The organism is Saccharopolyspora sp. NPDC000359 (assembly GCF_040300525.1).
Lineage (GTDB): Bacteria > Actinomycetota > Actinomycetes > Mycobacteriales > Pseudonocardiaceae > Saccharopolyspora.
The window spans coordinates 169,222-226,892 of the sequence record NZ_JBEPDU010000002.1; the positions used below are offsets into that span (position 1 = coordinate 169,222).

General features: G+C 66.6%; 44 protein-coding genes and 1 tRNA gene (2 of these 45 only partly in view). 22 read left to right on the forward strand and 23 right to left on the reverse strand.

Features of this window, described 5'->3' with window-relative positions; genetic code table 11:
* Window positions 1-1,604, reverse strand: the 5' portion of a protein-coding gene (locus ABT324_RS02635) for a hypothetical protein (protein ID WP_351170439.1). Its footprint begins 748 nt before the window's first position; 1,604 of the gene's 2,352 nt are visible here — the first part of the coding sequence; it begins with the start codon at window positions 1,602-1,604; the stop codon falls past the left edge of the window.
* A gap of 355 nt (window positions 1,605-1,959) precedes the next feature.
* Here ABT324_RS02635 and ABT324_RS02640 point away from each other — a divergent pair, with 355 nt between their 5' ends.
* Complete coding sequence (locus ABT324_RS02640; protein ID WP_351170442.1) at window positions 1,960-2,211, forward strand: PLD nuclease N-terminal domain-containing protein; 252 nt, start codon at window positions 1,960-1,962, stop codon at window positions 2,209-2,211.
* 137 nt (window positions 2,212-2,348) lie between these two features.
* Here the strand turns inward: ABT324_RS02640 and ABT324_RS02645 are convergent, their stop codons facing one another.
* A complete protein-coding gene (locus tag ABT324_RS02645) occupies window positions 2,349-4,940 on the reverse strand; it encodes a LuxR C-terminal-related transcriptional regulator (RefSeq protein WP_351170445.1) in 2,592 nt (863 codons plus the stop codon).
* Window positions 4,941-5,164: 224 nt separating this feature from the next.
* Here ABT324_RS02645 and ABT324_RS02650 point away from each other — a divergent pair, with 224 nt between their 5' ends.
* A complete protein-coding gene (locus tag ABT324_RS02650; protein WP_351170448.1) occupies window positions 5,165-7,927 on the forward strand; it encodes an AAA family ATPase in 2,763 nt (920 codons plus the stop codon).
* Window positions 7,928-8,087: 160 nt separating this feature from the next.
* Here ABT324_RS02650 and ABT324_RS02655 read toward each other — a convergent pair whose 3' ends face one another.
* The gene (locus ABT324_RS02655) at window positions 8,088-10,451 is read right to left on the reverse strand and encodes a hypothetical protein (RefSeq protein ID WP_351170451.1); all 2,364 of its coding nucleotides are present in this window, start codon (window positions 10,449-10,451) and stop codon (window positions 8,088-8,090) included.
* A gap of 259 nt (window positions 10,452-10,710) precedes the next feature.
* Here ABT324_RS02655 and ABT324_RS02660 point away from each other — a divergent pair, with 259 nt between their 5' ends.
* The 3 genes from ABT324_RS02660 to ABT324_RS02670 all read left to right on the forward strand — a co-directional run bounded on the left by ABT324_RS02660 (window position 10,711) and on the right by ABT324_RS02670 (window position 14,160).
* Window positions 10,711-13,014 (forward strand): ATP-binding protein, encoded by a 2,304-nt coding sequence (locus ABT324_RS02660; RefSeq protein ID WP_351170454.1) that lies wholly within the window; start codon window positions 10,711-10,713, stop codon window positions 13,012-13,014.
* Window positions 13,014-13,370 carry a response regulator gene (locus ABT324_RS02665; protein ID WP_351170457.1) on the forward strand — a complete coding sequence of 119 codons (357 nt, stop codon included), beginning with the start codon at window positions 13,014-13,016 and terminating at the stop codon, window positions 13,368-13,370. The genes ABT324_RS02660 and ABT324_RS02665 overlap by 1 nt, the downstream gene beginning before the upstream one ends.
* Window positions 13,371-13,458: 88 nt before the next feature.
* Window positions 13,459-14,160 carry a response regulator transcription factor gene (locus tag ABT324_RS02670; RefSeq protein ID WP_351170460.1) on the forward strand — a complete coding sequence of 234 codons (702 nt, stop codon included), beginning with the start codon at window positions 13,459-13,461 and terminating at the stop codon, window positions 14,158-14,160.
* Between the two features lie 119 nt (window positions 14,161-14,279).
* Here ABT324_RS02670 and ABT324_RS02675 read toward each other — a convergent pair whose 3' ends face one another.
* From ABT324_RS02675 to ABT324_RS02710, 8 genes are all read right to left on the reverse strand, one after another.
* Window positions 14,280-14,984, reverse strand: coding sequence for a hypothetical protein (locus ABT324_RS02675; protein ID WP_351170463.1), 705 nt, complete (start codon window positions 14,982-14,984; stop codon window positions 14,280-14,282).
* Window positions 14,985-15,030: 46 nt separating this feature from the next.
* A complete protein-coding gene (gene cofD / locus ABT324_RS02680) occupies window positions 15,031-16,011 on the reverse strand; it encodes a 2-phospho-L-lactate transferase (protein WP_351170465.1) in 981 nt (326 codons plus the stop codon).
* Complete coding sequence (locus ABT324_RS02685; RefSeq protein WP_351170469.1) at window positions 15,999-16,337, reverse strand: hypothetical protein; 339 nt, start codon at window positions 16,335-16,337, stop codon at window positions 15,999-16,001. Before ABT324_RS02685 ends, cofD begins: the two co-directional genes overlap by 13 nt.
* 71 nt (window positions 16,338-16,408) lie before the next feature.
* Window positions 16,409-17,200: a nitroreductase family protein gene (locus ABT324_RS02690; protein ID WP_351170472.1), complete on the reverse strand. Its 792-nt coding sequence runs from the start codon at window positions 17,198-17,200 to the stop codon at window positions 16,409-16,411.
* 66 nt (window positions 17,201-17,266) lie between these two features.
* Window positions 17,267-17,566 (reverse strand): hypothetical protein, encoded by a 300-nt coding sequence (locus ABT324_RS02695; RefSeq protein WP_351170475.1) that lies wholly within the window; start codon window positions 17,564-17,566, stop codon window positions 17,267-17,269.
* On the reverse strand, window positions 17,563-18,054 hold the full coding sequence (locus ABT324_RS02700) for an AMP-binding protein (RefSeq protein WP_351170478.1): 492 nt from the start codon (window positions 18,052-18,054) through the stop codon (window positions 17,563-17,565). Before ABT324_RS02700 ends, ABT324_RS02695 begins: the two co-directional genes overlap by 4 nt.
* A gap of 450 nt (window positions 18,055-18,504) precedes the next feature.
* The gene (locus ABT324_RS02705; protein WP_351170481.1) at window positions 18,505-19,101 is read right to left on the reverse strand and encodes a VanZ family protein; all 597 of its coding nucleotides are present in this window, start codon (window positions 19,099-19,101) and stop codon (window positions 18,505-18,507) included.
* A 1,089-nt stretch (window positions 19,102-20,190) separates the two neighbouring features.
* The gene (locus ABT324_RS02710) at window positions 20,191-20,766 is read right to left on the reverse strand and encodes a hypothetical protein (protein WP_351170484.1); all 576 of its coding nucleotides are present in this window, start codon (window positions 20,764-20,766) and stop codon (window positions 20,191-20,193) included.
* Window positions 20,767-21,022: 256 nt separating this feature from the next.
* On the opposite strand from ABT324_RS02710, the gene ABT324_RS02715 reads away from it, so the two are divergent.
* The 6 genes from ABT324_RS02715 (at window position 21,023) to ABT324_RS02740 (ending at window position 31,309) form a co-directional block, all read left to right on the forward strand.
* On the forward strand, window positions 21,023-22,108 hold the full coding sequence (locus ABT324_RS02715) for an NB-ARC domain-containing protein (RefSeq protein WP_351170487.1): 1,086 nt from the start codon (window positions 21,023-21,025) through the stop codon (window positions 22,106-22,108).
* The gene (locus ABT324_RS02720) at window positions 22,102-23,805 is read left to right on the forward strand and encodes a tetratricopeptide repeat protein (protein ID WP_351170490.1); all 1,704 of its coding nucleotides are present in this window, start codon (window positions 22,102-22,104) and stop codon (window positions 23,803-23,805) included. Before ABT324_RS02715 ends, ABT324_RS02720 begins: the two co-directional genes overlap by 7 nt.
* Window positions 23,806-24,284: 479 nt before the next feature.
* Window positions 24,285-25,589, forward strand: coding sequence for a recombinase family protein (locus tag ABT324_RS02725; RefSeq protein WP_502949677.1), 1,305 nt, complete (start codon window positions 24,285-24,287; stop codon window positions 25,587-25,589).
* Entirely contained in the window at window positions 25,544-26,938 is a 1,395-nt protein-coding gene (locus ABT324_RS02730) for a Shedu anti-phage system protein SduA domain-containing protein (protein ID WP_351170493.1), read from the forward strand. Before ABT324_RS02725 ends, ABT324_RS02730 begins: the two co-directional genes overlap by 46 nt.
* Before the next feature lie 1,503 nt (window positions 26,939-28,441).
* Window positions 28,442-29,260: a hypothetical protein gene (locus ABT324_RS02735; protein WP_351170496.1), complete on the forward strand. Its 819-nt coding sequence runs from the start codon at window positions 28,442-28,444 to the stop codon at window positions 29,258-29,260.
* Between the two features lie 492 nt (window positions 29,261-29,752).
* Entirely contained in the window at window positions 29,753-31,309 is a 1,557-nt protein-coding gene (locus tag ABT324_RS02740) for an ATP-dependent nuclease (protein WP_351170499.1), read from the forward strand.
* 1,131 nt (window positions 31,310-32,440) lie between these two features.
* On the opposite strand, the gene ABT324_RS02745 is transcribed toward ABT324_RS02740, so the two are convergent.
* Window positions 32,441-32,647: a hypothetical protein gene (locus ABT324_RS02745; protein WP_351170502.1), complete on the reverse strand. Its 207-nt coding sequence runs from the start codon at window positions 32,645-32,647 to the stop codon at window positions 32,441-32,443.
* Window positions 32,644-33,114, reverse strand: coding sequence for a hypothetical protein (locus ABT324_RS02750; protein ID WP_351170505.1), 471 nt, complete (start codon window positions 33,112-33,114; stop codon window positions 32,644-32,646). Before ABT324_RS02750 ends, ABT324_RS02745 begins: the two co-directional genes overlap by 4 nt.
* 252 nt (window positions 33,115-33,366) lie before the next feature.
* Here ABT324_RS02750 and ABT324_RS02755 point away from each other — a divergent pair, with 252 nt between their 5' ends.
* Window positions 33,367-35,034 carry a transcriptional regulator gene (locus tag ABT324_RS02755; protein ID WP_351170508.1) on the forward strand — a complete coding sequence of 556 codons (1,668 nt, stop codon included), beginning with the start codon at window positions 33,367-33,369 and terminating at the stop codon, window positions 35,032-35,034.
* Here the strand turns inward: ABT324_RS02755 and ABT324_RS02760 are convergent.
* From ABT324_RS02760 to ABT324_RS02775, 4 genes are all read right to left on the reverse strand, one after another.
* Window positions 35,031-35,399 (reverse strand): signal peptidase I, encoded by a 369-nt coding sequence (locus ABT324_RS02760; protein WP_502949674.1) that lies wholly within the window; start codon window positions 35,397-35,399, stop codon window positions 35,031-35,033. The genes ABT324_RS02755 and ABT324_RS02760 overlap by 4 nt on opposite strands.
* Window positions 35,384-35,659 (reverse strand): hypothetical protein, encoded by a 276-nt coding sequence (locus ABT324_RS02765; protein WP_351170513.1) that lies wholly within the window; start codon window positions 35,657-35,659, stop codon window positions 35,384-35,386. Before ABT324_RS02765 ends, ABT324_RS02760 begins: the two co-directional genes overlap by 16 nt.
* The gene (locus tag ABT324_RS02770; protein ID WP_351170516.1) at window positions 35,607-36,971 is read right to left on the reverse strand and encodes a transcriptional regulator; all 1,365 of its coding nucleotides are present in this window, start codon (window positions 36,969-36,971) and stop codon (window positions 35,607-35,609) included. Before ABT324_RS02770 ends, ABT324_RS02765 begins: the two co-directional genes overlap by 53 nt.
* A 150-nt stretch (window positions 36,972-37,121) precedes the next feature.
* A complete protein-coding gene (locus ABT324_RS02775; RefSeq protein ID WP_351170519.1) occupies window positions 37,122-37,505 on the reverse strand; it encodes an XRE family transcriptional regulator in 384 nt (127 codons plus the stop codon).
* A gap of 181 nt (window positions 37,506-37,686) precedes the next feature.
* Between ABT324_RS02775 and ABT324_RS02780 the strand changes: the two genes are divergently transcribed.
* The 6 genes from ABT324_RS02780 to ABT324_RS02805 all read left to right on the forward strand — a co-directional run bounded on the left by ABT324_RS02780 (window position 37,687) and on the right by ABT324_RS02805 (window position 43,342).
* A complete protein-coding gene (locus ABT324_RS02780) occupies window positions 37,687-37,896 on the forward strand; it encodes a helix-turn-helix domain-containing protein (protein WP_351170522.1) in 210 nt (69 codons plus the stop codon).
* Window positions 37,896-38,246, forward strand: coding sequence for a WhiB family transcriptional regulator (locus ABT324_RS02785; protein ID WP_351170525.1), 351 nt, complete (start codon window positions 37,896-37,898; stop codon window positions 38,244-38,246). Before ABT324_RS02780 ends, ABT324_RS02785 begins: the two co-directional genes overlap by 1 nt.
* The gene (locus ABT324_RS02790) at window positions 38,243-38,575 is read left to right on the forward strand and encodes a hypothetical protein (RefSeq protein WP_351170528.1); all 333 of its coding nucleotides are present in this window, start codon (window positions 38,243-38,245) and stop codon (window positions 38,573-38,575) included. Before ABT324_RS02785 ends, ABT324_RS02790 begins: the two co-directional genes overlap by 4 nt.
* 11 nt (window positions 38,576-38,586) lie before the next feature.
* A complete protein-coding gene (locus ABT324_RS02795) occupies window positions 38,587-39,291 on the forward strand; it encodes a hypothetical protein (RefSeq protein WP_351170709.1) in 705 nt (234 codons plus the stop codon).
* Window positions 39,281-41,431 carry a cell division protein FtsK gene (locus tag ABT324_RS02800; RefSeq protein ID WP_351170531.1) on the forward strand — a complete coding sequence of 717 codons (2,151 nt, stop codon included), beginning with the start codon at window positions 39,281-39,283 and terminating at the stop codon, window positions 41,429-41,431. Before ABT324_RS02795 ends, ABT324_RS02800 begins: the two co-directional genes overlap by 11 nt.
* A 150-nt stretch (window positions 41,432-41,581) precedes the next feature.
* Window positions 41,582-43,342 (forward strand): recombinase family protein, encoded by a 1,761-nt coding sequence (locus ABT324_RS02805; protein ID WP_351170534.1) that lies wholly within the window; start codon window positions 41,582-41,584, stop codon window positions 43,340-43,342.
* Here ABT324_RS02805 and ABT324_RS02810 read toward each other — a convergent pair.
* Window positions 43,324-43,409: transfer RNA gene (locus ABT324_RS02810), tRNA-Leu, on the reverse strand. The genes ABT324_RS02805 and ABT324_RS02810 overlap by 19 nt on opposite strands.
* Before the next feature lie 120 nt (window positions 43,410-43,529).
* Here ABT324_RS02810 and ABT324_RS02815 point away from each other — a divergent pair.
* The 4 genes from ABT324_RS02815 (at window position 43,530) to ABT324_RS02830 (ending at window position 49,590) form a co-directional block, all read left to right on the forward strand.
* Window positions 43,530-44,882, forward strand: coding sequence for a M20/M25/M40 family metallo-hydrolase (locus tag ABT324_RS02815; RefSeq protein ID WP_351170537.1), 1,353 nt, complete (start codon window positions 43,530-43,532; stop codon window positions 44,880-44,882).
* Between the two features lie 56 nt (window positions 44,883-44,938).
* Window positions 44,939-45,904, forward strand: coding sequence for a tyrosine-type recombinase/integrase (locus ABT324_RS02820; RefSeq protein WP_351170540.1), 966 nt, complete (start codon window positions 44,939-44,941; stop codon window positions 45,902-45,904).
* A gap of 156 nt (window positions 45,905-46,060) precedes the next feature.
* Window positions 46,061-48,043, forward strand: coding sequence for a hypothetical protein (locus ABT324_RS02825; RefSeq protein ID WP_351170543.1), 1,983 nt, complete (start codon window positions 46,061-46,063; stop codon window positions 48,041-48,043).
* A gap of 23 nt (window positions 48,044-48,066) precedes the next feature.
* Window positions 48,067-49,590 carry a type 1 periplasmic-binding domain-containing protein gene (locus tag ABT324_RS02830; RefSeq protein ID WP_351170546.1) on the forward strand — a complete coding sequence of 508 codons (1,524 nt, stop codon included), beginning with the start codon at window positions 48,067-48,069 and terminating at the stop codon, window positions 49,588-49,590.
* 7 nt (window positions 49,591-49,597) lie between these two features.
* Here ABT324_RS02830 and ABT324_RS02835 read toward each other — a convergent pair whose 3' ends face one another.
* The 5 genes from ABT324_RS02835 to ABT324_RS02855 all read right to left on the reverse strand — a co-directional run.
* Entirely contained in the window at window positions 49,598-50,818 is a 1,221-nt protein-coding gene (locus ABT324_RS02835; RefSeq protein ID WP_351170549.1) for an acyltransferase family protein, read from the reverse strand.
* A gap of 612 nt (window positions 50,819-51,430) precedes the next feature.
* Window positions 51,431-52,108 (reverse strand): response regulator, encoded by a 678-nt coding sequence (locus ABT324_RS02840; RefSeq protein ID WP_351170552.1) that lies wholly within the window; start codon window positions 52,106-52,108, stop codon window positions 51,431-51,433.
* Entirely contained in the window at window positions 52,105-53,337 is a 1,233-nt protein-coding gene (locus tag ABT324_RS02845) for a sensor histidine kinase (RefSeq protein WP_351170555.1), read from the reverse strand. The genes ABT324_RS02840 and ABT324_RS02845 overlap by 4 nt, the downstream gene beginning before the upstream one ends.
* A 181-nt stretch (window positions 53,338-53,518) precedes the next feature.
* Entirely contained in the window at window positions 53,519-54,835 is a 1,317-nt protein-coding gene (locus ABT324_RS02850) for a Shedu immune nuclease family protein (RefSeq protein WP_351170557.1), read from the reverse strand.
* Window positions 54,836-55,123: 288 nt separating this feature from the next.
* Window positions 55,124-57,671: the 3' portion of a non-ribosomal peptide synthetase gene (locus ABT324_RS02855; RefSeq protein WP_351170560.1), read on the reverse strand. The gene runs 1,286 nt beyond the window's last position; the window shows 2,548 of its 3,834 coding nt (coding positions 1,287-3,834); the start codon falls outside the window, past its right edge; it ends in the stop codon at window positions 55,124-55,126.

Below are 57,671 nucleotides of genomic sequence, written 5' to 3' on the forward strand. Positions count from 1 at the left end.
AACGTCGCCCGCTCCTCGGGGGTGCTGACGTGGTCGGGCGGGAACAGAGGATCGCGGTGCTCCACCGGGACCGGCGCGGCTTTCACCGGCGCCGGGATGCGCACGGTCCGCGCCCCGACGTCGGCGCCGTCCGGTGCGCCCGACGGTCCGGAACTCAGCGTCGCCGGACGCGGCAGGAGCGGCGCGACGACCGCTGTGGGCACATCGTCACCCTCGCCGGGCTCCGGTTCGTCGGCCCCTGGTCGGGGCACCACGACCGTGGCCTTCTCCACCGGGGCCTCCCGGACCTCGAACTCCGCCCCGCATTTCCGCACCGCCTCGCGCAGCGCCGCGGCGGTCCCGTCCTTCGCGGGGCCGACCAGCAGGACCCGCAGGCGGTTCCCGCACCTCTTCGCCAGCACCGGTAGGAGCTCGCCGACCAGCTGCGCCTCCGCCGCGACGGCCGCCGGTGTCACTGTCAACGTCATCCGGTGCGCCTCGAACGGGCTGCGCGGCAGCACGTCCACTGATTCGTCCACAGTGGTCAGAGCGAGTCCCGAGGGGACGACGTGCAGCCGCAGCGGTGCGCCCGTCGCGGGACGGGAGCAGCCCGGCTCGGCGGGCAGCCAGCCCGGGGGCGGCGGGGACGAGGCGAGCACCGTCGTCGGCGCCCCGGGCGAGTAGCGCAGAAGCGTCGGAACCGGGCACCAGGTGGTTTCGCCGCGCGCGTCGTGCACGGTGACCACCCCGTCCGGTTCCGGAACACCCGTCGAAGCGACAACATCCCGGCCGAGCCGGTCGGCGAAACGCTGCAGCCACGCCGCCGACGACGTGCCGGCCGCCGCGGGGACGAAGCGGCACGAATCGAGCAACGCCGCAGGCATCCGGCGCAGGGCGGTCACCACGGATTGCAGCGCCAGCTCCTGGTCCCCAGGCCGTCCCAGCACCACGCTGGGTGTCCCGGGGATGACCGGAATCGCCCGCGCCGGGTCGCCCGGACCGGAGCTCCTGGATCGGACGGGGCGCACCAGAAGCCCTGCCGGGACGTGTTCGAAGGCCGCATCCTGTTCGACGAGGGGCCGGGGCGGCAGCAGCACCTCCCAGCCGGGAGGCGCGAGCCGGTAGCCGCACGGCGTGCTCGTGCTGCCGCGGCGGAACCGGGCCCAGCCCGGCACACCGCCGGGACCCGTGGCGAAGGCCAGCGGCCCGGCCACGACGACCTCACCCACCGACGCGACGACCTCGACGCCGAACGTGTCGGCGAGCGTCTGCGCGTAGACCCGTCCCGAGAGGTCGGGGACTCCCGCTCCCCGCACGAGCAACCACAGGCCGCGGAAACCCGCCTGGTTCGGCGGCCCGAACACGCGTCCGCACGTCTGCCACACGGCGTTGGGCAGGTCGGACGCAGTGCCCGCCGCCATGGTGGCCAGCAGGACGACGGTGCCGGGCACGTCCGGCAGCGAGGCGAGCAGGCGGTGCTCGGCCGAGTCCGGCGGCTCGCCGAGGAGCTCGAACAGGCCCGCGGAGCCCCGCCAGCGGACGCGGAGCGCGCTTCTTTCGAGGCCGGGCACTGGTGTCGACGGGGCGGTGCCGGGGCCGTTCGGCGGCGATGGCATTGGTGGCATGGCTCGTTTCCCTGCGAACAGAGGGCTCCAGACGCCTCCGGCGTCTGCCGACGTGTGTGAAGAGAGGTCCTGGAGGGACTGTGCCCGCTTCCGCACCGCGGTTGGCTCCACTGGCCGTCAACGGCGGTAATCGAGGGATTCTCCTCGGCCACCCCGCGCCTCGACTGCGACTATCGTCACACCCAGGTGGCTGAGTAGGACCCGCTCGGCTGAGGAAAATCCCTCGCTCCGCGGGTGTCGCCGGGGCAACCCGTGATCAACGGACACGCCGCGTGGCACCGTTCCGGAGTCCGTTTCCCGCCGATCACGTCGGCGGGTCTTCCCCGGATTCTTCGAACAGAGAGGCTCCTCAGCAGTGACTCCCGAATCCGTCCCCACGTCCTTGTTCTTGGTCCTGATCGGCCTGATCGCCGTCGCTTACGCGGTTCTGGTGCTCAGCGCGCTGATCGGCGTCCTCCGGTCGGAGCTCGAACTGGTCCACAAGTGCGCCTGGACGGTCGCGATCTTCGTGCTCCCCTTCCTGGGCAGCGTGTTCTGGCATCTCGTCGGCAAGAACTCGAGGAGCGCCCGTGGAACCGACCAGCCCGTCAGCACGCGGGCCAGCTGACGGCCGCGATCGGCACGCTCTCCCGCTTCACCAAGTCGTTTGCGCCGCGGGCGACTTGGTGAACAGGCCGCCTGGCGACCCGGGTTGCGGTCAACTCGCCCCACGAGGACTCCCGATCGCGGCCGCGCCGCGATCGGTCAGGCCGTCGTTTCCGTCACCCGGCCCTCCAGCCACGCGGCGGCCAGCTCGACCCGAGTTCGACACCCGGTGCGGGCGAAGATCCTGGTCAGGTGGCTTTCGACAGTCTTCTCGCTGACTTCCAGGACGGCGGCGATCTGCCGGTTGGTGCAGCCGTCGCTGACCAACTGCGCCACCCTGGCCTCGATTCGCGTGTTGGAATCGTCCCGGCTGCGCTGCCTCGGCAACCACACGCCGCGACGCCGCATCTCCCCGACCAGGTTCGCACGGGTGCGCGATGAACCATGCCGCTCGGTGAGCGCGTACAGCTCCGCCAACCAGGGCTGCGGGTCGTCGCTGAGATCGCTCAACAGCAGGCACGCCCGCGCCATCGAGTGCTCGTCCCCGCGCGCCTGCGCCAAGCGCACGCATTCGACGGCCTTGGCCTGGTCGTGCCGGACCAATCCGTGCGCGAGCAGCACCGCAGTGCGCGTCGAACCGGACAGGACTTCGCGGTCCAGCTGCTCCAGCTCTCCCAACAGGGTCTCGGCCATGGTCTGATCGCCTTCGCGGGTCGAACAGTCGATCAGCCGACCGAGCAGCTTCTCCAACCCGGATGCGCGTCCCCAGCCGCGGTGCTGGTGGTACTCCCGCCATCCGATTCCGATCGCTTCGGTCCGGCCGGTTCGGTAGCCCAGGCCGCAGCGTGCCCAGCTCACCAAGTGCCCGCCCAACATCCGGTGCGAGGACCCACGCAGCCACTCCGCCGCACGGCCGAAGTCGCCAACGCTGGCGCAGATCTCACCGGCCAGCGCGCGGGAGAGGCACCGCATCGGGGACGCCCGACGGCCCAGGTCGCGCGCTTCCATCCGGCGCGCGAGCGACAACGCACGCTCGCGGTCCCCCGCTTGGTATGCGCGCAACATCCGTTGGTAGTCGGCGACATCGCTGTGCTCGGCCGACTCGTAGCGTACACCGAGCGTGCGTTCCAGGATCGTGGCGAGGTCGACGTGCGTGGCAGCCTCGCGCAGGTCGTCGGCCGCCGTCCGTCGCAGCCTGGACCAGCTGCCGACAGTTCTGAGGAACGACTCGTGATCGCCGGTGAGATCGCCCAACGACGCGAAAAGTTCCGCCGTCATGGTGCGGGATTCCGATAACGCCCGGAGCCTCGCCGCCACGACCTGCCAGTCCGCCTTGGAGACGGATTCCACGAGCGATTCCGCGAAGCCCTCAGGCAGGGGCACCCCGGCCGCCCGCAGGTCCGCTACTACCTCCGGCAGCAGATCGGTGCGCCATTCGTGCAGCAGCGCACCGATCCACGTCGTCAGGAGCTCGTCCAGCACAGGACGGTCGGAGTGTTCGCGATCCTTCGCCGTGGCAATGGTTTCTGAGATCCGTCGGCGCAATTCGGCATGGAGGTCGTCGAACTTCGCCGCCGCCACCTGCGACCGCACGTGGTCGCGCAGCGCTCGCGGCGACCCTGGACCTGGCGTGGGCGACGCGGCCGCCTCCCGCCGACCACGGTCGCCGGTTCTCCACTGGTGGGCCAGGAATACCCGGCATTCGTCGACGAGCTCACCGTCGGCCAACGCCCGCGCCGCGGCGGCCAGCGCAGGAGCTGCGAACGATGCCGAACCCCCGGGTTCGGAGAACTCGATCGCCCCGGCCTCGACGAGTTCGTCCAGCAGCAGACCGGTTTCCCCGAGATCCGCACCCAGCACGCCGACCAGGCCCGGGAGGTGCTCCAGGGCCAAGGGGGTCCGCGCGGCGAGCATCGCGACCAACGCGGCACCAGCAGCGTTCCGCCGAAACGGGCGCACCCACCGGTGATCAGCGGATACGGCGATCTCCTCGCCTCGGCCGGTCAGGCACCAGCGCTCGTCGACCACGACCAGTCGCCGCTCGGCCATCAGCGAGAGCAGGGTGGGCAAGACCGTGCCGGGATTGTGGAACAGCGGTCCCAAAGCCGTGCGCAGCGCCTCGATCACCGCCATGTCGAGCGGGAATCGCGGCATTCTCCGGTCGAGCACCGTGCGGATGTCCGTGTCCGACAGCGGTGCGAGCTCGATGGTCTCGGAAACCAGCGCGTCCAGCGGAGTGCGCCGACCGCGGCAGGCGGAGAAGACCACCGATGCCCCTGCCGAGCACGCCGTCTCGGCGATCGTGGCCAGCGCGCGGCCAGACACCGCGTCGGCGCGATCCACGTCGTCGATGACCGCGACACCGCCACGCGGCCCACTGACGGCCTGGGCCAATGCGCGCCCGATCCCGTGGGCGATCGCCAGCACGTCGTCGCCCGCGCGGAAGCCGGAGCGCAGTTCCGCCGCGGTGGCGATGCTGTCGAGCAGACGCGGGCACGCGGTCTGGCCGAACCGCTCCCGGATGGAGTCGAGCAGCGCATCCACGGTGGCCAGCGGCTTTTCGCGACTAGCAGTCGCCTTGACGACCGGAACCGCGTCCCGACCCCAGTCCGCGCAGGCCGCGTCCAGCAGCGCGCTCCTACCGTCCCCAGCGCCACCGCGGACTTCCACGACGATGCGCCGGCGGATGCTCTCCGCCAGCGCCGCTCGCTCGTCGTCCCGGCCGACGACCGCTCCGCTCGCCCGGATCATCGTCCTTCCTCCCCGTTCCAGAACCCGCCCGCCGTCTGCTGCCCGGACGTCTCCGGGGAACGGAAGCAGGCACCCGCAGGCGTGGCAAGATCTATCGCCTCGATACCCCCCAAGAGCAGGTGCCGCCGGAACCAGCAGATCGACAACCCTTCAGATAGGGAGAATTTTCGCGACCACCCGGACGGCAAGCGCGAATGCCGTCGACGGGGAAGGAGTGACCGATCATGTTGGTTGGGTACTCGGCTGCCACACCCCGGCCGGTCCAGGAACCGGTCGGCCGTTCGGCGGCGCCCGACGGGCCTCCGTCCCCCGCCGGCAGGGATGACCTGGTGCGGGACGTGCTGGACGTGGTCGCGGACGATTCCGTGCCTCTCATGGCCTTGCTGGGAACGGCGGGGATCGGCAGCTCCACGCTGCTCGACGCGGTGGGCGCGCGCGTGCGTACGGCCGCGCCGGTGCGCTTGCGGTTAGCCGAGGCCGACCGACTCACGACCTACTGCGCCGCGCACCGGCTGTTGACCGCAGCCGCCGCGGCGCGCGGCGAGCAGGGCACCGCGGTCTCGTCCGTGGTGGCGGCGCTGGCCAACGGCGGTGGGCAAGCTGATGGGCGACAGCGACTCGCGGTGGCGGCGTCGATGGTGTTGCGTCGACTAGCTCCCCTGGTGGTCCTCGTCGACGACGCCCACTGGGCCGACGACGGCTCGGTGGAACTGCTGGCCACCATGGCCGAGGACCTGGCGGGGTCGGCGTGCACCATCGTCGGCACCATTCGCAACGTCCCCGCGCTCGATGCGCGTTCCCCGACTCTCGACAACCTGGTCCGCCGCGGCTTGGCCCGGATCCGGACGATCCGCCCATTCACCGCACAGCAAAGCGCGGCCGTACTGGAACGCGTGCTTGGCGCCGTTCCGGACGCATCACTGAGCGCGGTACTGCACCGCGCAAGCAGCGGAAACCCCGCTCTGCTCCTCGCCAGCGCCGCTGCGTGCAGGCGGGCCAGCGCCATCGGATTCGTGGATCGGCACGCCGTGCTGCGCCGAGGAAGCGGCGTGCCGCCGGTCGACGTCAGCGAAGTGCCTGGCTTGGCGACCGCCGACGGGTTCCGCTGGCGCGTCGCGAAGTGCATGGCGGCCTACGAGTGCTTCGGCGCGGATGCCGTCGAGCTCACCGGTAGGTCCCTCCGGGCTGGCGAGCAACGCGTGCGGGAGGCCATCGCGAGCTTGGAGGCCGACCGGACGCTCCGCCGGGCACGCGCAGCAGATCCCGAACGCCCCGTGTGGCGCTTCGCGTTTCCCGCAGCGCGCGAATCCGTGCAGGCGGCCACGGGTCCTTTCGAGCGCCGCCTGCTCGCATCGGTCGCGGTCAAGGCGCTGTGGTCCGGTGACATCCCGTCGCGCGACGATGGCGTTCTCGCCGATTTCCTGGTGGAGGCGGGCACTCTCATACCCACCGACCGGTCGGTTGCCGAACTCCTCCGCATTGCCGCGGATGATTCCTTCGACGACGACCCCCGGGTCATGCGGTGGCTGGCCACCGCTGCTGCACTCGCGCCGACGCGGTCGCAGCGAGCAGCCGCGCTGGCCGAACATTGCACGGCCTGCGTGCACCACGAGCGGATGGCCGACGCGGAGCGCAGCGCGCGCACGGTGTTCGAGGACGAAACGCCGCTGCTTGAACCGCGGCAGTGGCATCGGCTCGCGGTCCACCGCGTCCTCGCTTTGGCTGCGTGCGGCGAGCGCTCCGAACTCCAACGGGTCATCGACCTCAGAGCGCGCTGGCTGCCACCGGACGAACCGAACCGCGAGTTGAGTCGCGCGATCGCCCTGTGCCTGCTGAACCGGTGGGCGGAAGCAGGCCCCGAACTCCGTCGGTTCCGCGCGCGATGGGACGAGTTGGACCCGCAGGTCTCGTGGTGGGGGCGGCGGTTCGACTCCACCGCCGCTGTCCTGACGGGCGCGGAACCCGTCACCGCGACCGTCCGGCACTGCACTGGAATGCCACCGCACCACTCGGTGCTGCTCGCGTTGACACCCGGCGGGCACACCCGAAAATCCCTTGGCGTGGCCCGTTCCTGCAGTTCTCAACTGTCAGCGGCGGACCGGTTCCAGGTGCAGTGGCGGGCGGGCAACTGGGATCGGGCGATGAGCATCGCCCGCAACAGCATCGCCGACGATCCCGTTGCGGACCCGGTCAGCAGGCTGTTCCTGCACCACGGCGCGATCCGGGTGCTGACGGCCCAGGGCTGGCTGGGCCGGGCGCGCAACCTCGTCGAGCAGGCCCGGCGCGGCCAACTGGAACACGTCCTGGACCACGCGGAAGCCACCGTGCTGCGGCTCCTGGGCGACGACTCCGGCGCCCACGCCCTGCTTTGGACCGGGCTCCAGCGCGCCGAGACGGCTGGCCTGTTGGTCGGCACCGAAATCCTGCTGGCCGACCTGACACGTCACCAGGCCAGGCGGGGGGAATACGAGCAGGCCGAGCACAGCCTCCGACGGCTCAGCAACGTCGCGGACCGACTCGGCACCGACACGGCCCGACTCGAACTCCTCGTCACCCGGGCCACCGTGTTCGGCGATCTCCGCAGCGCCGAAGCCGCCATCGCACTGGCGCGCGAGCACTCGTCCCCGTTCGAGTCGGTGTTCGCGCTCACCCGGATCGCGCAAACAGGACTGCGACCGCAGGAACTCTTCCTGGAGGCGTACGGCTTGCTCGGGGAGTTGGGAGCCTTGCTGTGGCGAGCGCGCCTGCGGCGGTCCATGCAGGATCACGACGTGAGCGTGCCCGACCGCAACGGCACACTGCGGGAAAACGAGCGGTTGCTGGCCGTGCTGGTGACCGAGGGACTGAGCAACCGACAACTCGCCTCGGTGTTCGGAACCAGCGAGAAGAGCGTATCCGCGAGGCTTTCACGCATGTTCACGAGATCGGGATACCGCTCCCGCGTTGAGTTGGCCGCCGCAATGCTCACGGGCGATTTCCTGACCTGATGGAGGAAATCCGTTGACCGAAGTAGATTTCGACACTGCCCGAGGCTTCTCCAACCTCGTCTTGCGTCGCGGTGCGGGTAGGGGCCCCCGGCGGGAGTTGCGGACCCCGCCTGGACTCCGGGACCCCCAACCCATGTACGACCAGTTCCCTGAAACCGCTTCAACGGTGTACGTGGTTCACCTCCTCTCCGCACCTCATCACCAGGCCGACCGGGACATCACATCGCTCAGCCTGCGCCTCGGTCGGCTCCACGGGGTCTCCGCAGCGTCCGCGCCGAAGTGCCCCGCGAAGCTCGTCGAGCAGCACCCGGTCCGAATCGGATTCGCTCGACGCCTCGCTGGGGTTCGGCGGCAACTCGGCCAGGAAGACCGCAAGGCCGCCGCTCCCACCGATCGTCCGGTCGATGCCCAAGACCTTGAACCTGCTCCCGGCCGGGAACACGACCTCGTCGGCCGGGTCCGGCGGGTTCACCGCAGCCGTTCGGCGCGCGGTTCGCGACCAGATCACCACCTCGGCACACCTCTCTTCCCCCGATTCGCGCGGCCGGGCTGCCAGCGCGCTCAAGAATCCTGGCTCCGTGAGCACATCGCCCACCGAATAGGCGGCGGCGAGACCGGCGCGGTCAGTGACGCGCAGGAAGACCACCCCGCAATGGCTCGGCAACCGCCGCAGCCCCGCGGCGAGGCAAGCGACGTAGTGGTGCGGGACGTCCTCGCCCGAACCTCGCAGTGCACTGTTGAGCGCAGCGCCCGACCACTCGCCGCTGCCCAGGTAGAGCCGAACCGCGGCGTAATCGATGCGGGCGTCGGCGCTCTCCACCTCGTCGGCGAACTCGGCCGCTTCGAGCCGATTGCCGGACCAGTGCGCGAATTCGCTTCGCTCCGCGGCCGAGCAGTCGATAACTCCGCCCAGGACGGCAGGCGTCCTCGGCACCGGAACGAGAACGGCACCCGGGCCACTCGGAACCGGGAGGATTCGCGTCTTCTCCGCGACCGGTTCCACCGCCTCCAAGCAAGGCGAAACCGGCTTCACCACACGGGTTTCCTGTTCATCGGGTGCCTCGACCGGCGGTCTCGTCGGGGTGCTCGCGGACGCGCCGTTCTCGAACTCGGCGCCGTACAAGCGAGCCAGATCGCGGATTTCCGCGACCAGATCCGGCGGTACCGATTGGACAGCGACCAGTCGCAGGCGTTCCCGGCTGCTCAGCGGCAAGGAGTCGAGCAGCGAGCGGAGCGTCGGCATCGGCGACACCTCGCATTGCTGGGTGCAGACCACCGTCAGCGTCATTCGGTTCGGCTCGAACGGCATCGCATCCACGTCCCCGGACTCCTGCCCGATGGGCAGCAGCGCCAGGCCGCTCGGCACCACGCGCGCCACCCAGCCGCCGGGGACCGCCACACCCGCACCCGGCGGTGGCGCCTGGCGGTACTGCAACGCGTCGAAGACCAACCAGCCCTGCGGTGGAGGTGCCACCTCCACCACCTCGGTCGGCCCGTCCGGCGAGTACCGCAAGGCGATCGCGGGCGGTTCCCAGGTCGGTTCACCGCTCACGTCGCGCACCGCGGTGATCGTGCCCCCGGCGCCGTCGTCGCTGACCATGCCGGTGCTCACGACCACCGCATGGCCGAGCTGCTCGGCCAGCCGCTGGTTCCACCGCGCCGAGGAGGTCTGCAGATCGGTCGGCACCAGCTGCACGCACTCGCGGAACTGCGGCGAAGCCTTGCGCAGGAACTCGGCGACCGCCAGCGAGCTGAGCTCGCCATCCGCGGGATGACCGAGGACCAGCCGTGGTCGACCGGGATGCACGGGAACACGGAGCGCTTCCGGCATCAATTCATCGGACCTGCGCACTGCCAGGCCGGCCGGGATGGGTACCAGGCTCAGCTCACCTCCGGCGAGGTCGGTGCGCGGCAGCAGCTGTTCCCACCCCGGTGCCGGGTAGCGGTGTCCGATCCACTCCGCGGGCCGGCCCCGCTGAAACCGATACCAGCCGTGTCCGGGCCGATCTGTTCCGGAGAACAACGCATTCGGGGGGGCGACCGCGACGGTCGTGTTGGTGGCGATCACCTCGACCCCGAGCCCGTCGGCCAGTTGCTGGGCGAAGATCTGCCCGTCGGCCGGGGACGGGGCCGCTGCCCCAGGCAGGGTCAGGCACACGCCCAGAACTGCACGTCCGCCGTCCCGGGCAACCTCGACCGCTTGGACGCAGGCATGGCGCACTGCCAGGGAGATCGTCGGTTTTGCCAGCGCCGCCTCGGTGGCCGCCACGACCACCACACCCGAGTGCTTCAACAGCGCGCGGAATCCCCCGTGCGCTTCCTCCTCGGACTCTTCGGAGCATCGAATGTGCAGGATCGAATTGTTCCGTCCCACGACGAGTCCTGTATCCGGCAGTTGTCCCCTTCGAGGTTTCAATCGCCGATAGGGGTTCCAGGCGCGCATCGTCACATCCCTCGCGACAACCGACTGCGGTGTGGCCTGCTTTCCGGCCATGACGAGGTAGCCCCGCAGGCGGGGCATCACTCGCAACTCCGAGTGTTGACCGCCGCCCCCTCGGGATCGTCTGCCGCGTGCGGAAGGCTGGATGCGCCCAGGGGTAATCCTCACCAACGCACATCCATCCGAAAAGGACGGTCGCGCGTCGGCCGACGAACTTGGCACCCCGACCATGTCGGGCTTCTCGCCTGTCGGGCCCGACGAACGAGATCATCGAAGATGTTGACCTCGTCGTGGGTGCCAGTACATTCTTGTCACGTTGTGTGAATGGCCAGGGAGCAGGAAAATGGAGACGAGGAAGTCCTTGCAGCGGCATCCGCGTTACTCCGACATCCCCGCGGATGACGGCGGCGAGCATCGCAAGTTGCTCCACGACATGGGCAACGAACTCGGCGTGGCGCTCGGCGTGGCGGAACTGCTGTCCGAATCAGACGATCTTCCCGCCGCCGCGCGGCAGGACCTGCGAACGATCGTGGATGCACTTTCTCGCGCGGAAGAACTGCGGAGTTCGGTCACGCTCCGCAACACGACTTTCGTGGATACCGCCAACCTGCTGACCTGCCAATCGGCGGTCCTCGAACTGATCGCCAGGAAAGCACCACTGTCCGCGACGCTGACCAGACTGGCCAGCGGGATGGAGCAGCACCTGCCCGGCACGCACTGCTCGATACTCCTGCTGGATTCGGACAGCTGCCGCCTGTACCACGGCGCGGCACCGACGCTGCCCGACAGCTACACCTCCGAGATCGACGGCATGGCCATCGGCCCGGTGGCCGGATCGTGCGGAACCGCCGCATACACCGGAAAACCGGTCATCGTGAGCGACATCCTCGTGGACGAGCGGTGGAACGCATTCCGGGACGTGGGGGTGCGCCACGGCCTGCGGGCGTGCTGGTCGTCACCGGTCATCAGCCCGCGGACTTCGGACGTCCTCGGCACCTTCGCGGTGTACCACAGCACACCGCACCACCCGAGCGTCGACGAGCGGGGGGCCGTCGAGCGTTTCACCCATCTGGCCGCTGTCGCGATCGAGCACCACCGCTTGTTCAGCGCACTGCACGAAAGCGAGGAGCGGTTCCGCAGCGCCTTCACCCACGCAGCCATCGGCATGGCGCTGGCCGACCGGGAAGGACGGCTGATCCACGTCAACTCCGCGTTGTGCACCGACACCGGGTACGACGTGGACGAGCTCCACAGCACCTACGTGTCGGACTTGATCAGCGGGTGCGACGCCGCGGACGTTCGCGCCGCCGTGCGGAATCTGGTCGCCGGGACGTCGAGCAGCTACTTGAAGGTGCATGGGTACCAGCACGCCGACGGCGCGCTCCGGTCCGCGACCGTGGTGATCTCCCCGGTGAAGGACTCAGAAGGCCGCACCCAGTTCGTGTGCCTCCAGCTCCGCGACATCACCGACCGGTTGCGCATCGAACGGGAGACGCGGGCTCGGGAAGCCGCCGAACGCGCCAACCTCGTCAAGAGCGAGTTCGTCTCGCAGCTGAGTCACGAGATGCGCACCCCGATCACCGCGGTGCTCGGTTTCGCCGAACTGCTCACGCAAGGCGAGCTGCCCGCCGACGATGCCGCCGACTGCGCGCAGCACATCATGGATGCGGCAGAATACCTGGAGCAGTTGATCGACGACACGCTGTGCATGACCCACGCGGATGCGGGGCGGCTGCCGATCCTGTCCGAGGCGGTCGACCTGCTGGAGGTCGTCGAGGACGGCTTGGCGCTCACACGCTCCGTCGCCGAGAGCAGTGCCGTCACGCTGCGCGTCGTGCCTGCGAGCGGCGAGTGCCTGGTCACCGGCGATCGCCAGCGCTCGCGCCAGGTGCTGGTGAACCTGCTGACCAACGCGATCAAGTACAACCGGCCGGGCGGCCTGGTGACGGTGCGCACCGAGCCAGTCGGCGAGTTCGTCCGGCTCACCGTCGAGGACGATGGGCGCGGCATCGCACCGGCCGACCTCCCCCGCATCTTCACGCCGTTCCAGCGCGCCGGCGTGCAGCCCGGCGACCCGCCCGGCCACGGGCTCGGCCTGCCCGTCGCGAAGAAGCTCGTCACCGCGATGCGCGGCCGCATGGACGTCGAGAGCGAACTGGGCGTCGGATCCCGGTTCTGGGTTGAACTGCCGCGGCACGACGAGGCGAACGTGGTGGTCGCCGGCGCGGGACACGCGCCGCGGATTCCGGCGCAGCGCAGCAGTGAGCACTCCGTGGTGCTGTACCTGCACGCCGACATGCACAGCATCGACGCCGTCGTGGAAGCCCAGCGGGTTCGCCCGCGCATCCGATTGCGGTGCGTCTACCAGTGCTACGGCGAGGTCGAGGAGCTGATCGGCTTCGAACGCCCCGATCTGGTGGTGATCGACCTCGACGACTCCGAGCGGTCCCGGAGCGTGCTGCACCTGGTTCGCCGGCACCCGTTGACCGCGGACAAACCAGTGGTGTGCCTCACCGACGCCCCTGCTGCGGTGCTCGCCGACGACCTCGGGGCCCCGCACTTCCTCCGCAAACCCGTGGAGCTTTCCGAACTGCTGGAGATCTTCGACCGGGCGCTGCCGGTGGCGGGGGAAGCGAGCACCACCTGATGAAGCGCGTACTCGTGATCGAGGACGATCCTCGGATGCGCGAGCTGCTGGTCCGCCAGCTCGCCGCGCTGCGTTGTGAAGCCTTCGCCGTGGGCACGCCGCCGAGCACCCTGCGGGCCGTCGACGCGCACCGGCCGGACGTCGTTCTCATCGACATCGGACTGCCCGAAATGGACGGATTCGCGCTGGCTGAAATGTTGCGGCACAAGCGAATCCCGATGCTCGCCAGCACGGGGTACGCGAATCCGGAACTCGAAGAGCGAGTCCGCGAAGCCGGTTTCACCGGACTGCTGCGCAAACCGTTCAGACTGCGGGACTTGGCGCGCGAACTCAACCTCGCACTGCCGCGGGACTGATAAGAGCGCCGCCACGCGCGCTCGCCCCCGCTGGAAGACCGACTGGTGTGCGAGGCACGCCGACCGATTAGAAGGAGCCGCACTGCCCATGTTCCCCGTAAGCGGGCCCGGTTACACCGTGCTGGTCGTCGAAGATGACGAACGCATCCGGCGGGTGACCGTCCAAGCCCTTCGCGAGAGCGGGTTCGACGTGAGCGAGTCCGGGGACGGCAGGTCGGCCCTCGAGCACCTGCGGTCGAACAGGACGGACCTGGTGGTGCTCGACATCGGCCTGCCCGACATCGACGGTCTGGACCTGTTGCGGCGGCTCCGCGGTGAACAGGAGATCCCGATCATCCTGCTCACCGCGCGGCGCGGCGAGACCGACCGAGTGCTGGGCCTGGAGCTCGGCGCGGACGACTACATGACCAAGCCGTTCTCCTCGCGCGAACTGGTCGCCCGGGTCCGGACCGTCCTCCGCCGGAGCAGCCGCGATCACCGCGGTCGATCGCGACTGGAGTTCGACGGCCTCGTCATCGACGGAGGAACCCGCGAGGTGATCGTGCGCGGTACCGTCGTGGAGCTCACGGCCAAGGAGTTCGACCTGCTGGCCCACCTCGCATCCGCGCCCCGGCAGGTCTTCTCCCGGCGGCAACTGCTGCAGGCGGTGTGGCACGCCGCCCCGAACTGGCAGGCCGAGTCCACCGTCACCGAGCACATCCACCGGTTGCGGCACAAGATCGAGGACGACCCGGCCAGGCCCCGGCGGCTCCGGACCGTTCGCGGCGTCGGGTACCGCTTTGAACCGTGAGGGGCGGGTTCCGGACCGGCCGAGGGGCGACGCCGGTCCGGAACCCAGAGCTCGCGCGATTCGGTGGCGTTTCTGGCAGTTTCGCGCGAAACAGCCACGGTACCACCGCGCGAGCTCGGTCACGCGCCTACCGCGACGTCGGCCGGAATGCTCTGGTAGAGCGTCGTGCGTCGCGCCAAGCTTCGGCCCAGCGGCGCAAGAAGCGCCGCGAACTCGGACTCGGTCATCATCTGCCCATGCGCGGCTCCCACCGCGCGGCTGATGTTCTCGTCCATCAACGTGCCACCGAGGTCGTTGACCCCGGACCGCAGGAGTTGGCGGAGCGCCGGAGCGCCCAGCTTCACCCAAGAGCCCTGCACGTTGTCGGTGAGTCCGCTGTAGACGATCCGGGCCACGGCGCGCACCAGCACCACTTCTCGCCAGGTCGGTCCGCGCCTGGCCTGGCGGCGCAGGTACATGGGTGCCGCCATGTGGACGAATGGGAGCCCGACGAACTCGGTGAACCCGCCGGTCCGGCGCTGGAGGCCCCGGGTCGCGATGAAGTGCCGGGCCCACGAGAGGGCTGCTCGATCGCGCCGAACATCATGGTGACGTTGGACCGCAGGCCCACCTCGTGCGCCGTCTCGTGGCAATCCAGCCACTGGTCGGTGGAGATCTTGTCCGGGCAGAGCATCGCAGCGGTCCCGGCACAGGTTCGTCAGGGGGATGAAGACGTTCGGCGAGTAGGTCACCGTGGTTCCGCGGGTGTGATCCCTCCGTTCCCGCGCCATCGCTTGCAACTCCGCCAGCGGCAGCCGCAGCAGGTCGCGCGCAGTTGTGCTCATTCAACACTCCTTCGTCGAGAACCTGGATCGGGTGAGCGGCTGTCCGCTACGTCGCCGCCAACGTCCCTCGCCCCGCCTGGACCTCCAGCACCTGCCGGGCGAGCGACACGCCGTCCTGCGGCGTGCTCACCAGGGTCGGCACCGTGGCGGTCCGAATGCCCATCGCGGCGATTTCCACGGCTTCCTCGGCGTCCGCCTCGTCGACCACGAAGAGGTCGCAGATGTCCCGGTACATCGCCGCGACACCGGCCGCGCAGTGGCGCAGACCGCGCTGGGCCAGCAACGCTGCTCGGCTGCGGGCTCGGCCCGCCTCACCCGGATCCGTGATCGGGACACCGGACACCACCGGGGTCACCGCGACGACCTGGGCCGCGGTCGTTCGCAGCGCATCGCGCACGCCCGGCAAGGCGAGCACCGGGCCGAGGCTGGCGACCGGGTTGCTCGGCCCCAGCACCACCAGCCTGGACCGCTCGATGGCTTCCAGCACGCCGGGAGCCGGGACGGCGTCGGCGACCCCCCGGTAGTCCGCGGCCTCGACCACGTCCCGCGCTCCGCGGCGCACCAGGAACTCCTGGTAGTGCAGGGTTTCGCCAGTGGCCACCCGGACGAACGTGGTGACCTCGGCGTCCGTCATCGGCAGCACCCGGTGGTGGACGCCCATGCCAGCGGCCAACCGGCTGGTGGCCTCCGACAGCGTGCGACCGGCCTGCAGCATCCCGGTGCGCAGCAAGTGGGTGGCCAGATCCCGATCTCCCAGCTGGAACCAGGTCTGCTCCCCCAGCCCGCTGAGCTCCGACATGCACCGGAAGGTCTCGCCCGCCACCCCCCATCCGCGTTCGTTGTCCTGGCGCCCGGACAACGCGTACAGGACGGTGTCGAGGTCCGGGCAGATGCGCAGCCCGTGCAGCCACAGGTCATCGGCGGTGTTGACGACGAAGGTCAGCGGTTCCTCGGCGATCTCGGCGATGCCGCACCACAGCCGGGCGGCGCCGATCCCGCCCCCGAGCAACGTGATCAAATCAACCACTCCGGCATCTCCGGCGGCACGCGCCGCCCGTTGGCGATGAAGAACGCCCGGATGACATTGCCCTTGGCGACCTGCTGCCCCCTGGGCACGTCGAGCTGCTCGGAGAACTCCTTGATCTTCGTCGCGTAGAAGCCGCGCTTGCGGTACTTCCGCGTCTGGGTGTCGAAGATCTCGGCGACCATCTCGTCCGGGGTGCGCTCGACGAACTCCGCGAACGCGCGCAGGGTGTCGAGGCGGTCCGCGCGCTCGTCCTCGGTCAGGTCGGAGTCGAGCTGGTCGGCGTAGCGGCGAACGGTTTCGAAGTCGGTGAACAGATCCTGTGACATTGGCTCTCCCGAAGTGGACCGGCAGCGGTGGGTGGCGGCGATGTCGACGGCGCGACATCGCCGCCGGCACGTCACTCCGGCAGGCCGAAAAGCCCTGCCAGAGCACGGATCTCCGCCTTGCGCCACGGCTGCGGAGCAGACGCCTGGATCGCACCCGCCTCGACCAGCTCCTGCACGACCGCCGGGTCGCGCTCCAAGCTCTCGCCCCACTTGCCGCGGAAGTACAGCTGCTCGAAGTCCGGCCGCGGCCGCTGACCGCCCGCCGAAGGATCCTCCGCCGGGTAGCCCAGCAGCTGGATCTGGGCCGGGGTGGCGTGCTCCGGCATGCCCAGCAGCTCGCGGATGCGGTCGCGCTTGCCGGTCAACAAGCCCGTGCCCAGTCCTTCGTCGACAGCTGCGAGCAGGGTGGCCCCGATGGCCAGGCCCATCTCGATCGCGCTCAGCCACTCGGCGAAACGCATGTCACCGGCGAGCACGTTGAAGTCCGGAGTCTTCATCGGGACTTCGTCGACGAACCGCTCGCTCCAGCCGTAGCTGGAGGTCAGGGCGCCGACTTCGATCAACTTGAGCAGTTCGGGACGCATGCTCTCCCAGCCGCTCATGTCGATGGTCCAGTAGATGTGCACCGGGGCCTGCGCCGCGGCCGGCTGGTTGTACAGCGCCTCGCAGAGCCCGTCCCAGACCTCCTCGGGCGTCTCCTCCCGCACCACAACGACGGCCTTGCGGATCAGCTGGGCGTTGCCGTGGTTGGACTGCAGGCGGGCCGCTTCCAGCACCTTCTGGACCTTCGCCGCTTCCACCGGCCGCCACGGCTGGTAGTAGCGGATCGATCGCCGGGTGCCGACCACCTTCTTGAACTCCATGCTTCTCCCTTCACCTTTCCGACGAACTTCCGGAAAACCCGTTGTGCAGCAGGTGCTTCTGGATTTTCACCACCGAGGTGCGCGGCAGTTGGTCGACGAACTGCACGAACTCGGGACTTTGGACTTCGCGAAGCGCTGCGCGCACCACTGCCGCAGGTCTTCGGCGGTGGCATCGGCGCCGGCGCACAGGATCACGAATGCCTTGACCGATTCGTCCCGCATCGAGTCGGGAACGATGACGTCCTCGGCGCGGTCCACGACGTGCAGGTAGCCGTCCTGGTTGGCGCGCACGGTGTCCCCGGTGTGCAGCCACCCGGCCCGCAGCGCTTTCGAGGCCGAGTCCGGGTCGTCGAGGTAACCGGTCATGTGCGTCCGGCCCGGCTCGCCGCCGACCAGCAGCTCACCGGCCTCGCAGGGGCGGCGTGCGAGACGAGCACGAGAACGAGGTTCGACGTTTCCGCCACCGACTCCGCCACCACCCGGTGCAGGGCCTGCTCGGTGATGACCGCTCGGCACTGCGCGTACCGCAGCATGAAAACCAGTTCTTCCGCGCTAATCAGCGGATTCGTCGGAACCAGGACCGCACCTGCCAGCGCCGTGCCGAACCGGCACTCGTAGAACTCCGGCTGGTTGGCCAGGTGCACGTTCACCCGGTCCCCCGGGCGGACCCCGGCGTCGCGGAGCAGACCGGCGACCTGCCGGGCCCGCAGGTAGAACTCGCCGTAGCTGGTGGTTCGCACGTCCCCGGGCTCCTGCTCGAATCGAGGAACGCGACGAGGCGCGTAGGTCGCGTGCCAGGCCAACAGGCCGTGCAGCGTCGGCCCATCACCGGCGGTGAGCGTTCTTGTGAGCACGGCAACAGCGTTGCCCGGCTAGATCAGACCAAGCTCAAGTAATTATCAACATTTCATCGTCGAACGGAGCGGCCGCCAGAACGCGTTCTCGTTCGGGACTTCGGCTGGCAGAGCTGGGTCGGCCACTGCTGAGCCAGCACCGATTCAGAAGCTCCGCCTACAACACAAGCTCTCCTTTCCGTTCGGGACACACGCGGAAGCTCTTACCTCGCACGGCGTCGGCGCTCACCGCACCAGTTCGGCCGGCTTCGAACCGAGCGGTGATCCCGCATCCGTCATCCGCAACCGCGCGAAGCGGCAGGAAATACCACGGAACCCCATCGTGGTGAACAACCCGAGAACGACACCACCGCGAAGGCGAAAGCCAGCAGGGAGAAACACCGACAGCACCGGGGGCCGCCGCGGGGAAGTCGCCCACCTGCACCAGCAGCAGGTAGCCGCCGGTGCCCATCAGGCTGCGCATGAACCGCGCCCGGGTGCCCGGCGCGCTCCCGTCTTCGGCGACCGCTCACAGCTTGACGATGCGCTGCCCGAGGCTGTTCGCACTGCCTCCCAGCGGAAGTGCGATCGCGAGCACGAACCACGGCAACCAGACACCGACGAGCTGCGCCCCTGGTACCCGGCCTGCTGCTCGATGTTGCGCCCGCCGCTGCGGAACAACTCCCCGTGCACTGCCAGCACCAGCACGGTGCCGCTCGTGCTGACCAGAACGCTGGAGAGCTTGAAGATCAGCAGGTCGCAAACGGCCTCGAGCAGTCGCCTGGACGGGTGAGCGGGCGTGGTGCTCCCGGTCCGCTGGCCGGGCACTGCGCGCAGAACAGGGCCCGCCAGCGCTCCGGCCAACGCTCCCAGACCGTTGGCCATCAGGTCGTCGACATCGAACAGGCGGTAGGCACACGGGTACAGGAACCAGACCCCGGTCAGCTGCGTGACCTCGATCAGCAGCGACACCGCCAGGCCGATGCCCGCGGTGACCGCCGCACCACGCCCGAACATGTGCCGAACGAACATGGCCAACGGGACGAAAAGCGCGACGTTCAACACCACCCGTGGCCCATCAGCGCGGAGCCGCCAACGAGCTACGCGGTCACACTTTCAAGGTCATCGCGAAGACCGCAGGGCGTAGCACCGCAACCTAGATAGATAGTGATTCACGACACAGATCAGTTCATTCAGTTGGGCGCCAATCTGATCACGATCAACCCGACCCCATTTCGGCCGGTCAAAAGCCAGCCTCCCAAAAACCTCCCAAAAATCACCGAAATTCGAGAAAAGCCCCTCCGAAGCGATCACCGAATATCCACACCGCAACGCAAGAAAGCCCGTTGACCTGCACTTACGTGCTGATCAACGAGCTCTTCGCTCCGTCGGGATGGCGGGATTCGAACCCACGACCCCTTGACCCCCAGCCCAGCCCACAAATGACACTAACCAGCGAAAACCGAAAAACCCCAGGACAAACCGGTGCAGCTGAGTCCCGTTCAGCGCAGTAAAACTCGCTTCTGACCACTACACCCCTCCCAATATCCTCCCATTCACGCTCCCACGGTCAGGCGCTGAATCCTGCCCCGAACAGGCATAAAGCCCAAAAGGAACAACCGATCACAGCCGCACACAGACCACAAAAGGAGCGAACTTAGGGCGCCGCAAGCGCCGGCCATCACCTCCACATGCATGGAGAACACCTGATCGACCTCTGCCCGGCCTGGGGACACGACGGACCACCTCCACGCGCGTGGAGAGCACGGCAACCCTGGCCGCGGGTCTCCTGAGCGTCCGGACCACCTCCACGTGCGTGGAGAGTGCGCCAGGCGCGAGACGGGAAGACGAATGTTGTTCGGATCACTTCCACATGCGTGGCGAGCACTGGCCAGGGTTCCTCCAGGCTCTGCTCAGCCCCGGAGCACCTCCACACGCGCGGAGAGCGCCCAGCCGACCCGCACGGCCCCCGGCGACCGGACGGACCACCCCCACGCGCGTGGAGAGCACAGCACCGAGCTCGGCGTCGAGCTTGAACAGCTCGGACCACCCCCACGCACTTCGTGACCTGGCGTTTTATGGATACAGTTGTTCGTTTGGGATTCTTGTGAGGGGATGGCGGTACATAGCTGATCAGTGGCTCGACAACTGGTTCGGCTATGAGCGCGGCGGCCGGACAGCAGCAACGGGCACACCCACGTCTACTAACGTGTCTGGGTCGGGGCCGTCCCGGAGCAAAGCAACGCCGAACGAGTTATGGCCCGTGAGCACCTGCCACCGGTTCGTCGTCTCCTGCGCCTTTGCCCGAATTTCATCGGACAACGGCAGCCCCAGGTAGGCCACGTGCTGGTCTGGCCGCCAGGTGACATCGATGGCTCCAGACATGTCGCCGTGACGCGAGACACACCATGCGTGTTCGGTTCCCACCGGTAGCACAGAACACGAAGCGAATCCCTCAACGTAGACCAGGGCCGGGTCTTGATCAGCAAGTTCGGTGGAGTTCTGCCAGCACCGGCGCTCGACGCCACGTGTGATACCGGCCCGGTCGAGATCGACCTGTTCCCACCAGAGCCGCCCATGCACCAGGAGAAGCTCAGCGAACGTCCGGAACCGGAACGACTTGAGCTCGCCGGGGCCCTGCCGTCGCCCCATATCCGACAACAACTCCATGTACTCAAGCAGCCGCTCAACCGCCAGCACAGGGACCATGTGCGTACCGGATTCGTCACCCACACCCACCACAGTAGCGGGGCCTCTGAATACGCCTGGTGCGGCCTTCTCGGACCGGGCAGGGTGGTTGGTTCACCTTTCCTGTTCAAGCGAGAGGCCGTCATCCAGACTGACGTCCTGAGTTGACTCCTCGCTAAGACCTGAGCTTCCGTTCACAGCAGTGGCGGTAACCGGCATACTGCCTGAAACAGCAGTTCAGGGTGATCGCTGGTTGACGATGTGGATGGGGCCATGTCGTTCAGCGCTGGTAGGGGGTCTGGTGGGGCAGGAGGAGCGGCGGACGTCGTTCAACTCGATAAGTGGGAGAGTCTTCGGTCTTGCGGTCCAGGCTGGCGAGATTCACGGTAACGTGCACTTCCACTCTGGAGCGCAGGACGGACGAGCGGGCACAGTATGGGATTTCGTCAGTAGTAAACCGGGTGATGATCGGGGGACAACTGACCGCCAGGCGGTTCGGAAACAGGTGGATTGGCCGGTTCTTGTTGGTGTCGTCCCGCAACTGGCGAGCTCCTTCCAGCAGCGTGCTTTGAGTGAGGAGCTTGGGAACGAGCTGGAGCGTGAGTGGTCGCAAGGCGACAAGCAGTCCGTGCCCGAAGAGGAACAAAGACGCCGGCGGCATCATGTTCTGACCGGTTTGGGTGGGGTAGGGAAGACACAGCTTGCTGCCCAGCTCGCTCAACGATTCGTACGGCAATGGCGGCAGGACCGCGATGGCCAGCTACTTGACCTGCTGGTGTGGATCACAGCCGACTCACGGGACGCGATTGTCAACGGCTACGCCCGAGTCGCCGACAAGCTCAGCCTGCCCAAGGAGGATGACTTCGACGGTGACACCACCGCCAACCGGTGTCAGCAGTTTCTGACATGGATGGAAACCACGTCCAGGCGGTGGCTCATCATCCTGGATGACCTGCAAAGCCCTCGTGATCTCAACGGCCTCTGGCCGCCAGATGCTGGCCATACGATCGTCACGACCCGCCGACGTAGCGAACCTGCCTTCGACGGACGGCATGTCATCGAGGTCGGCTTGTTCGGCCGCCAAGAATCTCTCAACTACTTCCGGACCAAGCTCGGTGAACGCTACCAGGCTGAGGACGCAGCGAAACTCGCTGACGATCTCGGCTACCTGCCACTGGCCCTGGCGCAGGCGGCCGCGTACATCGCCACCCGCGGCATCACCTGTTCAGAGTACCGTCGTCGGCTAGCTGATAAAAGGCGACGGCTAGCCGACGTGTTCCCCGACGACGAGGGGCTTCCAGACGAACACAAGACAACGCTGGCAGCGACCTGGTCCCTTTCGATCCACGCAGCCAACCCGAGGTCTTCACGGCGCCACCAGTGCTAGACCACCTGAGCGCGATCACCTCGTACGAGGTAATCGACGCCGAACAAGTTGAAGGCGCGCTCTCGAACTTGCACCGTCTCAGCCTGGCAACTCGCGACACCGCGAGTTGGTACAGGCGACTTCGTGTGCATGCCCTCGTGCAACGCACGACCCGCGATGACATTCCCCAGCATCAGCCTCTTCACGCACTGGCATGGTGCGCAGCGGAGGCGCTCATGCGCCGCTGGCCAGAGGACATCCCAATCCCCGGCCGCGAACTAGCAGATAACGCCAACAACCTTGAGCGCCACACCAGACGCGAACTTTTGCAAGGGCCGGAAGGAGCGCACACCCTCCTGTACTGCCTCGGCCGAAGCAAGGGCAGATCGGAAAGTCCTCGCTCCGCGGTTGTTTACTTTGAGAAACTCCTTGACGAGTCCATCCGCACCTTGGGCGATCAGCACACGGATACGTTGATCATTCGGTATGCCCTTGCGGGCTGGCGCCGCCGGGCAGGCGAAGCGTCAGCCGCTGTAGCGGAGTTGGAGGATGTGCTGGCCTTCGTGTTGGCACGGTTTGGCCGCCAGGACCAACTCACGTTGATCATCCGGCACGAACTCGCACACTGTCGCCGCGCGGATGGTCATGTTTCTGGGGCGATTGCAGACATGGAGGAGTTGCTGGCCGTGCACCTACAGGAGCTCGGGCCCAAGGACTCCACGACCTTGATCACCCGTCGCAATCTTGCAGATTGGCGAGCAGAGGATGGTGACATACCCGCAGCGATCGCGGAGTTAGAGGAACTGCTGGCAGCCCAGCGTCACGCACTCGGCCCTGACCACACCGCGACACTGAAGACCCAGGACGACCTCGAAGAATGGCGGGACAGGGGAAAACAACTGGCGCAAGCGATCGGTGAGCTGGATGAGATTGCGGTCGCGCGACTGAAGCTACTAGCACCGGACAACACCGCGGCGTTGACGCTTCGACGCAACCTCGCACGTTGGCGGGACTGGATTGGTGATGTTGCCGGAGCGATCACCCAACTGGAGAAGCTCCTGACAACCCAGCGACAGGCATGCGGCGGTGAAAATCCTGCGACGTTGCTGACTCGGCGTCACCTGGCGAGCTGCCGCAGTCGAGCCGGAGATCTCAGCGGGGCGATAACGGAACTGGAGACCGCGCTCGAGGCTCAGCTACAGGTGCACGGGAGGGATCACCGGTCCACGCTGGCTGTGCGGCACCACCTTGCGTTCACGCGCGCGGAGTCCGGAGACGTGACAGAAGGAACCATGCAGTTGGAGGAGGTGCTCACCTCACAACTACAGACACTCGGTCCCAGGGATCCCGATACATTGGCCACCCGCCACAGCCTCATCTTCCTACGCGGACTCACGGGTGACGCGGACGTAACGATCACTGATCTGGAAGAGCTGCTGACGGAGAGGATCGCGGTCCTGGGGCCGGCGAGCCCAGTCACGTTGACGACGCGGCACAGCCTCGCGTTCTTCCGCGGCCAGACTGGCGATGTGACCGGTGCAGTCAGCGAGTTGGAGACGGTACTAGCCACCCAACAAGAGATTCGTGGCGCCCGCCACCCCGACACACTCGCCACCCAGCAAGACCTCGAGTACTGGCGCGACCTCAATTCACGACCGTCCGCCCGGCCTGCAGGTGCTCGGACCACATCCACGTACGTGGAGAACACGACACAGTGAAGGCGGCCTGGCAGCTGCGGAGCGGGCCACTCCACGTGCGTGGAGAGCACGGTGGTGCAAGTCGTCGACGACCCGGCCGAGCGGATCACCTCCACGTGCGTGGAGAGCACTTCGGCGCGCGTCACGGAATGGTTCGGCCGGCATCACGCATCGTCTTCAGCCTGCTCCCTGCTGGCCCACTCACCGAGGAGGAGGTCGTCGCCGAGGGCGGCCGCGAGCGCCTCGTCGTCAGCAGCCCCAAACACGTTGTCGGCAGCGGGCGCGCTTCGCAGCAGTACACGCGAGCATGAAAGTGGTCAACTTGTAACATATTGATCACTTGTTACACATAGTGCGAAGAACCACAAACAGTACGATCAACCACAAAGGCACCGCTCGTCCGCGTTAGGTTGATCAACGGTCATTTCCTCGTGTTGATCTCTGGGGTGAGGAGTCGTTGACGTGACGCGCTTAAGACGCGGCTGACCGGTGATGGCATCCTGTGCCCCAGCGCTCAGGACCCGGCTCGCAACACTCATCGCTCCGGCATCGCGTGGTCGAAGGGAGCGATACGGACGATCCTCGGCAACCCGAGGTACACCGGGTTCCAGGTCTGGAACAAGCAGCACAAGCACGAGGCGCTCATCGACGTCGACGATGTTGCGCTCGGCCATGAGACCCGGATGCGCTGGAACGATCCCAACGAATGGATCTGGTCAGATGATCTCGTTCACGCGCCGCTGATCAGCAAGGAAGAGTTCGACGAGGCCGCAACCCGCCGGGTCTCCCCCGAGACCAAGGTCAAGATGCGCAAGCCCCACCGATCCAAGAACCCTTACGTGTTGAAGGGAGTGATCTACCACGCCTCATGCCAACGTCGCATGCAGGGCCAGTACAACCACGAACGCGCCTACTACCGCTGCCGATACATGCAGGAGTACGCGCTGGCCAACAAGCTGGACCATCCCCGCAACGTCTACATCCGCGAGATCGACATCCTGCCCGAACTCGATGACTGGCTGGCCGGGTTGTTCACCGACGAACGGATCGACGACACCATTTCCCGCCTGGTGACAGCCGCGGAGCAGGACACCGGTGGCGACACCGAGGTGGTTCGATCTGCCCGAAGGACTGTCACGGACTGCAAACGTAAACTCGAGCAATACCGGCACGCTCTCGATCAAGGAAACGATGCCGGAATCATCGCCAGCTGGATCGCCGACGTCGAAGCACAGAAGCTGAAGGCCGAGGCCATCCTGCGCGGCAGCAAGAGCCCACGGCCTACGAAGATCACACCAAGTTCGATCAAGCAGACGCTCGTCGCCTGCCGTGGAGCCGTCGCTTCCCTGCACCGGGCGGATCCCGACCTCAAGGCGTCCGTCTACCGCGCTCTAGGCGTCAAGATCACCTACGACGACAAAACCCACACTGCAAAAGTCCAGGTCAACCCGGAACCAAGCAGTGTGGGGATTTCGACGTGTCCGAGGACGGACTTGCACGCTAACTACACGGCTCCTGCTTCCCGAAAAGGATTGAGGCAGAGCGCTTTTGCGTCGTTTCTGACCCAATCCCCTGGCCCAACAGGCAGACGACGTGACCAGAAGCGCACGCGGACACGCACCGATCAGCAGCGCTGTCCGGCCGCTGTCGCCGGATGTCGAGCCCAGCGGAGGGTTGAGCTGCCTGACGTCAGGGCCGTGAGGGAGTATGAGATCAACTATGGGCGGCCAGACCGGCGCGAGCGGAAGGGAAGAATCGTATGCCGCATCCAGCAGAAAAGGCTATCCAGGACTTCTGGCAGGTAACCAACGACGCCTTTAACAGAACCTCGCCTCCCGGACTAGCAAATCGCCTGCGCGGCGAAGCGGTAGGCAATCGCCTTGATCCTCTTATCAGTACCGTAATTGAAGAGCTGGAGCAGCGTGGGCTAGAAAGAGAGTCGATCCGAACCCAGGCAAGACTGAGACTTCCAGGCTCCTATCAGGAAACGATGCACACATGGGATATTATTGTCTTCGTCGATGATATTCCAGCGGGAGTAATCGAGTTTTACTCCAATGTTGGCACCTCTATTGGAAATAATTCCAGGAACCGCATGGACGAGATCCTAGCTAGAGGTGCTGACGCTGGGCGAGCTTATGCTGGCCACCCAGTGCTTAGCTCCCTCAAGCCTTGCGTGGGCGCTGTTTTCTTGATGGAAGAAAACGATAAGTCAACTACCCCGACCCGGTTTCATTCTGGCGCCTTTGATTCAGATTCTAGCAACACAACTAGCCACATAGACCGATTTCAACGCTTCTTCGGACGTCTTCTCCAGGACGGAATGTACGATGCAATCTGTTTCCTAACCACGAAAAGGGCTCCGAATGTGACCGTCGGGGAGCCCGACTCAAATATGGGTTTCAATGACTTCGTCGAGACGATAGCTAGCCGGGTTGCCGAAGTGAGAAATAGCAAGAACGACCACAGCTTCGGAGCTGCAGAGTACGGCATGATGCTCGCCTCCCGCGATGACCTGGTTGAAGTTATTTCGGGACTGACTGCGACGCCAGCAGGATTGGCGGCAGTGGAACTCAATGTGATCCAGCGAAGGCGAAATTCCCTCGCGGGGCTGCGCAAGATAGCCTTGAACAGGGATTCAACCGAGACTCAGGTGCAGAATTCTATCGGTCGCGAGTACTGGATGTTCGGCGGCCAGTACACTGGCATTCTTCCAAGGCGAGACGGAATGCCGCTAGACCAGCACGATATCCCTCTTGTATGTTCCGATCGAAGCATACATATTGTCGAACTGAAAAGACCTGGAAGCCCACTCGTTAAGCGCCATAGGAATCACCTAATCGTCTCAAATGACGTCCACGAGGCGGTGAGTCAATGCATGAACTACATACGTACATTCGATGAGTTGGGCGCCAGCCTCCAAACCAATCACCATAATGAACTTGGATTCGACTACGACTATCGACGCACTAAGGGTACGGTGCTCATCGGGCATCCCGACCATGTGGATATTAAAGGAGTCACACGAGAACAGGTCGATCAGACAATCCGTTCGTACAATGCACATCTCAGCCGGGTTCAGGTTTTGACTTACGCTGACCTGCTAGACAGCGCGGAACGCACTCTACGGTTCGAAGAAGAGGAGTACGATTGAAAACAAAAAGTCTTTTCTGGCGTGCATCACGCTGAAGGAGGATGTGACCTCTGGCAGTCGCCGTCAAACAAACCTGTGAGGCCGGCGTTTCAGGCAAGCGCATATATAGCGTTGCTTGGAAAGGCGCCATCAACGGCGCACAGAGGACTACCGGGCCAGCAGCCGAAGGAAATGTCCGTCGCGCCGTAGTTGAAGCAGCCGGAATGGCCCTCGCTGGCCAGAGCTTTGCCGGAATCCGGTGGGCTGGTGGGGTCGGCGGCTTCTTCGATGTCCGATGGGTGGAACTTCAGTCGGCACCATGACTGGATCTAGGCATCGTCGCTGTTAGGCGCGGCGCCGTGGGCGACGCGCAGCGAATCGACCACGACGTCAGGCTTGAACTGGAACCAACCACTTCGCTTCTTGGGTAGGTGCATCCACGGGTGATCTCCAATTCTGACGGACCGCGGGCCGGAACCGAGCGGATTCAGCCCGCCGGCTCTGGTACGTGCCCTCGGCCTGCCCCTTCGCGCCCGGCTCTCCATCACTGGCCGAGCGCCCGGCCGCCGTCTACCTCCGCGAGGATCTGATCCAGCACAAGATCAACGGGTGGGCACGGCGGTCTGTTCGACCCCAAGACATCGAACAGACCGTGGCTGCTGGTGGAGCTAGCGCTCTCAGAGCGCCACATCAGTCACGCTGGGGACAGCCAAGAAGGAGAGCCTCACGGGCGCCGATCCGGCGGCGTTGACAGAGGTGATCAACGAGGCTCAAGCCGAACGTGCGCCAGGTCGTGCTGAACTGAAGACCAAGCCAGCGCCTAACGAGTTCTCAGATGCCGAGATCTCCACGTTGATTCGCTCGGCAACGTGGGCGCATCGCTGGCAAGCACCGAACCGGACCGGCTCGCGAGGCTCTACGACGCCGTTGACCTGCAATTTCGTGAATGAACCCGCAGGTCCGCCGCTCAAACGAAAGTTCTCCCGGCGTGCCGGGTGAATCGATTTTGTGTCCGAGGGGGGACTTGCACACTATCCACCCGCCTAGTCCTGCCGAAGTTCAGTTAAGCGGGAGCGCGCCTGGCTTCCCGATGGCCGGGCGCGGGCACCGAAGGCGGGTCCAGATATCTTTCTGTAGGGCCTGGTGATTCAGTAGGCGGGTGGCTCCGGGGGCCGCCTGCGAGGGAGATCGACACTCCGGTAATCTTCGGTCACTAAATGTGACCGACATTGGAGCGGAGGGTGACGAGTGGCGCGAGGCGTCGGCCCAGCTGGAAGTTCACGCTGTTTGTGCTCGCTACATCCGCCCTTCTAGGCACCAAACAGCGTCTGGACGCTCGTACCGCACACTCGGGATAATCTAACAGTGTCTACAGAAGAAGTAAGTCGCAAGTACACCACCGAGTGGATTGTTTTGGTAACTGTATCTGCTCGGCTGGTTGGGCGTCAGCAAGATCTTCAGAGGTTTGGTATTCCAAGCTCGGAACCACCGTGTCATATTTATTTGGTTAGCACACGCCCAAGGATGTCAATCGAACCCGACACTGTCAGGATCACCGACGAAGAACTTAGCGGAGTTCTTCGACTCCAGCATGGAGGCACTTTCAAAGAATACCCTTTCAGGGCTTCCCATTCCCTAGGGGAGGGGCCTATGAGTTGGTGTTCAGAGTGGCCATATGAGGAATTCTCGATCGAAGACAAAGATGGCCAGGTAGTATCGGCAGGAGTGGTCGCCCACCTTCAAAGCATAGCTTCGGAATGGCCACGCGAGGCAAGCGATCACGATATTGAATACGTAGGACAGGCATTTGGGCGGTCTAAGGAGAGGACCGCGTGGGACCGCCTAAAGCATCACGAAACAGTTCAGAAGATCCTTGCAGAAACCACGCCAGATAAGCAGGTCTGGCTCACGCTTGCCGCCATCACTGACCTGAAGTTGGGCATAGATATAAACCCTGGCCCATCGCGGGCATCCGACAAGGAGGACAACGCACATAACTCGCTCGTAATTAACACTTTCCACCAAGGGGAATTCAAAGATAGGCACGCTGTAGCACTGGCGGAAGCAGGTTTGATCAGAATGTTCCAGCCTAACTACAATGAACGCCTGAAGAACAAGTTCCCCAGCAGCAGTTTAGTGTCGTTGGAGTCAGTCCGCCCCCTTGACCTGCACGGAGTACTCGTCGAGCTCCAAGGCTGGGATGTAGGAATGCGATACGGGACGAAGGCGAAAGCGCACGATCAACTACATTTTGGCGGATTTGTTATACACACGGATGACAATAGATCGGCTCCAGTATTTCTGGAACCGCGAAATGATCTGAAGATTTTCAGGGAATATTAGCGGTAATGCCTAGCGTCACTCCAGCCACGCTGGAGACAGCCAAGAAGTGGCTTGCTGACACCGAAGCCGCAAACTACACGGCTTGCGCTTCCAAGCTTGAACTGAAACATCTGTTGCCGTGGCTTTCCTTGCCGTCTCGCTGAATGCATGAATTCTTGTTGAAAAGGGTATCTTTCTCATCGTTGGGGGCGTGCTCTCGTACTCCTCGACGATGGGGAGGCTTGCATTCCAGGGCTAAGCGTTCGACGAGGGAGGCGTAAGGGGCGGGCGTCCCTCGGCCAGAAATCCACACCTACCGCAGGTCAGGAGGCTATGCTTTGGCCTCAGTGGACAATTCGCACTTTCGCTGGTCCACATTGCACGGTCGGCCGCCGTGGGCGCCCGCCTCACAGCAGCCCCACCAAGATCCCCGCATGGTCCGGCTGGAGTATTATGCGACTGCCATAGCTACTGAGTAAATGCGCCATGCGCCGGACTTTGGAGTGGGATCAAGTGCAGAGCGAAGTTCGACAGAGCCATATATCAGCGCTTAGCGATCGAGTCCGCAAGCGCGGCTACGCTAACTATCTGAGCGGTATGCGACTTGTCAAGGTTCGCGGCTTCAGCAATGCAGAAATCCGTTTCGATTTCCCGGTGACTGCGCTCGTCGGCCCTAATGGCTCAGGTAAGACGACGATCCTCGGCGCGGCTGGGCTCATTTATCAGGAAGTACAACCCCGCCGGTTCTTTGCCAAAAGTGGAGCTTACGACGACAGCATGAAGGGGTGGCGGATCGAATATGAGCTTGTCGGTCGAAACCGCCCGTCGACTCCTACTTCTGTAAGCCGAACTGCTAGCTATCTGAAAGCAAAGTGGAATCGGGACGCCGTGGCCCGTCCCGTGGTTATTGTGGGCATCAGCAGGACCTTGCCTGCTACGGAGCGGAAAGATCTATCCCGGTTCATTGGTGGAGATTTTCAGGGTGCGCACGAGGAGCAGTTTGACGAACCTGTAGTTAAGGCCGTCGAACACATTCTCGGCAAGGATGCCGCCAACTACCTACGAGTGGACGCCGATCGTGATGGACGTTCTTCCATCTTCGCAGTCCGAGGCAGCGCACTTCCCGGGGGGAACTATTCAGAATTCCACTTCGGCGCAGGCGAGGCAAGCATCATACGGATAGTTAGTCGCATTGAGGAGGCGCCTAACGACTCCCTTATTTTGATTGAAGAAATTGAGAATGGGCTACACCCAGTGGCAACTAGACGCCTCGTCGAGTACCTGATCGATGTTGCCAGGCGTAGGTCGTGCCAGGTAATTTTTACGACTCATTCGAACGATGCGCTGTCGCCTCTTCCGAACGATGCGGTATGGTCCGCCTATCGTGGACGCCTTACACAAGGAAAGTTGGATGTTGCCGCTCTTCGGACGCTAACAGGTCAAATCGATGCGCGACTTGCCATCTTTACCGAAGATGCGTTTGATGAGATGTTCGCTGACGTCACCCTGCGTGCATACACTCAACGACGAAATTTGGACAGATCGAGCATTAAGATTCACGCACTTGGCGGAGCGGCACCAGCTCGCGATCACACAAGATTTCATAATGCTAACCCCACGAGACCTTTTCCTGCTGTTTGCCTCTTGGATGGCGATAAACGAACGGAAGACGGCTACGAGCCGTCGACCCTAGAGTGGTATAACGAGGACGGTGAACTCCAAATTGCAAATGATATTGTTTTCTCCCCCGGTGGCTCTGACCCCGAAGCGATCGTTTTCGAGCAGATCCTAGAAAATTTGGACAAAATCGGGAATCTGATCGGAAAATTGACGATTGCGATGCAGCTCGACACCCCGATGCAGGCGCGTGTTCGTGAATCTATCGAAACGCGCGCGAAGACCAATCGTGATCGCCATCTGATCTATGGTCAGATCGGAGAAGATCTCGATTTCCTATCGGAGTCTTTGGTGCAGCGGGCTTTCGTGACGACGTGGGCGTATGCATTCCCTGGCGAGGTAGAAGCTATTTGGTCCCCGTGTAAACACCTTATCCCTTCGATTAATGTATAATTGTAGAGCGTAGATATTCCTGGACGGGTGGTGAGCCCGTTCTGTCCCAGTCGGCTGCCGTTCAATGCTGTCCGGTCTGTCCCGCCGAGGCCCTGTCCAGGACGCCTCGGGGGGACAGGCGGGAATGCCCAATGACCTGCTGAAATAGCCGGTATATCGGATCGGGACGGCAAGCTGCTACGTGTCCTGGGCTGTCCCGGCCTCTGGCAAGGCCGCGTAGATGACACACCGCGATGGACACAGACACCTGTCCCGTCGACGGCGCGGTTTGGTACACCGGTAGCCGGTACGGCACAGGAAATTGATCAGCGCGTGGGCACATGCGGGTCCAGAAGGCGTAGTAGGGATTCTTGTCTCGTTCGGCACGGAGCAGCCGTAGATCCGAGTCAGCATCGGCCCCAGCGCTTGCCATTTCTTCGTCTTGCGGCCATCCGAGTCCAGGTACCCGATCAGGCGTTCATTCTCGCCAGCGCCGCATAGGATGATCCACCCGTGTCCGCTCAGAAAACTGATCAGCGTTCCATGCGGACCGTGTCTAGATCCACCTTCTCTGTTCAGTCAACCGGTCTCGGGAGCTGCAGGGGCTGCGACAAGGCGGCCGTTTCCGCTGACACCTCCTCCCTTTTGCCCTCAGCAGGAACGCTCCGGCTGTTGCCTGAAGTGGGCTCCGTGAGCCCTCGGTGCCTTCCGACGCTGGAGTGTCGATAACGGAGGTGTCGTCGGCTGGGCCAGGCGCAGCACTGCTGTGGGATTCCGCGAGGTCGGTCGCGGCCGTCAGCAGATCCTGAATCGCTTGCTGGGGGTCGGTGCCGCTGCTCAACGCTCGCCGTACGGCCGCCATTGCGACGTCGGCACGATCTACCGCTTCCCATGAACGCGCGTTGCCAGCCTGGATCCGGGCTCGGCGGGCGCGTTGCCTACATGCGGCACCGTGGTATCGAGCGCGCCGTCCACGTGAAGAGCTTGGTGGCAGCGGCTCGCCGCATCCCAAGCCCACGCCAGCAGACATCGACCGTCCCCAATCGTGACGCATTGCGAGGCGCTTGCTTGCAGCATTGGCGTCGTCAAGAAAAGAGTCACGAAATTGTCGGCGCAACGACGGGAGCTGCGGCAGGCGTTGGTTGCTTTGCCCTACAGCCGCTTGAGCCCTGCAAGTATGGCTTGCAGGGTCTCGATTGATGGCCTTCGAAACGTCCTGGGCGCAGGCTTTCTCAGCTCGGCGAGGAGCAGGATTCGTGTCGGCAGGTCCGGGTTTAGGTCACCGCTCCAGGCGGTCACGTAGCCGTCCGGTTCGTCTTTGAGGCTGTGTCTGCCCACCGGTTCCGCGATCGCGGTCATGCTCCGGACTGCTCGATTACGAGGTGCTGCGCGCTCTGCTCGCGGACCAGTGCGGCGAGTTGGTCCAGTGTGTTCGCGAGCATTTCGCGGTCCTCGGTGCTGCATCGGCCCTGGGGTAGGTAGTAGGCGGCGTCATCGAGAAGCCATTGCGCCTTGCGCAGCATGACCGCGAGCTTGCTGTCGTCGGGGCAGGTCGCCGCAGGCTGATTGGTGGCTTGGTCGGTCGCTGCCGCAAGTTTCAGCAGGCAGGCGCTACAGGGTGCGCAGGCGGGAGCTTTGCCGGAATCCAGCGGGCTGGTGGGGTCGGCGGCTTCTTCGATGTCCGATGGGTGGAACTTCAGTCGGCACCATGACTGGATCTCGACATCGTCGCTGGTAGACGCGGCGCAGTGGGCGACGCGCAGCGAATCGACCACGACGCCGGGCTTGAACTGGAACCACTTCGCTTCTTGGGTCGGTGCGTCCACGGGTGATCTCCAATCCTGGTGGACCGCGGCCAGAACCGAAGCGGGTTCAGCCCGCCGGCTCTGGCCGCGGTCCGTGTCCGGCGACGGCCGGGGGGCGCGGGCGCAACGCCGCCGGACGACTTGGGGGTGACCGCGTGTGAGCGGTTCGTGTCAGACTGAAATCATGCTTTCATCAGCGCTCGGTCAGCGGAACGACCTGGACACGACCTGCTGACGACATAAGACGACCCGTAGCGCGGACGGGAGACAGCGATGCAGACGGCACGCACAGTGCTCGAACTGAAGATCAAAGAACGGCGGCAGACTCTTCAGGAGTTCGCCGAGTTCGCCGAGACCTTCGCTCGCCAACACGACGAGCCTGGAACGCTCAGCCTCCGGCATCTGCAGCGGTTGACCGCTGGGCGCGGGCCGAGCGGGCAGCCACTTGGCCAGCTCCGCCCGGCAACCGCTCGGCTGCTCGAAAGGATCTTCGATCTCAGCATTGACGAGCTGTTGGTTCCGCCGGGGCAGGCAAGCCCGCTCAGGGAGGTTGCCGCCGAACGGCTCGTGGAAGGCGCTTCCGTGCGGCAGTTGGCGTTCGACCAGGCTCAGGACCACGGGCTTGGCCGCCGTGAAACAGCGACACCAGCTGTCCAGACACCGGAAACGCGCGTCGACATGGGTATGTCGTTTGCTTGGTTGGACGACCGCGCTGGTTGGAGCCCTGAGACGACCCGACGCAAGGTGATGGCCCGACTCGGGAAGTTGAGCACTGATGACCTGCTCGACCTGCATGCGCGGCGTGGCAAGGTCCGCCGAAGCGAGATCACGAACGCGCTGATGGAGTACTACGCGGATAGCGTGCAGGACCACGTACCCTATCGGGTGCTCAGTGGGCATCGGGAGATTCAGACAAGCGTCCTAACGCGGCCGAACTGGTTGGACCTCGCGTGCCCGCTCAGGCAGGGCAACGACCACCTGACGTTGAACGCCGATCCGGGCGGCCGTCTCGCACCGGACGACGCAGGGATACGTCATGCCGTGCATCGGCTTGCCGAGGCCGCCGCGCTCGGTGTGCGGGTCGCGAACGTTCCGCTCTATCGGCTTCTGAGCGTCGACGTTAGGAAGGGAGCGATTGTGGGTTCAGTCGGCGTCGCTCCGTTCGTCGAGTACGCCGTCACCATGGATCTGCTCGAAAAGGAATTGATCGACGCGATTTGCGGTGCGTCCGCGGATCAGCCTGGCAACTTGCCACTGCGAGATCGGTATCTGCCGGACATCGCGTCCGTTCTCAACTTGTCTGGTCGATTGTGTGCGGGTGGCGTGCTTGCGTTGTGTGCAATTGCGCGTCCCACTGATCCATATCGTGGCGAACGGGACTATGCGCTCCTGGTCCAGCAGCGGTCCGGCCACGTTCTCAACGCGGCGAGTAGGCTAGCCGTGATCCCGAAAGGCTTTCATCAGCCGATGACGGATATTCAGGCCGATGCGCAACTCGGAACCACGTTGCTGCGTGAGCTCGAAGAAGAACTGTTCGGACGCAGTGAGGTCGACAGCACTGTTGGAGCTCCCCGCGTGGCCGCACCTTTGCATCCTGGTCGTTTGTCCGAGCCTACGAAGTGGCTCATGGAGGATCCCGGTCGCGTGCGGATGGAATGCACTGGATTTGGGCTCAACCTGCTCAGCGGGAACTTTGAGTTCGCGTGTCTTGTCGTTATCGACGATGACGAGTTTTGGGAGCGCTACGGCGGGCAGATCGAAGCGAACTGGGAGTCGTCCGGGCTCCGTCTGTACTCCAGTTTGGACGATCACCTGGTCACCGAGCTGATCGCCGACGAGTCATGGAGCGACAAAGGGCTTTTTGCGCTGACCCAAGGGATTCGCCGCCTACGTGAGGTTGGTGACGACCGCGTGAACCTGCCCGCCGTGGCGTGGAGCTAGTTGGATGCTGACGGCCAGCGGACGGTCACCACGACCGAATCGGAGATAGCTTCCCAGGAGTGATCGATTCCCGGGCCCCAGACCGCGTAGTCACCCTGCTTGGCCAAATCGACCGTGCCTTCGGTGAGGTGCAGTCGGAAATTTCCCTGCACCAGCAGGAGCATGGTTGTCCGCTGGTCGTCGGTCGTCCACTCGGGGCGCTTGTCGCCAGCCGGGTGGACACCCCATTTCACTTCGACGTCCTTCGTTGACCGGACGCCTTCGGACGGGTCGATGAAGTGGCCGAGCACCCAGCCGCGCGTTTCGCTTCCATCTTCGGCGGCGTTTCCGTGGTGCCAATTGCGGCTCACTACCGTACCTCCCATTCGATCGGCGGCAAGCTCACTCGCTCGCGGCCGATTTGACCGAGTCGTCGAAGGCCCTGAAGCAGTGCGAACAGCCCTTCGTTGCTCCACGCTACATCACGGACCAGTTCGCCGAGCAGATCCCCGTCCAGGCTGGAGTACTGGCGGAGTCCTGCTGATTCCCAGTTGGCTTCAACTCGACCACCATAGCGGGACCAGAATTCTTCGTCATCGATGACGATCAGGCTGGGGAACTCGAAGTTGCCGCTGAGCAGGTTCAACCCGAAACCGGTGCATTCCATGTGCAGGGCACTCGGAGTTTTCCATCAGCCAACGCATCGGCTCGGACAGACGGCTCGGGTGCATCGGGTCGGCGGTTCGCTGGTCGCCGAAGGTGTTGTCGATGTCGTCGCGCCCGAACAGCTCTTCTTCCATCTCGCGCCGCAGCGTCGCACCCACCTGGGCATCGGCGCGCAGGTCCGTCAGCGGCTGGTGGAAGCCCTTCGGGATCACCGCCAGTCGGCGGGCGGCGTTGAGGACGTTGCCCGAGCGTTCCTGCACCAGGAGAACGTAGTCCGCTTCGCCCCTGAACGGGCTTGCAGGGCGCGCAATCGCGCACAGTGCGAGCGGGCCACCTGCGCACAGCCGGCTGGAGACGTCGACCACGGACGCGATGTCCGGCAGGTACTTGTCGCGCAGCGGCAGCGCCTCGTGCGCCGAGCCGACATCAGCGGCGATCGCATCGATCAGCTCGCCTTCGAGCAGGTCCATGGTCACGGCGTACTCGACGAACCGCGTGACCCCGACCGATCCACGGATCGAACCTGGGGAAACATCCACACCGAGCAGCCGGTACAGCGGCATGTCGACAAGGCGCGTGCCCATAGCCAGCGTCTCGGCTAACCGCTGGGCCGCACGTCCGGCTGCGTCATCATCCAGCGGCATGTCAGCGTCCGCCGCACTGGTGACTGTGAGGCGGTCACGGGACGCGATCAGCGGGCATTCCAGGTCCAGCCAGTCAGCACTGGTCAAGATGCTTGTCTCGGCCTCGGTGTCGCTGCCGAAGCGCGCGGCGTACCTGCCATGGCTTGCGGTCCGCTCGCCGTAGTACTTGCCGAGGACCTGCGCGACGCTCCGTTGATCGACGCGCGCTCGACGGCTTGCCCTGCCCTGGAGTTCGCGCACGTCCAGCCGTGCCAGCCGCGAAGCTACGTCGCGCCGACTGGTGCCCGGCTCCCAGCCTGCGTGTTCGTCCAGCCACTCCAGTGCCGCGCCGATGTTGGGATCGGTGCTGAGCCGTAGCTCGGCATCCGCTGCCGCCTGGTCGTCGGCGGACGGATCGTCGGGGCCAGCATCGGCGGTGTCGTCGATCAGCTGGGCGAACCGTGCTTGGACCGGCGGCGACGCCTGTTCAAGCGCTGTGTCGAGTAGCTGCTGCATCTCGGATTTCGGCACCAGAGTGGGTTTCTTGTGCCACCCGCTGACTGTTCGGACGGCAATTCCCAAATGCTCCGCGAACGTCTCGTTGCTCATTCGCAACGCCGCCTGTAGCGCGCACGCGGTGCGCCCCGTCCAGCCGGTCACCAAATCCATCGAGCCGCGCCCCCTGCCGCTGCTTTGTGCACTGGTTCTGCACCGCTCGTGCACTGGATGTGCATCGCTGATGCATGGGTTGCCCAGCGGTTTCGCACTGGAATTGAAGGCATGAAAGACATCCGATCCAGCAGGCAGAACCACCCGGCCTCAGCGGTTCTTGCGGACATGCTCGATCACCGTCGCGAGATCGCTCTTCAGGTCATCGAGCCGCTCAGTGATCTCGACCATGCGCTGTTCGAGAGCGTCCAACCGGGACCAGACCGTCTCGGGTCCGGCTGCGGCCGGCTCATCGGGCGCAGGCGGTTTTCGGCCGTGCAGCACGGAAATCAGATGCTGCGGGTGCCAGCCGAGGGCCACGGAGAGGGATTCCAGCGTCCGGGAGCTTCGGCGGCGCTCCACAACGTGGTGCTGGATCTCGCGGACGATCGCCAGCGAGACGTTCGAGCGCTCGGCGAGCTCCTTCTGCCGCCAGCCGAGCTCGCTCACGCGCTCGTTAATGGCTCTGGCGACCGCCGCCCAATCTTCCGACACGTATTCCTCCGCGCTCCGCCTCAGCGCAGAGGTTAGCCGTTGCGTGCCGCATTCCGTGACATGACCGCGCACAAATCGCGCGGCTCCGGCCTTTCGCGCCTAATGAGCGCTGAAATCATAAGAATTCAGCTGAAATCAGCTCCCATTCTTGACTGAAGGGCTTTCTTCAATGGGGACCGACATGTCCAAAACCGGGCGACCGGTGTTTCTCACCGTCCGCAAAGCCGCCTGGATTCTCAGCGTCGACCAGTCGACGATCTCCCGCGCGATCCGGCTCGGCATGCTGCCCACCGTGCAGCGGAACGGCCGCCGCGTGATCTCCGCCAACGACGTGGTTCGTCTGCTGGGCGAGCCGATCAACGACGCAGCGCAGGACGGGGGTCGGCAGTGATGACCCCGAACAACGACGTCCGACTGATCGGTATCGCCTGGCGGCTGGACCGCCTGCGCTGGATGCCGAGCGCGGTGCTTGCCAACGCAGTGCTCCGTGACGGCATGTGCATGGCGGCGAGCCAGGAGGACGAACCCGCCTGGGCTGACGAACCGATGACTGATCGCGAGCTGGCCGCGCGGATGTGCGCGGGCTGCCCGGTCCAGGACGAGTGCCTCGAACTGGACCTGCGCGTCGCTGGGGAGAGCACCGCTGGCGTCTGGGGCGCTCTGCCCGAGGACGACCGGCGCGCGCTGTATCCGCACTGGCTTCAGCGCGGGGAGCGTGTCGAAGGGGGGTGGGCGCGATGATGTTGCAACTCACCCCGGTCGAGATCCTGGCTGCGCTCGGTGGCCTGATTGCGCTGGTCATGGTGTGGCGAGCAAGTGCGCGCGCCACACGGCGAGCGAGCGAGGCCGCTCGGGCGAGTGTCCGGCTGGTCTCGCTCGCCGGGCGGGTCGTCGTGACGGCCGCCGCGATCGTGGGCGTGCAGTGGATCGTGATCACGCACCCTGGCAACACGACGCTGCTGCTCGCCGTGCTCGGTGTACCGGCGTTGTTCGCGTCGTACACGCTGACCAAGGCACTGACCGTGACCACGACGGACGTGCCACAGCAGCGGAAAGGGCGGCGTCGATGAACGCGCCGTCGATGGTCAAGGGTGGGCGGCTGCTGCCGCCCACCCCGGCCAAAGCCGAAGCGGTCGAGCAGGTGCGTAGGCAGGTGGACCGGCTGTGCTGGACCGGGATCCTGCTCGGCCTGGCGTTCACCATGACCAATGTTCAGAGCTTCGCCGCGAACGGTGCTGCCGTGTGGTCGTTGCCGTGGCTGGCGGCATGGTTGCTGGACCCGATGGTGTCGCTGGTGCTGCTGGCGATCCTGCGGGCCGAGCAGATCACCGCCCGGTACGGCATCCGCACCGGAGGATGGGTGCGCGGAGCGAAGTGGTTCACGCTCGCAGCCACGTACGTGATGAACACCTGGGAGGCGTACGCGGCCGGATCGGCGGACATGGTGGTGCTGCATTCCGTGCCGCCGTTGGTGGTATTCGTCGCCGCTGAGGCCGTGACTGATCTCCGGGACAAGCTCAGCGAAGCCGTCCAGGCAGCGTTCATGAATGCCGGGGTTACCGGCACGCCTGACACCGAGCCAGCACCCGAACCGACCCGTGACCGGTCGCCGGAAGGGAAGCGCCGGAAGTCCTTCGATGAATACCTGGCCCGAGCGCGGGAGGCATGGAACGCGGACGTGACCGTGACGCCTGCCTGGATTCGGGAGGTAACCGGCTGCTCACGCGGCCTGTCGTCCCGGCTGGCTGCCTCGCTGTTGGCGGAGGTGGGCAGCGATGAGCAGTGAGACGCTGCCCGCTGCCGCGTCCTCCCGGGAGGTCGAGCGGCACATCTTCGATGCCGAACTGATCGACGATGACCTGCCGACCGAGCCGCAGCCGACTCGGCGACGACGGTTCATGAACTGGTGGCAGCGTTCACCGCGCGTGCCCACCGCGGTGAAGTCCCGGCAGGCCGCGAAGCACGCAGCTATGGACGGCGTGGTGTTCCTGCTGCGGTCGCCGTGGCGGTTCCTGACCTCGGTCGGCAGGGGCGCGGCAACTGCCTTCCGGGGCTGGCGTCGGTGGGTGCGCGTTCATGACTACCGGGACGCTGCCGAGCAGTCCGAGAAGCTGGCTGACAAGTTCACCGAGATTCGTGCGCTGACCCTGTTCCGCTGGAAAGTGACTGGACTCGTAGCGCTGGCAGCTGCCGCATTGGTCACCGCGGCCTACGTCGTGTACGGCGGCCGGGCGCTGTGGATCGCAGCCGGCATCAGCTCGGTGACGCTGGCTGTGTTCGGCCGCCGCAAGGATGGCGCACCCGGACGCAAACCGGTGCTGGCTGGTCCGCGGACGCTCACCTGGACCATGGATCCACAGGTGCTGGTCGATGCGTTCCGGGACGCGAAGCTGATCGGCAAGGACGAATCGCTGCGCCTGGTCGAGCGCGCCGCACACGACGGCGCAGGCTGGGCCGTCACCGTCGACCTGCCCGCCACCCGCAAAGCTGCCGACGTCATCAAGCATCGCGAAGCACTCGCCTCGGCGCTGGCGGTCGATGAGCTGCAGCTGATCGTTGAGCGGGTGCGCGGGCGGGGTGGTCACGCCGGGCGGGTCTTCCTGTGGGTTGCCGATGAGGATCCGTACTCCGGTCCGCCGCTGCGGTTTCCGCTGCTGGATGTGGAGTTCTGGGACGCCTGGCGGCCGATCCCGTTCGGTCGGGACGCGCGTAACCGCCGGATCGATCTGCCCGTGGTGTGGACGTCGCTGGTCGTCGGGGCGATCCCCCGACAGGGCAAGACGTGCGCCACCCGGCTACCGGCGGCCGGGCTGATCCTCGACCCGTACACGCAGCTGTACGTCTTCGACGGCAAGGGCGGGAAGGACTGGCAGGCAGCCGAAGCCGTCGCGCACCGATACGTCTGCGGTGACGAGCAAGAGCACGCCGAAGCTGTCCGGGGCTACCTGGTCGAACTGGTCGCCGAGGTACAAGCACGGTTCTCCCGGATGTCCACACTGGATGACGAAATCTGCCCGGAGTCGAAGATCACGCCGCAGATTTCTCGGGACCGTGATCTGGGCATGCCGATCACAACCGTGATCATCGATGAGGTTCAGGTGTACCTGGAGAATCCGACGCGCGTGGAGATCGAGGGGAAGAAGACCACGCTCGGCGCGCACCTCGCGGACCTCCTGACCTACTTGGCCCGCAAGGGGCCAGCGGTCGGGATCGTGGTCATCCTCGCCACGCAGCGGCCGGACTCGAACACGATCCCCTCACGGTTGCGGGCTGTGCTCGGATCACGCTTCGCGTTGCGGGTGATGGACTGGCGGGACTCCAACATCGTGCTCGGCGAGCAGATGAACACGCGCGGGTTCGACGCCTCGACGCTGCTGCCGGGCCACAAGGGCGTCGGGATTCTGCGCCCGGATGGCGACACCGACGCCGGAGCGGACACGCTCGCGGTGACCGTGCGGACGTTCTACATGCACAACGCCGAATGGCGGGACATCTGCGAACGAGGGCGCACGCTCCGGGAAGCAGCCGGAACGCTGACCGGACACGCAGCAGGCGACGACACCCCACGATCGATCGATCAGGCAGCTGTCGTGAAGGCACTCGGCAGCGGTACCGGGGCCGAGGTCGGAGAACCGGTCGAGCTGCCGGAACCGCTCGCCTCGGTCGCCGAGTACCTAGGCGACGAGCTGGATCAACGCGAGTTCGTACCCACAGCCGAGCTGACCGAAGCCTTGGACGTGGATCCGAGCGTGTTCGCGCGGCAGATGGGACAGCTGGAGTGCCGACCGAGCCGGCACCGAGTTCCGGGCGAGGACGGCGAGGTCCGCCGGGTGCGCGGCTACTTCACCGCCGATATCCGGGCGGCAATCGACCAAGTTTCTGCTGAAATCAGCTTGGATGATGAGTCGGACGGTGATCAGCCATGACCGCCGATGCGCGCGACGAGAAACAGGTCACGGTACATCTACCGGCCGACCTACCTGTACTAACGCCTGAAGTGAGCCGCATACTGCTAGGCATGCTGGTCGAACTGACAGAGGTTGAGGTTCCTGACGGACCTCTGAGGAAGGGCAAACATGACTGTTGAAATCAGCGGCGATCCGTGGGCGACGTTGGACGGCCTGCTCGGCGTCGAGGTGGCCGATCCCGTCGATGCCGGAATCGGCCTGATCGCCTTCTACGGCCGTTGCTCCACTGAGGACAACCAGGATCCGGAAACTTCGCACGGATGGCAGTTGGGCAACGCACAGAAGTTCGTCGAGCCGCTCGGCGGGACGATCGTTGCTGAGTACTTCGACGTCGGTCAGTCCCGCTCGGTGCCGTGGGAGCGACGCCGCGAGGCTGACCAGCTGCTGGCGGCGTTGAAGGACCCGAACCGGGAATGGAACGCCGTGGTGGTCGGTGAGGGCACTCGGTGCTGGTTCGGGAATCAGTTCTCGCTGATCGCTCCAAAGTTCGCGGCCTATGGCGTCGATCTGTGGGTGCCTGAGCTAGGTGGGAAGTTCGACGCGCGCAACCCGTCGCACAAGATGCTGATGAACGTGCTTGGCGGCATGAGCGAGTCCGAACGCCAGCACGTGCAGGCTCGGGTGAGGGCCGCGATGGATGCGCAGGTGCTCAACGAGGGGCGTCACCAAGGCGGCCGAGCGCCCTACGGCTACACCACCGTGGACGGTGGGGCGCACCCCAACCCGCGCAAGGCGGCTGAGGGCTACCGGCTGAAGGTGCTCGCGATTGATGAAGCCTCGGCCGAGGTGGTTCAGCGCATCTTCGCCGAGTACCTGGATGGCAAGGGAGACCGGGCAATCGCGAACGGGTTGAACCGGGACGCTATCCCGTGCCCGTCAGCACGGCGGCCGGACCAGAACCGGCATCGGCTGGCCGATGGCTGGCAGGGCAGCACGGTCCGGGCAATTCTCGAAAACCCTCGCTACACCGGATATGCGTTCTTCGGACGCTGGGCTCGACAGGAAACCCTTCTCGACCCGGATGACGTCGCGGCCGGGCACGTGATCCGGTCCCGTCGCGCCGAAGCACAGGGAATCGTGCGCTCCCGCCGACCAGCCCACCCGGAAATTGTGAGCGTGGAGATCTTCACGCAAGCGCAGCTGAAACGTCGGTCCCGGTCGGCAGGCGGGAACCGCGGAATCGCCAAGCTGGAACGCACGCGAAATACAGGTACGCGGAAATATCTTCTGCGTGGGTTGGTGCGTTGCGGGTTCTGCGGGCGCAGGATGCACGGAGCCGTCATCCGCAAGCATGAGACCTACTACAGATGCTTGGCGCGCTCGCTGGCCCCTGGATCGGCGGCGCTAGCCGATCACCCTCGGACCGTGAATCTCCGAGAGATCGACGTGGTCGAGCCGCTGAACGGCTGGATCGGCCGCCTATTCGCTCGCGAGAACCTTGACCGCACCGTCGCGGCGCTGGTCGGCTCGCAAGCCGACTCCAGCCGCAGGAGTGGCACCCGGGAAGCGTTGAAGAAGCGGCTCGCGGACGCCAAGACGCGCCTGCGTCGGCTTCAGACAGCGATCGAGGCTGGCGCGGACCCTGCAGCGCTGGTCGAGGCGATCAACGAGGCGCAGGCCGAGAGAGCTGCCGCACAGGCCGAGCTGGACAACGCACCCGACCCGCGTGCACTGGGTGAAGCAGAGGTCTACGCGATGATTGATTCGCTAGGTGACGTCGGCGAAGCCCTCAAAGATGCCCAGCCGGGCAGCCTGAGTCGGCTCTACGAAAGCCTTCGAGTCGATCTAAACTACAAACCACACGCGCGGATCGTGGAAGCTACGATCTCGCCGCGTGTGGTTAGCGTGCGTGTCCGAGGGGGGACTTGAACCCCCACGCCCTTTAACCGGGCACTAGCACCTCAAGCTAGCGCGTCTGCCATTCCGCCACTCGGACATCTCGGGCCGCCCTCGTCTCCGGGGGCGTTCCCGCTGTGTTGTGCTCATAGATTAGCCCATGGTCATCCGGGCGCCAACGGGACCCCCCTCTTCGCGGCTCGGGTGATAGAAATGCCTGGTGAGCGAGCACAGCGGTTTGTCCGGTACTGATCATGAGGCGGGGTTGCGGCTGGCCCAGGAGGAGGTTGTCGGGCTGGCCAGCGACTTGATCCGCATCGACACCACGAACACCGGTGACCCCGAGACGCTCGTGGGCGAGCGGGCCGCCGCCGAGTTCGTGGCCAGCAAGCTCAGCGAGGTCGGGTACGAGGTCACCTACGTCGAGTCCGGCGACCACCCCGGGCGGGGCAACGTCATCGCGCGGCTGCCCGGGGTCGACTCCAGCCGGGGCGGGTTGCTGGTGCACGGGCACCTGGACGTCGTGCCCGCCGATCCTGCCGAGTGGTCCGTGCACCCCTTCTCCGGGGCCGTCCAGGACGGGTACGTGTGGGGCCGGGGCGCGGTCGACATGAAGGACATGGTGGCCATGAGCCTGGCCATCGCGCGGCGGTTCAAGCGGGACGGCATCGTCCCGCCGCGCGACATCGTCTTCGCGTTCCTCGCCGACGAGGAGGCCGGGAGTTTCCACGGGGCCCAGTGGCTGGTCGACCACCGGCCGGAGCTGTTCGAGGGCTGCACCGAGGCCATCAGCGAGGTCGGTGGGTTCTCCGTCACGCTCAAGGACGGCGTGCGGGCCTACCTGGTGCAGAGCGCCGAGAAGGGCATCCGCTGGTTGAAGCTGCGGGTCCGGGCACGGGCCGGGCACGGGTCGATGGTGCACGACGACAACGCCGTCACCAAGCTCTCCGAGGCCGTCGCCAAGCTCGGCAACCACCGGTTCCCGCTGGTGCTGACCGACTCGGTGCAGGAGTTCCTCGCCGGGGTCACCGAGATCACCGGGTGGGACTTCCCCGCCGACGACGTCGAGGGCGCGGTCGCCAAGCTCGGCAACCTGTCGCGGATGGTCGGGGCCACGCTGCGCGACACCGCCAACCCGACGATGCTCACCGCCGGGTACAAGCACAACGTCATCCCGTCGGTGGCCGAGGCCGCCGTGGACTGCCGGATCCTGCCCGGCCGGGAGGAGGCGTTCGACCGGGAGCTGGCCGAGCTGCTCGGCCCCGACGTGGAGCGCGAGTGGGTGGGGCTGCCGCCGGTCGAAACCAAGTTCGAGGGCCGGATCGTGGACGCCATGAGCGCGTCGCTGATCGCCGAGGACCCGGGGGCCAAGGCGCTGCCCTACATGATGTCCGGCGGCACCGACGCCAAGTCGTTCAGCCGGTTGGGCATGAGCTGCTACGGCTTCGCGCCGCTGAAGCTGCCCGCCGACCTCGACTTCTCCGCGCTGTTCCACGGCGTGGACGAGCGGGTGCCGGTGGACGCGCTGCAGTTCGGCGTGCGGGTGCTGGACCGGTTCCTCCTCGCCAGCTGAGTGTCGGTGGGATCTGGTTCCATCTCCACCCGAGTTGATCATCGGGGAGGTGTGGCGTGGACCTGGCGCACTTGATCGAGACCTACCTGGAGCACCTGCAGGCGCGCAAGCTCGCGGCGAACTCGCTGCGGGCCTACCGCCGCGACCTGGAGTCGGTGGCCGGTGAGCTGGTCGAGCTCACCGGCGCCGCCGCCGACCGGTTGCCGGTGGAGCGGGTCGACGCCTCCGTGCTGCGCTCGGCGTTCGCCCGGTTCGCCGCCGCGCGGTCGGCCTCGTCGGTCACCCGGGCCTGGTCGACCTGGAACGGGTTCTTCGGGTTCCTGGTGGTCGAGGGGGCGGTGCCGGGCAATCCGATGCTTGTCGTGCCCAAGCCACGCAACACGCCCTCCACGCCGAAGCCGCTGCAGGGCGAGGACACGCCCGAACGCCTGCTGCGGATGGTCGCCGCGGGGGCCAGGCGGGCGCGCAACCCGTGGCCGGAACGCGACCTCGCGGTGCTGTCCACGCTGCTGTGCACCGGCGTGCGCTCGGCCGAGCTGCTGGAGCTCACCGTGGCGTCGCTGGCCGGGCGCAGCGGCGACCGGCGGCTGCACGTGCACGGCAAGGGCGGCAAGAACCGCTCCATCCCGATCGAGGACGCCCTGGACGTGCTGATCCAGAACTACCTGCGGTCGCGGCGGGAGCGGTTCGGCGAGCGGCTGCCCGGCGGCGACCCGCTGTTCGTCGACCACCGCGGCGAGCGGCTCCAGCGCGGCGGGCTGCAGTACCTGGTGCGGCAGTCGTTGCGGGCCGCCGGGGTGTCCGACCGGGTGCAGCCCGGCGCGATGGTGCACGCCCTGCGCCACACCTTCGCCACCCGGCTCGCCGAGGACGGCGCCAACGCCGCCGAGATCGCCAAGCTGCTCGGCCACTCGTCGATCAACTCCAGCCAGACCTACATCGACGTGACCGCCCGCGAGCAGCGGATGTCGGTGCGGGCGAACCGGACGCTGCACGTGCTCGGCGAGCTCTCCGGCGGCTGAGCGCGGCCCCCCGCCACGGCCAGGCTGATCCACTGTGGACACCCGGTTCCGGCGGCCCCCGCCTGCGGCAATTCCCCCGTTTTGGGCCACCCGGGTGATCAAGGCGAGTAGCGTGGGTCACTCCGCGGGCGCAAAGCGTGATTGCGAGGTGCAGGGATGGCGGATCCGGCGAGGTTGACCGACAGCGCTTCGCTGACCCGGCGCCTGCTGTGGAACCGCGGGGTCGGCGAAACCGCCGGTCCGCAGCCGGTCGTCGTACTGCTCGGCCCCACCGGGTCGGGCAAGACCGAGGCGCTGGCCTCGATCTCGCGGGACTGCGGCAGCGGCGTCGTGCACAACCAGCCGCTGGACTTCGCCCGGGAGGAACTGACCACCGTCGAGGCGCTGGCCCGGATCGCCTTCGACCTGTCCCGCCGCTGGCCCGCCCGCAAGCCCCCGCGGTTCACCCGCTTCGCGCTCGGGCTGATCGCCGCGCAGGCCGCGCTACCGGACGACCGCGAGCAGGCCAGGGACAAGCTCAACCGGGCGATCAAGGAGTTCGCCAGGAACCCCTCCGCGGAGCGGACCGCGGAGATCTTCCAAACCCTCTCCGACGCCGCCGAGCCACTCCTCGACCCGCTGCTGTCGGCGACCGCCAACCTGCTGCCGACGCTCATCCGGCACGTCGGCCGCCGGCCGCTGTCCAGCGCCAAGCGCTGGCACGCCGACATCCCGGAGGCCGAGGGCGCCGGTCCGCTGGACGCCCTGATCCAGCTCAGCATCCGGGGCCGGGCCGACCCTGCGGAGATGACCAGCTGGCTGACCTCCGCGTTCCTGGCGGACGTGCGGGAGAGCCACCCCACGATGGCCAAGCCCGAGCCGAAGAGCCCGTGCGCGTGCGTGAACCCGGCCGGCCAACCGCACCTGCACAACTGGGTGCTGCTGGTCGACAACGTCGACCACGGCCGCGGGTTCCGGTTCCTGGAGGACCTCACCGCCGCCCGCGAGCGGCACCTGCGCCAGCACGAGGAGCACGACCCGCTGCTCCTCGTCGCCACCAGCGGCCGCTGGCACCCGGAGTGGGAGTCCGACTGGCACCCGCCGTGGCGGTCGGTGGAGAGCAAGCCCGCCGACGTGGCGGTGGTGCCGCGCTGCACGGCCACCGGCTACTGGCGCACCGACCCGGACCAGCCCAGGCCGACCGCGACCTACCTCCCGGTGCTGCTGGAACCACTGCAGGTCGAGGAGACCGCCCGAATCCTCGGCACCGGGATCCGCGCCCCCGCGGCCAGGCTCGCGCAGCGCGCCAGCGGCGGGCTGCCGCAAGCCGTGCGGACCATCAAGGACCTGCTCGACGGGCGCCAGCTGGACCAGCGGCGGCGTGACTCGCTGTGGCCCGAGGACACCACCCGCGCCTGCCGGGAACGCCTCGACGACCTGCGGCTGTCGCACCGCCTGCTGGATGTCGACATCGAGGAGTTCGTCACGGCCGCGGCGTGGGCGACCGCTCCGTGGCTGGTGCCCGCCGAATCAGGCAGCAGGGTGTCGCAGCCCAAGATCGGGCGCATCCTCACCGAGCTCCGCTCCGCGCTGTGGGTGATCGCCCCGGAGCGGCGCGGCGGCACCGAGGACCACACCGTGCTGCACCCGTGGATCGCCCGGACCCTGCTCGCCGCGCTGGCCGCACGCACCTCGGAACCGTCCTACGATGCGCAGTTCAGAGCGATGCTCGACGACTCCACCGTGCGGCGTGATCCGGAGCGGCGCGCCTACTGCCTGCTCGCGCTGGGCGAGTTCGCCGAAGTCGTGGACATGTTGGAGGAGCGGTTCGACCGGATCCCGAACCAGGACTGGGTGGACCTGCTCGCGCTGGTGACGAGCGCACCGGACAACAAGCCGCTGCACCTCGACCACGACGCGCTCTACCAGGCACTGGTGGGCGAGGACCTGCGCGGCGACGTCGACGACCGCTCGGCGGTGCGCAACGTGCTGGCCCGCCTGGTCGCCGCGGCCTGGCTGGTGGCCAACCCGCTGGCCGGGCCGGACGACGAGCTCAAGCGGTTGGTGGCGCAGTGCTTCCGCGAGCTCGCACCGCTGTCCCGGCGATCGGACGTCGCCGCCCTCCACGAGGCCGCGCGCCAGGCGGAGCGGCTGTTCTAGCACCCGACGGATTGGACCTCGCGATGACCTCAGCACGGACGTCCTCCCCGGTGCGCCCCTGGCCGTGGTGGCGACGGCACAAGCTGGTCTCGGCGCTGCTGGTGGTGGCGGTGGTGGCCGGGGGCCTGGCCTGGTGGCGGCCGTGGGAGCGCTGCGGTGCGGGCATGTCGGCAGCCGGTGGCCAGTGCGTCGGGCTGAGCCTGGACGGCACCCCGTTCTCCTCCGACGAGGTGATGCTCGACCTGCAGCGGCGGATCGACGCCCAGAACGCCGAGATCACCGGGGACGACTTCATCACCGTCGTGCTGCTCAACAACATGACGCCCGTCCCGGGTTCGGACAGCGCGGCGCTGCTGAACGTTCACCACGGCGTGATGGGCGCGATCGCCGCCCAGCACCGCGCCAACACCGAGGCGGTGGTGGGCAAGGCACCGCCGGTGAAGCTGCTGCTGGCCAACTACGGGCCGGGGGCGCGCTGGCAGTCCGAGGCGGTAGACGAAATCCTGGCGCACCGCGAGGAGCAGCGGATCGTGGCGGTCATCGGCCTCGGGCAGAGCCTCGTCGAAACCCGTGCCGCCGCCAGCGCGCTGTCGAAGGCCAAGATCGCCGTGATCAGCGCCCTGGCCAGCGCCGACAACATGAACCGGGACCCGGGGACCGAGGAGTTCATCGAGCGCTTTCACCGGATCACCCCGCCCAACGTCGACGCCGCGAACGCGGCGGTCTCGTACCTGCGCGAACGCGACCGCGGGAAGGTGATGCTGGTCCGCGACGACAGCACCAGCGACATCTACGCGCGGACGCTCGGGGACGCGTTCCAGCAGGCCTACCGGGCGGGTTTCGGGCACGACGTGCCCAGCGAGCAGGTCTTCACCTCACCGTCCGAACCGCCGAAGGGGGTCGACCGCGCCACCTACCTGCAACCGCAGTTCGCCCCCATCTACACGCAGATCTGCCTCGTGAAGCCGGACGTGGTCTACTTCGCCGGTCGCGGTGCGGACCTGAAGGCCTTCCTGGGCGCGGTGGGCCAGCGCGGGGCCTGCGGCATGCCCAAGATCGACGTGCTGACCAGCGATGACGCGTCCAGCTTGCTGGGCGGACCGCTGCCGGAAATGCCGGGCATCAAGGCCGACGTCTACTACACCAGCGTGGCGACCGCTGACATGTGGGAGCGCACCGACCAGACCGACAACCGCAAGAACTACCGGGCTTTCGCGGAGGCCTTCGCGGAGCTCGACCTCGACGACGACCTGCGGGACGGTTACGCGATGGCGCACCACGACGCCCTGCTGCTCGCGGTGGGCACCGCCCGCGTGGTGCCGAACGTCCAGGAGAACATCAAGGAGGTGGCGGACTGGATTGACAACACCTACGGCTGCGACAACCCGCTGCCCGGCGCCACCGGCAAGATCGCCTTCACCGCGGACAGCCACGGCAACCCGGTCGCCAAGCCCCTCCCGATCATGCGGCTCGAACCGTCCGGCGAGATCGAGCAGGTCGACGTCGCCTCGCCCACCGGTGCCTCCTTCGAGTTCTCCTGCCACTAGCCCGGCGTCAGCCCGCATGGCTGTCCACAGTGGTCTTCGCCGGGGCTTCCTGCATGCGCAGCGCGACGAGGAGCAGGAGCGCGCCGATCATGGCTGACACGACGGTGAAACCCGCCACCAGCACCGCGAGGACGGCGGTGATCGCGACGACCACACCGGCTGCGGCGAACCCCCTCGTGCGCCGCGGGATCCCTGAGGTCCCGCGCTCGAACCGGCCCAGACGGGCGGCGAGCGGGATGAGGACCAGCGCGATCCCGGCCAGCCACGCGCCCCTGGTCAGCCACCACGCCAAGCCGAGCGGTTCCGGCCACGGGAACCCCAGCACCAGCAGGGCGGCCGCGAACAGCACCATGGCGGGCATGTGCCAGAGGTAGGCGGTCATCGAGTGCTTGCCGATGGCGTCCACCGCGCCGCGCCACTCCGGGCGGTCCACCAAGACCGCGAGGCGGTCGGCGAACCGCGCCAGCAAGCACACCTGGACCACGCCGAGCAGCACCAGGTTCGTGGTGGGCGGGTTGAGGTTGGCCAGCATGTCGGCCGGGTACAGGCCACTCGTCGTGCTGGCCAGCAGCAGCCCGAGAGCGCCGAGCGCCCCGGCCAGCAGCTGCCCGTTCGACCGGAACCGGAACCAGCCGTCGGCGTAGAAGAAGCCGATCTGCTGCGCGGCCAGCCACACGAACGCGAGGTTGGCGAACCCGAGCACCGGCACCCCGGTGGCCATCACCAGCAGGTCGACGCCGAGCGCCAACGCCACCAGCGACGCCAACGTCACCCACGGCGCGCGCTCGTGCAGGCGGCACAGCAGCGGCACCAGCGCAGTGGTCCCCAGGTAGACGCCGATGAACCACATCGGCTGCCCCATCCGGAACCCGACCTGCGCGAGCAGCTCCCCGGGAACACCAGCTGCGCTCGCGGCAGCCAGCGCCGCAGCGATCACGCCGAAGGCGACGACCGCGGGCCGGGCGAGCCGAACGAGCCGGGTCCGCACAAAGTCAGCCGGGGCGGCCCCGGCACCACGCATCCGCCGCCACTGCGTGACCCCGGCGAACCCCCCAACGACGAAGAACAGCGGCATCACCTGGATCACCCAGGAAACCGGGGTGAACCACCCCTGGCCCTCCAGGGCGTTGGTGATCCGCACCCCGTCGCCGTCCACCCGGATCCCGGCCATCATGGCGTGCAGCACCACGACCACCACCAGGCAACCGGCCCGAACCAGATCGAGCACCCGATCCCGGAAAACCCCGGAACCGGCAGCACCAACAACCGGCCCAGAACCGGCACGCACAACAGTCACAACACTTCTCCCAAGAAAAGTCCCCGAGCAGGACCAGGCAGGAGAAGCCTAAGAACCGAACACCCCCAACCACATCACTCCCAAGAGCCCATTCCCACCCCCTACCCCGGTACGGGCCACCCCCACCCCAGGTACTACGAGCAGCAGGAACCAACCCCACAACAACGAACCCAACCCGTGATCCAAAAACCCTGAATAAGGATTCCACCACCCCGAACCACAACACACCACCCAAGCCCCAAGAAGAACGAGCCGTCACCACAACAAGTTCAGCTCACCCCAGGAACATCAACACTTCATTCCCCTAGCAGACCTCACCACCAGAGGTCAGGCACCCACCCCAGGAAGCAGCTCACAACCAGAACCCCACGCACGGCCGTCCGACGAATGGCGAGGGTTGCAATTTCGATTGAAATTGCCCCACCTCGCCGCGCAGGATTAATCGAGAGGGACGGCAACCGTTTCGAACCCCGGAACAACCTCCACCCAACAGCACCTCCAACCGTCGCCCCAACCCCGCCACCATCTCCAGAACCCCCAGGTTCACTCCCCCGAAGCCGAAACCAACCCACCCTCATAAGCAGCGATGACCACCTGCACCCGGTCCCGAACACCGAGCTTCCCGATGATCCGGCTGACATGGCTCTTCACAGTCTGCTCGGCGATGACCAGGGCCGCCGCGATCTCCCCGTTCGAAAGCCCCTGGGCCACCAGCACCAGGACCTCCCGCTCCCGCTCGGTCAACCCCGCCAACCGGGGCGCCGGACTCCGCCGAGGCGGAGCCGCCGTCCGCGCGAAGTGCTCGATCATCCGCCGGGTCACGCTGGGCGCCAACAACGCCTCCCCGCTGGCCACCACCCGCACCGCGGCGACCAGGTCGGCGGGCAGCGCGTCCTTCAGCAGGAACCCGCTGGCCCCAGCCCTGATCGCCTCGTACACGTAGTCGTCGATGTCGAAGGTCGTCAACATCAACACTCGGGGCACGTGCGCACCGGGATCCGCCGGGTTCACCAGCTCCCGGGTCGTGTCGATCCCGTTGAGCACCGGCATCCGCACGTCCATCACGACGACATCGGGCTGCGCCTCGTGCGCGATCTCAAGCGCACGTGCACCGTTGTCGGCTTCACCGACGACTTCCATGTCCGGCTGCGCGTCGAGCAGGGCGGCGAAACCCGCCCGGACCATGGCCTGGTCGTCGACGACGAGCACTCTGGTGGTCATGTGACGTCCTGCTCCTGAGGTTCATCGCTCTTCTCGCGCAGCGGCAGCACAGCGCGAACTTCGTAGCCCCCGCCGTCGAGGTGGCCGTGCTTAACCGTGCCGCCCACGATCGCGGCCCGCTCCTGCATGCCGACCAGGCCGTGGCCACCGCCCTGCACCGCGTTCGCCGCGTGTTCCGGAGCACCGTTGCGCACTACGATCGTCAGCTCGTCGCCGGAGCGGTCGAACCGCACTTCGGTCCGCGCGCCGGGCGCGTGCCTGGTCACGTTGCTCAGCGCTTCCTGCACGATCCGGAACGCCGCGATGCCCGCGATCCCGCTCGCCTCGCGGTCCGCCAGCAGCTCCACCCCGTGCGCGGTGATGTCCACGCCCGCCCGCCGGGCGCTGTCGACCAGCTCCGGGATGCGCCCCAGCCCGGGCTGCGGGACCAGCTCGCCGTCGGTCTGGGTGCTGCGCAGGACGCCCAGCACGCTCCGCATCTCGCTCAACGCCTGCCGCGACGCCGCGGCCATCTCGTCGAACTCGGCGACGATCGCCGCGTCGAGGCCCGGGTGCCGGTACTGCGCGGTGGTCGCCTGCACGTTGATCAGCGACATGCTGTGCGCGATCACGTCGTGCAGCTCGCGGGCGACCCGCGTCTTCTCCTCGGCGATGACCCGCTTGGCGTGCTCGTCGGCGCTGAGCCTGCGCTCCTGCACCAGCTGCGCGGAGATCTGCTGCCACTGCCGCACGATCAGCGCGACGACGAGCACGCCACCGGTGATCGAGCTGAACACCACGAGGTTCCCGCTCACCGGCACCTCGTGCGGAACGAGCACAGCAGCCACCGCGGCCGCGACTCCACCGCCCCAGCACAGCAGGCCGACCGGCCACGCGTGCTGGGCCCCGAGCACCCCGACCACCAACGCCTGCCCGATCAGCGTCGTCACCGACACCGGCCAGATGTCCGTGGAACCGGCACTCGCGACCGCGAGCAGGAACACGGCAACGCACGAGACGACGCCCGCCGCGCGCGGGTAGAACAAGGCGCCCCCGAGCGCCCCGGCGTGCGCGACGCTGAGCAGGAACGCCAGCGGCACCCACATTCCGAACGCGGCGGCGTTGAGCGGGATGGCCACGCACACCAGCGCGAGTGCGAGGACCCCGATCACCCCAGCGGCCCACACCACGGGCTTGACCTGGATCCCCGACCGCTCCCCCGGAACACCCCGGCGCGCAGACCTCGCCATCCCGCAGCCTCAACTCCACAGTCGCCGGACCCCTCCGCAGAGCCTACCGGCCACCCCTGACCCACCGAACCGCAACTCGAGACCATTCCAGCCCGGCGCGGAACCGTCGCGAACTCGCCTCGACCGACCACTCACCGGCAATTCGCCGTGGTCGCGGTGCAGCAGGGCGCGCTGTACGTGCTCAACCGGGATTCGTCCAGGTCAACGCGCGTTCGGCGCTGTCGAGGAGGTCCTTGTACGTCATGACCTCTACGCGGCTCAGGTGCGAGTTGAACAGGCGGAGGGCTTCATCGACCTCTTCTTCGCCAATCTCGGAGTGGTGAGCTGGGTGCCCGATGATGACCATCCCACTCGCGCGCCTGGTCTCAACCCCGAACTCGTCGCGGATGCGCTTGCGATGCTCATCAAGCCCCACGAGGTAGTTGATCACCTGGGACACCGCGTCGTGAACCTCAGCGGTGGGCACCCACGCGTTCCGGTGACGCTTGACGATGGGCACCCCCATCGATCGCTTGAGCTCGACGACGTGCAGACTGCCATCGGCACGGATCAGCGGGATGTCGATTTCGTCACCTGGCACCAGCCTCCGGCGGGCGCTCGCGCCGACGAAGCGCCCGCCGAAGATCCACGGGTGCGCTTCCAACTTCGCCTGCATCGAGTGCTCGGTGGCGTCCGGGTCCTCGGCGATCCGGCGAATTTCAACGAGGCTTTCGGCTTGGCGCTTCAACTCGGCTGCCTTGAGGAGTGCCGATGCCTCGGCGTCGTCGGCAAGTGCAGCGAGCGCGTCCGGCGAGCTGACGACCCGCCTGGCGGCTTCGCCAGGGTCTTCGATGTCGATCCGATGCCGAAAGACGCGCTCCAACCACAGTGCCATTTCGGAGCGGCCCCGGACCACCCGGTAGCGACCGGGACGGTCCGCTGGAGCGTCGACGAACCTCCCGTCATTACTGAGTTCGAGGAGGTGCTGCAACACCTCCTCGGCGGTGGCGGTCGGCCGCTTCTCCACGACTTCTCGGTACTGCCACTTCAGGAAGTGGTGCAGGGTGGCGAATGTCCTCGCGACCCAGTCGCGGTTGGACTCGGACCTCTGCTCGTCCTGATGTATGCGGTAGCGCTCCTCGAAATCAGGTCGGAGGAGAGCGCCGTTCAGGTAGTCGAGGGAGTCCTGGACCATCTGCAGGACTCGCCACTCGGCCTCCTCAGACGCCCGCAGACGGACGATCTCCAAGAGGCGAACCAGTTCACGCCCACCGCGCCGGTTCCTGCTGCGGCCGCTGCGCATGTAGCGGATCGCATCTGCAACGGCGTCCTTGACATCGGGATCGACCGCCTCCTGCCCAAGTTGTTCCAGTTGCAGTTCCAGCGACCAGTCAGCAGGCCTCGTCATCAACCGCACCTCTGCTGTGGTGACCACCGCCGGGGCCGCCGGCGACCGCCCAGCATTCTTGCAATGCGCACCGACCTCCATCCCGATCTCGGGAAAATCGGCGCTCGTCACCTTTGCCTACGATTTCAATTGAAACCGTAAGTGTCTCCGCACAGCCAGAGGCGGGTGTGCGGGTGAGGTACGCCTCGGCGGGTGAGGCGGAGCGGGGTGCACGAGCAACCACATGGGGCCCTGGTCCTCGCGACGACGATCTCTTGGTGAGACCTTGTCCTGCCAGGGCCCCGTCCCGTCCGAAGCCACTGAGATCACCTCATTGGTTCGGGCGATGGTAAGGACGGTGCGGGCGTTGGGGAAATCTGAGGAATGCCGGACCGCGCTCCGATGGGGTTTCCGGGGCTGCTAGGTGGTTGCGGGTTCTCGTTGCAGGTGGTCGGTGAGCAGGCGGCCGATGCGGGCCAGGGGTTCGGCTTGGACGATCGCGTTGTGGGTGCAGTCGATGTCGTGGGAGATCACCGCACCTGTGATGCGGGAGCGCCAGGCTCCGCCGTCGGAGACGTGGTCGGCTCTGGTCGCCCGGAAGTACAGCAGGTCGCCGTCGAAGGACGACTCGGTGTAGGTCGGCAACAGTGCCGCGGAGTTCAGCAGCACCGTGGTCAGCGCCGCGAGCTGTTCCTCCCCCAGCGCCGGGTGGTGCTCGGCGTCCGGGGGCAGGCCCGCCGCCTCGAACAGCAACGCACGGACTTCCTCCCGGCCGGGCTCGGTGCGGTGCGCCTGCGGGTCGACCGGGCGCGCGTCGAGCAGGGCGAGCAACGCCACCTGGTCGCCGTCGGCCTGCAGCCGGGAGGCGATCGCGTGCGCCAGCGCACCGCCGAGCGACCAGCCGAGCAGGTGGTACGGGCCGGTCGGCTGCACCGAGCGGATCTGGCGGGCGTAACCGTCGACCAGCTCGGGGAACGTCGACGGCAGTCGGTCGGCGCGCGACAGCCCCAGCGACTGCAGCCCGTAGACCGGCAGGTCGTCCGGGAGGTGGCGGGGAAGACCGGCGTAGCACCAGCTCAACCCGCCCACCGGGTGCACGCAGAACAGCGGGGGCCGGGTGCCTCCGGTGCGCAGCGGCAGGACCGCTTCGAACGCGTTCGACGTGGTGTCCCGTTCCAGCAGGTCGGCCAGCTCGGCCACCGTCGGCGCCTCGTACACCGCACCGAGCGGCACCTCGGTCCGCAGCTCGGCGCGGAGCCGGGTGACGAGCTGGGCGACCAGCAGGGACTGCCCGCCCAGCTCGAAGAAGTCGTCGTCGATGGTCACCGATCCGACGCCGAGCACCTCGGCGAACAGCGCGCACAGCTGCTCCTCGCGGCGCGTGCGGGCAGCGCGGCCAGTGCGCACCGCGGGCGCGGGGAGGGCGGAGTGGTCGAGCTTGCCGTGCACCGTCAGCGGGAGTTCGGGCAGCAGGACGAAGGACGAGGGCACCATCGCGGTCGGCAGCCGCTTCGCCACCCAGGTGCGCAGTTCCACCGCGTCGACCGGGTCCGGGCTCGGCACCACGTGCGCGATCAGCTCCGGCTCGGCGGACCGCGTCGCCGTCACCACCGCCTCCACCACCCGGGGGTGCTGGGTGAGCACCGCCTCGACCTCCCCGGGTTCGATGCGGACGCCGCGGATCTTGAGCTGGTCGTCGGTGCGGCCGAGGTACTCCAGCAGCCCGTCCTCCGTCCACCGCGCGAGGTCGCCGGTGCGGTACATGCGCGCGCCCGGCGGTCCGAACGGGTCGGGCAGGAAGCACCGCGTGGTGAGCTCCTCGCGGTTCAGGTACCCGCGGGCCACCTGCGCACCGGCCAGGTGCAGCTCGCCCGGCACCATCGGTGGCTGCGGCTGCCCCGCCCGGTCGAGCACGTAGGCCCGGACGTTGTGCCCCGGACGACCGATGACCGGTCGCTCCCCCTCGATGCGGCAGTACACCGCATCCACCGTGGACTCCGTCGGCCCGTAGTAGTTCCAGGCCTCGACACCTGGGCAGTCGCGCAGCCTCGCCCAAAGCGCGGGGTCGATCGCTTCGCCGCCGACCATGAGCAGCCACGGGAACCGCTCGGGACCGGACAGCAGGCCTTCCGCCAGCAGTCGGCGCAGGTAGGACGGGGTGAGGTCGGCGAAGTCGATGCGCTGCTCGGCGAAGTGCCGCACCAGCGCCGCCGGGTCCAGGCGCACCGCGTCGTCGACGAGGTGGACCTCCTGTCCCGCGGCCAGGAACAGCAGCCCCTCCCAGGCGGTGTCGAAGGAGAACGACGCGGTCAGCGCCGCGCGCAGCCGCCGTCCCGCGACCAGCTCGCGGCGGTGGTCGTGGAAGAGGTTGGCGAGCTGCCGGTGCTCGACGACCACGCCCTTCGGCCCGCCGGTCGACCCCGAGGTGAAGCTGATGTAGGCCGCGTGCTCCGGCCGGTGGGTGCCGGTCAGGTCGGTGCCGGGGTGCTGGTCGATGGCGATCTCGTCCAGCACCAGCAGCGGGTGCCCGGGCGGCAGGGTCGCGCTGAGCGCCGAGGTGGTGAGCACGTGGCGCGGCTGGGTCTCCGCCAGCAGCGTGCGGAGGCGGGCCGTGGGGTGGCTCGGGTCGAGCGGCACGCAGGTCGCCCCGGCCTTGAGCACCGCCAGCACCGCGACCAGGTAGTCCGCGGTGCGCGGCAGGGCCAGCGCGATGCGCTCCTCCGGGCCCGCGCCACGCTCGACCAGCAGGTGCGCCAAGCGGTTCGCGCGGGTGTTGAGCTCGGCGGCCGAAAGCCGCTGCGCCTCGCAGACCAACGCGGTGGCGTCGGGCTCCGCGCGGACCTGGGCCTCGAACAGCTCCGGCACCGTCGCTTCCGGCACCGCCAGCCCGGTCTCGTTCCACGTGCTGACGATTAGCTCGCGCTCGGCGGGCGGGAGCAGGTCGACCTCCCCCACCCGCTGCTCGGGG

Excerpts from the sequence above, each read along its gene's own strand:
- ABT324_RS02645 (WP_351170445.1), bottom strand. The coding sequence starts at position 4,940 with ATGATCCGGGCGAGCGGAGCGGTCGTCGGCCGGGACGACGAGCGAGCG.
- ABT324_RS02650 (WP_351170448.1), top strand. The coding sequence starts at position 5,165 with ATGTTGGTTGGGTACTCGGCTGCCACACCCCGGCCGGTCCAGGAACCG.
- ABT324_RS02660 (WP_351170454.1), top strand. The coding sequence starts at position 10,711 with ATGGAGACGAGGAAGTCCTTGCAGCGGCATCCGCGTTACTCCGACATC.
- ABT324_RS02665 (WP_351170457.1), top strand. The coding sequence starts at position 13,014 with ATGAAGCGCGTACTCGTGATCGAGGACGATCCTCGGATGCGCGAGCTG.
- ABT324_RS02670 (WP_351170460.1), top strand. The coding sequence starts at position 13,459 with ATGTTCCCCGTAAGCGGGCCCGGTTACACCGTGCTGGTCGTCGAAGAT.
- ABT324_RS02675 (WP_351170463.1), bottom strand. The coding sequence starts at position 14,984 with ATGAGCACAACTGCGCGCGACCTGCTGCGGCTGCCGCTGGCGGAGTTG.
- ABT324_RS02685 (WP_351170469.1), bottom strand. The coding sequence starts at position 16,337 with ATGTCACAGGATCTGTTCACCGACTTCGAAACCGTTCGCCGCTACGCC.
- ABT324_RS02690 (WP_351170472.1), bottom strand. The coding sequence starts at position 17,200 with ATGGAGTTCAAGAAGGTGGTCGGCACCCGGCGATCGATCCGCTACTAC.
- ABT324_RS02695 (WP_351170475.1), bottom strand. The coding sequence starts at position 17,566 with ATGACCGGTTACCTCGACGACCCGGACTCGGCCTCGAAAGCGCTGCGG.
- ABT324_RS02730 (WP_351170493.1), top strand. The coding sequence starts at position 25,544 with ATGCCGCATCCAGCAGAAAAGGCTATCCAGGACTTCTGGCAGGTAACC.
- ABT324_RS02735 (WP_351170496.1), top strand. The coding sequence starts at position 28,442 with ATGTCAATCGAACCCGACACTGTCAGGATCACCGACGAAGAACTTAGC.
- ABT324_RS02745 (WP_351170502.1), bottom strand. The coding sequence starts at position 32,647 with ATGACCGCGATCGCGGAACCGGTGGGCAGACACAGCCTCAAAGACGAA.
- ABT324_RS02755 (WP_351170508.1), top strand. The coding sequence starts at position 33,367 with ATGCAGACGGCACGCACAGTGCTCGAACTGAAGATCAAAGAACGGCGG.
- ABT324_RS02760 (WP_502949674.1), bottom strand. The coding sequence starts at position 35,399 with ATGGGAGGTACGGTAGTGAGCCGCAATTGGCACCACGGAAACGCCGCC.
- ABT324_RS02770 (WP_351170516.1), bottom strand. The coding sequence starts at position 36,971 with ATGGATTTGGTGACCGGCTGGACGGGGCGCACCGCGTGCGCGCTACAG.
- ABT324_RS02780 (WP_351170522.1), top strand. The coding sequence starts at position 37,687 with ATGTCCAAAACCGGGCGACCGGTGTTTCTCACCGTCCGCAAAGCCGCC.
- ABT324_RS02785 (WP_351170525.1), top strand. The coding sequence starts at position 37,896 with ATGACCCCGAACAACGACGTCCGACTGATCGGTATCGCCTGGCGGCTG.
- ABT324_RS02790 (WP_351170528.1), top strand. The coding sequence starts at position 38,243 with ATGATGTTGCAACTCACCCCGGTCGAGATCCTGGCTGCGCTCGGTGGC.
- ABT324_RS02795 (WP_351170709.1), top strand. The coding sequence starts at position 38,587 with ATGGTCAAGGGTGGGCGGCTGCTGCCGCCCACCCCGGCCAAAGCCGAA.
- ABT324_RS02800 (WP_351170531.1), top strand. The coding sequence starts at position 39,281 with ATGAGCAGTGAGACGCTGCCCGCTGCCGCGTCCTCCCGGGAGGTCGAG.
- ABT324_RS02805 (WP_351170534.1), top strand. The coding sequence starts at position 41,582 with ATGACTGTTGAAATCAGCGGCGATCCGTGGGCGACGTTGGACGGCCTG.
- ABT324_RS02825 (WP_351170543.1), top strand. The coding sequence starts at position 46,061 with ATGGCGGATCCGGCGAGGTTGACCGACAGCGCTTCGCTGACCCGGCGC.
- ABT324_RS02830 (WP_351170546.1), top strand. The coding sequence starts at position 48,067 with ATGACCTCAGCACGGACGTCCTCCCCGGTGCGCCCCTGGCCGTGGTGG.
- ABT324_RS02840 (WP_351170552.1), bottom strand. The coding sequence starts at position 52,108 with ATGACCACCAGAGTGCTCGTCGTCGACGACCAGGCCATGGTCCGGGCG.
- ABT324_RS02845 (WP_351170555.1), bottom strand. The coding sequence starts at position 53,337 with ATGGCGAGGTCTGCGCGCCGGGGTGTTCCGGGGGAGCGGTCGGGGATC.